This window comes from Bacteroides sp. (assembly GCF_028690125.1).
Lineage (GTDB): Bacteria > Bacteroidota > Bacteroidia > Bacteroidales > Bacteroidaceae > Bacteroides.
This window is the reverse complement of the sequence record NZ_JAQVBV010000024.1, coordinates 1-57,671: the sequence shown is the minus strand read 5'-3', so window position 1 is coordinate 57,671 and position 57,671 is coordinate 1. Positions and strand designations below refer to the sequence as shown.

The window sequence follows — 57,671 nt, the reverse complement described above, 5'->3', positions numbered from 1 at the left end:
TAAATGTCCAATCAAGTAATAAAGCCCGAAATGTTGAAACACAGGAAATAGTTTTTTCTAAATCCTCTAAGTTAGTGATAGGCAACACAGAATGCTCCGTACTACTATTGAATTTTTGAAATAGTTTGTTTTCAGAAGATTTGCTATTTAGAACATCATCGTCTGCATATAATATTATACCATTCATAGCTTAACTCTCCGTTGTGTTAAATTTGATTATGAAGTTTGCTCCTGAAAGAATCTTATCTTGTGGATTAGTTAGTACATGTATTTCAGCTCCGATTCTTAACAATAGTTCCCGAACAATATACAACCCAAGTCCTCTGCCATCAGATTTCATAGAAAAAAACTCTTGAAAAATTAATGGTGCGACATCATCTCTGATACCTTTTCCATTATCAGCAACAATAAGTGTTTGCTCTAATGGATTTAGATGAAAATGAAGTTGTTTATCTACATTATCCGAACTTTTAAGCCAAAAAACGGAATTATCTACTAAGTTTATAAGTACTTGAAGTATTAATCCTGCATTTGTTTTGATGGACAAATCGCCTAATTCATTTTCTATATTGGTCGTGATTTTATTATCAATATCACTTCTAAAATATTTAATAACTTTCTGAATGCTTTCAGTGACAGATACATCCGTTATTGATTTACGTTGTATTTTGAATAACGGTTGAATCATTTGCATATCATCATATACAATTTCAATATTTTCATCAAGTTCTATAAGTAATGAAATTAGCTCGTCATGTTCATAACTTCCTTTCTCAACTTTCTTTTTGAAGTCTTTTATATTATGCCTCATTAAAGAAAGTAAGCGTAATGAATCATGAGATGATTTCTCAACAGCCATTCCTAAGCCTGCTAAATCCTCCACCGTTTCCATTCGTCCCTCGATAACATCCAAATGCTTTTGGTATACATCTATGAACTTGTTGGCAATTGATAGTGTTTCTGTATTATCTATTTTACACAAAGAGCTTTGTAGCTGCTCAAAAGATTCTTTCAATATGTCTTTAGATTTCCCTTGTAAAGCCTTTTTTTGAATTTCTTCTTTGAGTTTATCTATTTTTATTTCAGTATTAAAAATCTCCGTTGCAGCTGTAATCAAGCTGGTAAAATCGTCATATCTTCCTCCATTATTTACAATACCTTGCCTGTTTGAAGAATCAGATAACTCAGGGTTTTTTTCTTGACTTATATAGATAAATCCTGTCAAGTCATTATAGCTAATAAATTGTCCTGCTCGATATGTTGAACGCAACTTGTCAAGATTAAGCCAGTCAATACCTTTTTCACCATATGGATAAACTCGTACACCATCCCTCAAAACAAAGACAAAATTTTCTTTTATAAACTTTTTTAAGTCCTCGTTTAATATGGTTTTATCAGGTTTTGCTAAATTAAAAGCGTAAAACGTAAAACTGAAAGAGCCACATTTAGGAGTCCTTTTATTTTCTGTAAACCATTTCGATCCAACTAATGAGTAATTATTTGCCATTAGCTCATCATTGTTCAATAGGTTAATAATACTTTTAAAAGAACGTAATGGAGCAGTAGATTTATACCTAAATTCTAAGATGCCATCTTTGGAGATGGTTCCTATCATCGTGTACTGCGCTCGCTCAATAACATCATTAAATGTCATAACCTCTTCACAAGTATAGAGCTTATCATCTTTGTATAAATCAATGGAAAAGTCACTGACAAAATCTATCCCTAAGCTTTCAGCATTCTTATCTACTGGAGGGATTAAACGCTGAATATTCTTGTATAATTCATCGAAATCTCTTTTGTTCCAAGATTCTCTCAAATTATATATTCTAATAATAGTTCCCGACTGAGATATAACCCTCTCGGGTGGACTATTAACATATAAGTTATTGGACACGTCTTCTAATAACTTATATTCTGCGGATTGATTAAATAGGTTTTGATTTTCAGGATTAAAATCGGAAAAGTTCATTTCAAGCTTTACTTCGTCTTGACCTTGAGCTTTTGAATATAGCTCAATTCTCTCACCCAATTTATGTATTGCAAAACGACCTATCCCTTTTTCCCCTTGAATAATTCTACCTTTTGGCGTTTTGGTTATTTTATTCCGTTTCTTTTCTATTTTATTAGGAGTCGCAGGTCTTAACCATACATTCTCTATAACATCTAAAGACATTCCACAACCGTCATCTTCAATCTCAATATAGGCTTGTTCTTCTACTGGCAAGTCATGGAAGCCAACATTGTTCATATTGCCGAATCTGACTTTTACGGATTCGGCATCTGCATCATAACTGTTCTTTATGATTTCAATAACGGCAACTTTTTTGTCTGTAATCAGCTGGTCACCAATAATATTCATAAGCCTTGCGTAAGGCTTAAAGGGCATGCTGTTTTGTTTTATGATTGCCATATTTATTTTTTTACAATTACTATATATTCATTAGGGTAAACTTGTTTGCAATTGTTGTTGTCAAGAGTCGTAAATTTACCCGTAACTTTATCTCTAAGGGTTGGCATTAGTTTATAAGGGATATTTCTTTTTATAATCTCTTTTTTTCTAAAACCTGCCATTTTTAGCAAATCAAAAAAAACTTCTGCTGACTTAATATGTACATCTTTGATTGTTGTATTACCAATAACGATACAAGCATAACCATCTTTTTTGAGAATGCGATACATTTCAATAGCGACTTTTTGCATATCGTTAAAGTAATTAGCTACATCACAAGCAACTCTCTTGTCTTTACCCTGTAGTTCTTCAACAATCTTAGAGCCCAACAAGGAAGATACATCGGTATCTTTATTGTCTGAATATGAAGTGCCAATAAATAATTTTCTAAATTTCGTAATGTCAGAAAAGTATTCAAACCAATATCCGGTAAGTTGATGAATATCGGCATATTCATAGGAGGTAACATATGGAGGAGAAGTTATTACTATATCCACAGAGTTAGACTCAATGCTAGTGTTACGGGCATCTTCTTCTCTAATATCACAACGAACACTCATATATCCTTTTGCTGATAATTCATTGTAAAACAATTCATTTTTTTGCTGCATTTGTTTACAATGTAATTTAAAGGAAATAAATGGGTCTGAAATATCTTTGTTAGGGTCTACTTGAGGTTTTGTACTTGACTGTAACCATCTAGAGCAATTTTTCAAAATATGAGATAAGCATACTAATAGAAAAGTTTGTACTTGCTCATCTTCGATATTTTCTAATATGTTTTGATATAAAAATGCTATTTTGGATTTTTCTGATGGTAAAAACCAATAATCAAGCCTGTCATGCTTTGCTATGTCTACAAAGTCTGCCTCCTTAAAAAGAGAAAAAGAGTTTATAAATGTCTCACATTCTCTCGATAGCAAAGTAGGCTCTATGGGCGTTATTTTAGATTTAGTTATTAATGTTGCCACAGGATTTACATCCGTTCCAGTAGAATGTATTCCATGTACTTTAGCTTCAACTAACGTTGTTCCACAACCAGCGAATAAATCTGCAATCACTCCGTTTGTGGTTGCATATTTTTCAATTAATTTTTTGACAACATTAGGCAAGAATTTAGCCGGATACCGATGATAACCATGTGTCCATTGCTCAGTTGATCGGACATTATCAAACGCCCAATCTGTACTTACTTCAATATTATCAAAATCTATATATTTCATATTTTAAATCCTAATAGCTTCACATATTCGTAAAACAGTGTTTTTAAGGGATTGTTTCATTTAATAGTTGCGTACATAATAACCTCTCTATTAGCACAATCCCGTTACTTGACTTACTTAACCAGCAAAGATAACAAAAACTTCTTGAATTATAGTTATTTGAGATGGTTTATTTGAATTTTCTGTTCCCCTGTTCATAAAATACATAAACTAACAAGAATTGCTCTTATAGGTTAAATTGAATCTTGTGGTAGGTAGAATTGTGCTGGAAATTTCACGCTGTAAGTCTTGTTGTCCAATCTCGCCCAGCATATCTGCCACTATCTTTCGCACACGAGGCGGGTAATCCTTTGTCAAAGATACTACTTTTATTAGTTCCTGCATTGAAAAATCTTTGAAATATTGATTCTTAATGCGCTCGTATATATCCTGTTGCGTGCTTCCGGGTATATGCTTAATATCCTTAATTGCATCCAGTAGTCGTAGATAGGGAATGTTCGTTTCATCTTGGTAAGCAGAGGTATAGGCTTTTACGCTTTCCACATCTAAATTCTTAAAACGAAAATGACGTACAGGCTTGGGGGTTGCTATTGTGATGGTCGTTGCTACCTGTTCTGTCAGCCCCATTTTGTTGTAAATATACGCTCCAGTAATATATCCATCCAATTTTTGGGTAATATACCGGAACTGTTCATCCTGATACACGGGCAATGCTCCCAACCCCAATGTGGACTTGCGGGGACGGAAATAAGCCCCTTTCTCAACTCGTACCAGTACCCCTTTCTTGCTTTGCTCCGAAAGAAGTACAGCCACATTTGCCAACTTGTCGTTGGGAAACGACAAATCCCGGAACGTAAATATCCGTCCGGTGTCTATCCGCTCAATCTGCTGTAATATTTCTCTTCTAAATGAAGCCATAACCTATTCTATTTCTGCAAAGATAATCTATTATGTTTTTATATGCAAATACATAACGATTATTATGCCAAAAATATTATGTGATATTTCTATGAAATAATTTTCTCGCCAGTGGCGAGAGTTTTTGAAATCCATTCCACACAGACTTCTGCGGACACGCTGGTACATCTACGGACACCCTGCCGCTAAACTTCACTATATAGCATATTTAGCTTGTAATTTTGGATGGGACTATTCCCGTAAACCACTAAAATTCCAAAAGATATGGATGCAAACAAATTGAATCCGTCTACAACGGACGGACAAAAAACGGACGTGCTGTTGGTTCTCGACAAGCAGACCAACAAGGTAAATGTTGTTAAGGGAGTGAATGAAAACGGAGAGTTACAAACAGTTCCCACAACTCAAAATCACAGCAGTGATTTTATGCGGGTGGACAAGAACAGCGACCTGTTTTCAAACTTCTTTTCCAATTTCTTTCGTAAACTCCGGGAGACGGAAGGGCTTAATTTCTTCAAAAGTGATGCAACACAGGCAGAAGCCAACGCCAAAGTAATTCAGGAGAATGCACAGAAATCGACACCGGAGGGCGGCAAGCTGTTGGATATGTTAAAAGTGGAGAAACTGGATTTTAACGAAATTCCGAAAAATCACTACCACATCGACCCGGCGAAAATCGACTGGGAGAGCCTGAACAAAATCGGTATCACCAAAGAGCAACTGGAGAAGTCCGGCAGTATGAATCCAATGCTTCGGGGTTACAAATCACCATCCACATTCAAAGTGTCGGGACAAACAAGTGATTTCTACCTGACACCCACCGATGCCAAAATCTCATTCTACAATGCACCCGATGGCTCTGTAAAGTTTCGGTTACATGGCATTCAGCAAGAACCACAGCTTCAGCGTCAGTTTCATGGTTACGAGTTTACAGATGCCGACAAAAAGAATTTGCAAGAGACGGGCAATATGGGAACGGTCGTGCAAATTACCGACCCCAAGACCAAAGAGCCGATTCCGGTTATAATCAGTCGGGACAGGCAAACAAATGAACTGGAGTATATGCGTGCCGACAAAGTAAATCTGCCGGATGAACTTTGCGGGGTAAAACTCACCGATAAACACAAAGAAGAGTTGCTGGCAGGTCGTCAGGTTCAGTTGGACGGCATGACCTCACAGAAAGGGAATGAGTTTTCTGCTATGCTTCAAATCAGTGCCGTGAAACGTGGCGTAGAGTTTCTTCCCAAAGAGTTAGGATTACTCCAGCAGCAAAACGGACAACAGACCAACCGTCAATTCCAGTGGGTAGATGAAAACGGCAATATCCGTGCGCCAAAAACCATTGGCGGTGTCCCGCTTACCGACCAGCAGAAATTGGATTTTCAGGCAGAAAAGCCCATTTATGTAAAGGGTATGACGAAAGACGGTCAGGGCAAACCCTATAATGCCTATATCAAATTTAATCGAGAACAAGGTAAGCCCGATTTCTCACGTACTAACCCCGACAAGGCACAAGTTAAAGAGAAAATTCCGGCAACTGAAAGCCGAACACAAGTAGCGGTCAATTCTGATGGTAAGACCAACGAAGCGACCAAACACGTGAAAGAGCCGCTAAAACAAGGACAACAGAAGCCTACCGCTCCGCAAAAAGAGAAGCAGCAGAAAGAGCAGAAAGCCGACAAAGCTCTGAAAGAAGATAAACCGAAGAAGTCCAAAGGGATGAAACTGTAAGGTTATGGAACTGATTTTTATTATAGCCGTTCCGATAATTGCTGTAGTTGTGCTAATCATTCTCTGCCTGACAACAGATTGGAAAGAGATAGACGAACAGAACCAGCAATATTATGTGGACGGCTACCACATTTATTACGACCGTAAAATCTTACGGCAACTTAACAACAAGAAGAAAATATGATAGCATTGATAGCAGAAAAACCGAGTGTCGCCAAAGATATTGCCCGCATTGTGGGTGCGACACAAAAATGTGATGGCTACCTCTCAGGTAACGGGTATCTCGTAACCTGGGCGTTCGGCCATCTTGTACAACTCGCCATGCCGGAAGCCTACGGCGTTGCCAACTTCCGCAGGGAGAGCCTACCGATAATCCCGGCAGCGTTCCAGTTAATCCCCCGTCAAGTAAGAACGGGGAAAGAACAGAAAGCCGACCCCGGTGTACTCAAACAACTTAAAATTATCAAAGAGGTATTCAGCCAGTGCGATAAAATCATTGTCGCCACTGATGCAGGACGATAGGGTGAATTGATATTCCGCTATATCTACCAACATACCGGATGCAGCAAACCATTTGTCCGCCTATGGATTTCATCACTCACCGACAAAGCTATCCGGGAGGGGCTGGAGAAACTACAATCCGGCAACCGGTACGATAATCTTTACCATTCGGCACAGGCACGCAGTGAAGCCGACTGGTTAATCGGAATCAATGCTACCCAAGCGTTGAGCGTAGCCGCTGGACAGGGCGTATTCTCATTGGGACGAGTGCAAACACCCACGCTGATGATGATTTGCAACCGTTATTTGGGAAATAAAAAATTCACTCCGACAACATACTGGCAACTCAAACTAACCACCCAAAGCGGTAATGTACCGTTTGCGGCGCAATCTACTGCCAAATACGAACAACAGCCCGAAGCTATCGCCGCCCTGCAACGGGCGAAAGATGCCGGGCAATGTACGGTGGAAAACATAGAGAAGAAAGAAATCATCCAAGAACCGCCGTTGCTGTATGACCTTACCACACTGCAAAAGGAAGCCAATACGAAGCTGAATTTTTCGGCGGACAAAACCCTGTCCATCGCTCAAAGCCTGTATGAAAAGAAAGTGATGTCGTACCCACGTACCGGAAGCCGCTATATATCGGAAGATATTTTTGAAGAGATGCCAATACGCATTGCCCTGTTGGTACAATACCCACGTTTTGACAGCTATGCCGGAAGCCTGAACGGGTGTAGCTTGAATCGCCGTTCGGTAAACGATGCCAAAGTAACCGACCATCACGCCTTGATTATCACCGAAAACCTGCCGGGTGAACTCCCTGCTGATGAACGAGCCATTTACGAGATGGTTGCCGGGCGTATGTTGGAAGCCTTTTCAGATAGGTGTGTGAAAGATACTACTTCGGTTGTGCTGACCGCCGGAGGTGTGGAATTTTCGGTCAAAGGTTCGGTAATGAAATCACCGGGATGGCGGGCGGTGCTGTCTGAATCCGAAAAGACAGAAGAGAACGAAAACGCATCACTTCCTGAACTCAACGAGGGCGACAACCTTACGCTTTCCGGTGTGGATCTGCTCGAAAAGCAGACCAAACCGAAACCGCTACATACAGAGAGCAGTTTGCTTGCAGCAATGGAGAACGCAGGGCGTGAGTTGGAGGATGCCGAACAGAAAGCCAGTTTGAAAGATGCAGGTATCGGTACACCAGCAACACGGGCGGCAATCATTGAAACGCTCTTCACCCGCCAATACATCGTCAGGGAGAAGAAAAACCTTGTCCCGACCGAAAAAGGGTTGGCAGTGTATGGTATTGTCCGGGATAAAAAGATAGCAGACGTTGAAATGACCGGAATGTGGGAAAATGCGTTGTCGAAGATTGAAACCGGAGAGATGAACGCCGAGACGTTCCGCAAAAGTATCGAGGTATATGCCGCACAAATAACCACCGAGTTATTGGGCGTACAGTTGTCCATCCCATCAGCAGACGAATGCCGTTGCCCCAAATGCCAATCCGGGCGGATTCTGTTTTATCCTAAAGTTGCCAAATGTTCCAATGTAGATTGTACACTGACCGTTTTTCGGAACAAGTGCGAAAAACAACTCACCGATAAGCAAATATCCGAACTACTCACCAAAGGAAAAACTTGTGTAATCAAAGGATTTAAAGGCAAGACAGGTAAAATATTTGATGCTTCGCTCTCGTTAGACGAGCAGTTTAACACCATCTTTGTGTTTCCTGAAAAGAAAAGCGGCACGAAGAAATAGCTAAAAATCCACTATATTTGCCACCGAAGTTCTGTTATCCAACGGTTTTAAGCCTTGAATAATTGGAATTTTAGTGGTTGCGCCCGAAGGGATTCGGGCGCATTTTTTATATACTCTTCAAAAATTGATAGGTTGAGCGAGTGATACCACCATCCAAAACATTGCTCTCCAGTAGTTCCCATTCCGAACCGAATGTTTCGCCGATAAATGGCACACCTTTACCCAGCATTACCGGAATAGCATACACCGTTAAGCTGTCAAGTAACCTCACCTTAATAAGTGAAGTCAGCAGTTTACCACCACCTACTACCAGCATATCGGTATCGGATTTCATTTCTCGTACCGAGTGTAGCTGATTATCTGTCAGAAATTCCACCCCGCAATCAGGTGTAACATTGGTATCACGGCTGGAGACAACAAAAGTACGTTTGCTTTTGTACGGCCATCCGCCCCAATGCTCAAAAATGTAGGTATAAGTATTTGCCCCCATCAGGAGCGTATCGGCAGATTCACAGTTCTTGCCAATCAGATTCTTTACCGATTCAGGAATCCAGTCCAGTTCATGGTCGGGTGTTGCGATAAATCCATCGAGAGATACGGCGATATACGCTTTAATTTGCTTCATATTATCAGGTATTAACAGTTTCAAAACATTACAAACTGTTCGCCAGCATCTCAAAAAAAGAAGCGTGGTACTTACGCTATTCCACTACGAGGCACTGGTATACCTATGAATAGAAACAGGCAAGCCCACGCTATACAAACGTATAGCATAGACATTGCGCTGAAAATCTCTATTCATTTGAAAATTACCAGTTTTCGTAGTGAGACGTTCTGCGAACGAATATGTTATATATAAAGACGATACCGCAGCCGAGCCGCTTAATCGCCGTTATTCTCTTATTTCACTGCAAATATAATCAAACTCCCTCAAACTCTTGCTATAAAAGACAAAATCCCGCCTTGTCTCACGACAAAACAGGATTCACAAAACACGTATTACTAATATTAAAGACCTCTTTCGGCTCGTTCCCGGATAAGTTTATGTACATCACTTTCTCGATAGTAACATCGTCCGTCCAGCATCAGGTAGGGGAGTATTCCTTTCTTGCGATACCGTTGTAGGGTTTTATCTGTTACTTTCAGGTATATCATTAAATCCTGATTGTCCAGTAACTTTTCTCCATTGAAGCAAGTTTGTTGGGTAATCATCCGGTCGATTCTTTTATCTTGCATATCGAATCTATCCATTATGCGTTCCATCCACGCTTCAAAATTTTCTCTATCTATATTCATCATTTTGCCCTCCAATTAAATTAAACCAATCATGTAATAACTTTGGTTGGACGGGTCTTTGACAATAATATCCTTTTCCCGCATGAACCGGATATAGCTTTTGGCTGTCCGTTCCTTAACATCTAAAATTTGCTGCAACTGTTCGCACAGGTCAATGTAGGTAAGGAATGTTTGTTTGCCGAATAGCTCACGAGCCACATTAACCAGCTCCTTTTCTTTGCGCTTCTCCTTTTCTTCACGGGGTTTCTCACCCTTGTAGGTGTGCATCCCAGCGGCTTTGTCCCACGCAAAGAGCATCAGCGGCACATCCAGCGGACTGCCGTCCCGCACTTTTAGGGCTTTGACAACCGACACGGCGGGTTCATCGTCCTTTTCGATGGACAAGATGGTAGCTGCCTTACGTTGCAGTTCGCTACCCAAGTGTCCACGCAACTTCAATCCATTAGGGACAAAGTGAAGTACACACAGAATGCAGGTGTTGTAGATACCCGCCAGTCGGTAAAGTTCATCAATCACCGCCACGCTCTCAACTTCATCATTGGCACTCTTCACAAGGTCGGCGATACCATCAATAACCACCAACTGGATTCCACCATACTGATAGTAGAATTTATCCATACTCTGCACAATGGCATTCAGGCGTTCTTTGCGGGACATACCTGTCAGGCAAAAGGCTTTGAACTCTTCCGGTTTGTCCGGCTGTTTGGCACGGGTGAGCAACTTTGTTGCGTTCTTGAACAGTTGTACTTCGGACTGTTCGGTGTCATAGAGCAGCACCGCTTTCTGTTTATTATTTGTGGCAACCTCAATACCGAGCGTATCAACATCCACATCAGGGGAGCAGATACAACCTGCTACTATTGCGGCAACGTAATTACTTTTACCCGTTCCCTCACCACCTGTAATACCGAACAGGTTTCCTTGCGTTCCCAGCGGAACATCCCCGGCGGAGATTATCACCTGCGCTTTTGCCGGGGGATTGTTGAAATCTATTTCGCACGATTTAAGCATAATCAATGTATCGCTATATAGGTTATCTAAAAAATCAATGAACAGTTTTTGTAAATCCGCCCGGCTGTTTCCCAGCCGGAAATAATCGGAAATATCCTTTTCCTCTTTTGTCCCGGCAAGTGGCAGCAATAACCGCTTCACTCCAAATTCAGCCAATAGCTTTTCATGCTTGGTGGCACTCTCTTTCCCTGTCTTATCGGTATCATACAGCAGAATAATATGCTTGAACCGGAACGTCAATTTGTAAACCAGTGTCGGCGGTATGGTTACCGTTTCGCTATTAAAGCAAATAGCATGGAATCCATGTGCTGCCAGTGCCATTACATCTTTTTCGCCACCCGTGATAAAAAGCGTATCACCCTTGCTGGGTAGTTGCTCCAGCCCGAAACAATAGCTATCCCCGAAGCAGCCGCCATACAAGAAACGGGTTTTTGAAAACGGACGATACAGTTTGATATACCGTTTGCTTTTGTAGCCAAACATCGGTTCAGTCGCCGAAGAGGTATAAGAAAACGGTGTTCCCTCTGCCGTTTCACTACTAAAATCCCGGAGTGATACCACCCTGTATTGCTCCAATGTTGTAGGTGTAATGCCATACTGTTGCCAGTATTCCAATTCAGCAGCGGTAAACCGTTGTTCCCTGAATTGATAAGGTTTGGTCTCTTTTTCGGGTTGTTCGGTTTTAGCTTCGACAACTATCTGTTGAGAACGGGTAGCAGGTATCGGATTCCCCGTTGCCAGTCCCAAACACAAATCCCGGTCGATGGTCTCCAGTATCTCGATAAAACCGGACGGGTTATTGCAGTCAATACCTCTCAGTATTCCCACAAAGAAAAAACAATCACCGCTATAACTGTCATTCCCAAAATCTTTCATCTTGTAGATTCCATTATGGCGGTCAAAGTAGATATTGCAGGAAGCCTTGTTATCCTCATACAGCGGATTGAAGAAATTACGTCCTGTGCGCCAGTTGCCCGGTATGTAGTGCTTGAACACCGCCAGCCCGTTATTTGTCCTGTCTAATATTTCTTCTTTCCTTAACATACAGCTTGTGGTTTGTTATCAGGTTATCTATACACTCTTTGTCTCTTTTAATCAGCCGCTCTTCGAGTATTCGTTTGATTTCTCCTATTTTGTAGAAGTAACGTCCGCCGATATTGGAATAATTGATAGTTCCGGCGGCTCGAAGCCGTTGCAGCGTGCGGTCGCTGATTTTTAAGAATGTGCATACCTCGTAACTATCCACCCAAATATCATCCTCATTGGTATTTTCCGCTTCCTGATGGTTGAAGATGTAATTGGCAATGGCGGTGATTTTCGCATCCAGTTCTTGATACGTTTTCGATTCAAATGTTATTATCTCCATATTGCTAACTAATTGTTTTGCTGCAAATTTCGAGAGTTTGAAAAAATAAAAATGTACGGTTCATACTATCATAGTAGTTATTTTTCTGACCCATATTTTCGAGATTCTGACCCCAAACGGCACAAAAAAGTGGCTTGCCATTCGACAAACCACCTCTAAAACAAAAAATACCATGTTATCACTAACATAGTATTTTTAGATATGTAACTTGCTGTTATATAGAATCGTCCTCGTCCATCTTTTTAGTCAGAGCTTCGATAAGACGTTTCAGATGTGCTGTCCGGTCTTTCTTTCGCCCTTTCATGGCTATATAGGCTGCGTAATAGTCGCCTAAATCCACATTAAACACCGCACCGAGATAGTCCATCAACTCTTTGATTTCGATATTGCCATGATTAATATCTCCAGCGGCAGCAAGAGAATAACCAATTTCAATAAGTGCAACTTTCTTTCCTGTAAAATTGATTGGGCGTTTTAGATACTTCACCCTTGATGCTTCCAAATATTTCTCCTTACCGATGTTCTGCAATCGTTTATTCAGAAATATACGCAGCATTTCATTTGCAAGGATTTTCGCTACTTTGTAATCAAATCCTGTTGAAAAGTTAGGGTCTCTATCGTATCGGGAACTGTCCGAATGAAGCCGGACATCCGCCCGTCCCCGAATGAAATAGTGTTCATCATACAGGGTGGATTTCGAGCGGTAATACTGGTAGAAATCCAAATTGCGATTGAAGAAATAGGTCAGATTATCCAATTTCTCATTCAAGTAAGCTGTTACCACATCATCACTACCATTGGGAAATTTAGATTCTATCTGATAGACTTTATCAAAAAACAACAATCGTCCCAATAGCTCCGGTTTTTGTGTCTTGAAAAATAATATCTCTTCTTCTTTGGAAGCAAATGTATAATCGGCTATCTGCACCCGTAATTCCGTGAGTATATTTTCTAACCGGGTAATCATTGCAAGAGAATTTTCGATAATATCGCAATCGTAGAAATCGAAGTTGTCAATCTCCGATTCTATTTCCTGTAATATGTTGTCGATGTATTCTCTCATAAGATTACTTTTTTACTTGCTAAATAATTTCTTAAACTTTGACTCTGTGCATATACTCATATCTGTTGTTAGGAATTTCCCATTATAGAAAGCTGAAAATATAGTGGCTGGAGTAGGTGCGGCTTGTGCCTGTTCCATTGTCTCCAACTTTATCACTTTTAGTGGAATATTATTTTCTTGTGCCAACACCCATAAAGAGCCGTTCACATAATAGTCGGTAAATGGGCAGCGATTGGTATAGTAAGCTACCAAACCCTCTTTCTGCTCGCACTCACCAGTTTTCACACTCTCCTTAAAAGAGGGATTAGGAGCATTTTTATCGAATTTCAATACCAATAATGAAAACCCATTTGGCAAGTTTTCTATGCTTTCAAATCCTTGATTTAATAACCATTTACTATCACTCATAAAGTGAAATTTCTTCGTCCCGACAACCGTAACCAATCCGTTTTTGCCTTGTGCTTTTGCATCCTCAATAGCAGATTGAAGTAACGCTTTAGCGTGTCCGTTTCCCTTATATTGCCCTGATACCCAAAAGCAATTAATCATCAAATAATTCGGTGCATCAACCGGAATCCATGCCTTTTCAGCAGGAACATACTCTATAAAAACCTTTGCTCGTGCATCTAATCGCCTGAACACATAGCCATTGTCAAACTCTTTTTTCAGCCACGCTTTTTTCATCTCATAGCCTTCCGAGCATTTTTTGTCTGAAAATGCACAGCAAATATGCTCTTTATCTATATTCTCTTTTGTGAGTGTAATGTATTTTGTCTCCATAAAAGCACTATTTAATTGGTATATAAATTTTTGTCATATCTTTTTCGCTATTCTCTTTTGAATAATTGATATACTCCTCAAAAGCCATCCCGTGCCGAGTTGTATATTCAAAATTTACACTGATATTATTATACAGCTCTTGTAACCCTGAACAACTCCCCATTAAAGTATAAACGGCATACTTGCCTTGCTTCAACTGAATCGTTCCAAACTCTCCAGTTGGAATAATCTTTTTTTGCACCGATGCACAAGCATAAAATCTACATTGTCTGTGATTGGTTACATTGGGGTCGTCGAAACTCAATCCGATAAAACGAGTTTCAGGTGTTAATGCGTGATTATCTTTGAGAAACCTCATAAGCTTATTCCATGCTGTTTCGTAAGGTTCTGCTTCACCATACTTGCCAAATATACGAATGTAGACTAATTCCAATCCTTCAAAATAGCATATTTCGGATTGAAGACGACTTCTGTTTCCACTGCTTTGCACATAGCCCTCTAATCGGGATTGTAGTTCATCTCTGTATGCTTTAGGAGATATTCCAAATTGTTTCTTAAATGCCTTTGAGAGAGATTGCGGATTATCATATCCAACCATTTCAGCCAATTTAGTCAGGCTAATATCTTCTGTTTGCATACATAACACAGCCCGTTCAATACGTTGCCTTGCCACATAAGCATATAATGATTCATTTAGGGCGGAACGCATAATACGGAGTAATTGCCTTTGAGATACGTTTATCTTATCGGCAATAACATCCAACTGCAACGGCAAATGTAGATTGGCACTGATATAATCAATGACCTGATTCACCTTTTGGTGGTATATGTTTTCAGTGCTATTTCGCATAATGCTATTATTTTCAGCAAAATTACTCGCTTTGCTATGAACTGTGATTGTCCAATCTCGCCAAGTTTACGTTCCTTTTTGCTATGCTTTTCAAAATAGATTTTATAATTATCCCATGAAACAGCCTGATAACGAAGAAATACAATCGTCCAAACCAATTGTTATATTTTACAACAGTGGTAATCCGAAGCTCCTGTTTACCATCCCGATACTTACCACACCACATTGAAACGTGAAAATTCAGATGTTTATCAGGCATTCCCCAAATTATTTCATTTGCACTTCTTTCACATACAGAATCGGAAAAACGACTTGTGGTATCTAATCCTAAAGGTTTGACAATTTTGTTTCTCAATTTCAATAGCCAATCTATCCAAATAGGAAAACGATTAAATGCCATATCAAAGAAAGCATCAGGCGTAATGTTCTCTTGTGTTACAACGTCCTTAGAGAATGAATCTAAGTAGTCAGCAGGGAGGTAATTATCAATTAAGCTACCCTTATATATTTTAGTCGTGTCCATAATATCTATATTTTAGGTTTAACACCTATGTAAATGTGAGCGATTCCATTTGACAACGATATGGCGGAACAGCTATCAAAACCGCTATTTTGCAATAGTTTAGTAAATTCATCTTCCTGATAAAATTCTACGATTGATTCAGGTAGATATGTATATGCCTTATTGTCTTTTGAGATTATTCGACCAATTACAGGTAAAATAGATTTTGAGTAGAAACGATATAGCACATTGAATACTTTATGCTTAGGTGTCGAAAATTCCATTACAAACAAACTTCCGCCCTCTCTCAAAATCCGGTAACATTCCGACAAACCTTTATCTATATTTTCAAAATTTCTTATACCGAATGAAATTGTTACTACATCAAAAGAATTACTGGCAAGCGATAGATTTTCAGCATCTTCACATAAGAACTTTATGTTGGACTTGATACCCGAATGCTCAATTTTTTGCTGTGCAACTTTCAGCATCTCTTCCGATAAGTCAATTCCAACAATCTGAGCGGTTGAAATATTTCTCGCCATACTTATGGCAACATCACCCGTTCCTGTTGCTATATCAACGATATTGACTGGCTTTATTCCGGCAACGAGTTTTACTAATCGTTTTCGCCAAAGTCTATCTATATTGAATGATAGAATGTGGCATATCTTGTCGTAGTAGGGGGCGATGTTATTAAACATCCTATGAACCTGAATCCCTTTTGATTCATTTTTGTTATATGGTTTCATTTCAACTCACTCGATTGAAGTTTTTGACAATAGAATAGATAAAGCTGCTCCAACTCTTTTTTGTCCATATCAGGGAACAATTGTTGTCCCCCGACAAAAATCGCATATTCCAAAACAGTGATATTTTTGGCTTCCTCTTCCGACAGACCTAATAACACTCTTTGTTTGGTCGAATATTCAATCCGTAAATCATCTACTTGCTGAACATACTTTTTTACGATTGGACTGGAAAATCCCCAAGCACGTATCACTTGTTCACTTTTATGCAATCTTTGAATTACGGCATTACCAATAAATTCTATTCGTTCTTTTGCAGATGGCAGTTTATCCGCTTCTTCAATTACTTGAATCGTATTTTGGTTTAACCAATATTTCATCAAAGCATCAATATAGCCATCAATATTTTTGAAATGGTGGTAAAAAGCACCTTTAGTGATTTGCAATAATCCGCATAGGTTATCTATCGTGATTCTTGCAAATCCATCTTTCGCCAAAACATCAAGACCGACTATAAACCATTGTTCTTTATCTACTTTTTTCATATTCTAAAACCATACCATATAGTACGGTATGCAAAGATAGATACTTTATCCGAATAATCAATACTATTCATAAACAATTTGGCTTTAATGTATTACCTTTGTACAAAGGTAGTTGATAGAAGTAGAACCCGAAATAGCTATATATAGCTACATTGAATATGGAAGCATTGGATATAACGAGAGAAGATATGTGGGCGAAACAAGCTCTACATGAACAGGAGATTGACTATTCTGTGTGGAATAGAGACAAAGCCATGTTGCAGCAAATGGGAAAAATGAACCATAGCTGCACTTTCGTTGTGGATGTTTGTAAGTGTCGATATACCTATGCTTCATCAAACTTTGTCGATTTACTGGGTTATGATAATCGAAAAATAGAGATGATTGAAGAGTACGATGATAACTATCTTGAATCTCGTATTCACCCCGAAGATTTATTCAACATAAAATCTCTTCAGATTAGTTTATCTCAATTCATTTATAGCCAACCGATAGAAGATAGAAATAACTATAAAAATATTTTTAGTTATCGAGTTCTAAATGCTAAAGGACAATACATCAATGTAACAAGCAAACAGCAAGTGTTAGAAACTTCCGACAGTGGTAAAGCATGGCTTATATTGGGAGTAATGGACATTGCTTCCGACCAACGACCGTTAGATGGAGTGCAATGTACGGTACTGAATCTAAAAACAGGAGAGATGTTTTCTCCACATAGCTTTGCTGAAACTAAACCGGAACTCACCAGTCGAGAGATAGAAATTCTACAACTGATAAAGCAAGGGTTGTTGAGCAAAGAAATTGCCTGTAAATTGGGGGTCAGTATTCACACGGTAAACATTCACAGGCAAAATCTTCTGAGAAAGTTAGGGGTTCAAAACTCTATCGAGGCTATTAATGCGGGACGTAAAACAGGGCTAATTGTCTGATTATATTTGTTTCTGCTTCCATTTTCCACGCACCAAATAAATCCCCGATAATATTAGTATTGCCAAAGCATAGATATGCTCCGAAGTCCATAGTAATGACACATTGGGAACAAGGTAATCCAATACTTTTATGTAAAGAACATAAATTGCAAGAGCCAACAATCCGATTTTTAATGCCATTGACGTGTTGCCCGTTCCCGATATAACACAGTAAAAAACGAATGCAGGAACAGCAAACAGAAATGACGACAACATTACATACAACGGTTCTAATGACTGTTGAATCAACACAGGGTTATCGGTATATAACCTTATGAAAAGGTCGGGATAGATAAATCCGAGCAATACCAACGGGATGCAAAAACAATAACAGACCTTTATAATTCTTCGACACAAAGCTAAAACCATACTTTGCTCACCTTCACCAATCAGATTGCTCACCAATGCACTTCCGGTCGATGCAAATGCCTGCACAAGGATAAACGGTACGGCTGATATACTTCTTACGATATTCGAAGTCGCCAGTGCTGTTTCTCCGATATGTTCTATAACTACAAAGAAGATTAACCACGAAGCAAACGACAAGAAAGATTGTAGCATTGTCCAAACGGACAGATTTAGAATCCGCTTCAAATCAAGCCATTGTTGGTTGATATTATTGACGAGTTTGAGCCAACAACCTTTTGTTGTTAGTCGATGATAAAAAACGAATAAAAGTGCAGCCGAGAACTCTGCAATACACGAACCGATACCAGCCCCCTCAATACCCAATGCAGGAAACCCGAATTTCCCAAATACCAAAGCATAATTGCATACAATATTCACCACAACCATCACCAATGAGCAAACAGAGAGTATTTTGGTTTTGGTTATCCCAATACAGTAGGCTCTGAATGCAACAATGATAAAAGCAAATAATAATCCGAAAACACGCCAGTTGAGATACAGAAGTGCAGCAGAAAAGACATCTTCCGATTTGATTATTTGATGTAATATTGGAGGGATGGCAACCTGAGCCACCAAAATAATGACGACTGCTAATAGAATCAAGAAATAAAAGCCTGTTGAAAATATGGCTATTACCTCCTCATTCTTCCTCTCTCCGTTAAGCCGGGCAATAAGCACCTGTAATCCTACTCCAAACCCCGAACCAATTACAAACAGGATAAGATAACAAACTCCGGCTATTGCCGAAGCTCCTAACTCTGTTTCACCGACATGACCGAGAAATGCAGTATCAGTAATTCCGATAATCTGTTCGACCAATAGACTTAGTAATACCGGAAACGTTATGCGGACAATACTTTTATAGGATGTGTCCATATCAGGGCATCCATTCAAGTACTCCGTCTGTTGGATTGTTTTTTATCCACTCCGTTAATTCGGCATAGGTGCGAACCCCTCCTGATAATACTGCTCGATAATAGATAACACCCATAATCTTTTCAGTGTCGGGAGTTTCGTATTTCAAGCGTAGGATTGCTTGCCGGGTTTCATCGGTTAGCACCTCCGAGATTCGCCCGGCAACTTTTTCAAAATAGCCATCATAAGTAGAGCCTTTCAGAATATGAATCATATCCAACTGCCAAAGCTCCTTGCAATCGTCCTCATACCAAGCGTGCCACTCGATACACTTTTCGTCTGTATCTAATAGGTTCCCGTATTCAATACGCTTTATGCGTGGGTTTTGTGCCAGCTTCATCATTGCCGAAAAGCTGTCGGTAACACTCAATTTTTCAGTATAAATATGAAAATCAATATCCCGATGCTTGACAAGCAAACCCGTTTTTAGCGAACCGACAAGATTAATAGTCGCTCCTGCATCTTGCCAAATACCTATCACATTGGTGTCTTTGATAATCTCCCACGCCTTTTGCTGGTTCTTTGCTGCAATTTTCTCTATTTGTTTCATCTTCAATTATTTTTAGCGTGCAAAATTAAGAAGTATACACCAAGTCTGAAATAGCTATTTATAGCTATACGTTCTAATTAAATACTCGATAAGAATTTCACAAAAGGTACTATATCTCCTGCAACACTTGCTTTTTCGAGAGCTACCATATATTCATCCCGTCTTTCTACCGGAATAATCACCCAGTCATACCCGCCTGATGCCAACATTGTATTCATCAGAAATCTGCCTACACGACCGTTACCATCCATATATGGGTGAATATAAGTAAAGACAAAGTGTCCTAATACTGCTCTTACGCTTGCTTCCGGTTCTTCTTTCAGTAGTTCAAACAACGTTGTCATTGCATCACGGAGCGCATCAGAATTTAGTGGTGTGTGCATTGAGTTCCGGATATATACCTGATGGGAGCGATAACCTACTATATCCGACGGCTTGATGATACCAGCCGCAACGCATGGCATGAACATCTCGCTGTGCCATACGGATAAATCACGTTCGGCAATATTGGCACTATTACCGCCACCGAGAATATCCGAAACACTCTTTTTTACGGCTTGGAATGCTTGCCAGTAACCACGTGCTGCAAGTGCGTTTTTTGAATCGGCATCGTCTCCGTCCGGTTTCCATGCTCCACTCCGAACCTTGTTTATCAATTCGTCTGTTACCCGATACCCCTCAATAGACAGAGAGTGATAAGCATCTAATTTGTATTGAGCTTCCATTCGTTCCAAAAACTCATTGGAAGAAAAGCTACTTTTTGAGCGGGTAAAATTGGCAATTACATCTTCTCTCATATTTTTCCACATCAAACGCAGACGTGTGGCATAAGGAGATGGCGACAAACCGACTTTAACAACCTCTGTAAATGGGTCTTCTTCTTGAAATACATATCCAATACGTTTCATTGTTCCCGCAATTTCATCGGCTATATCAGCTCTTCCGATATTGCGGAATGCCCCAATTACTCTTCCTGCCCGAACAGTCTGCCCCGTATCTACCAGTATTTTCAGAATCTCAGAACCATCACGAACCATTGCAAGGGCAGTTCGCATGGTTAGCGCATCATTTCTGTACATGGTAGGTGTTGCCACAATAATAGCTTCGTGGATCGTGTAGAGATTAAGTTTATATGGGTTATTGGTGTCAATCTTTGAGGGAAGTTCCGCCCCTAAATTGAAAATAGAAGTCGGAGGTATTAACTCCACTACATAGTTATTGCCTTTGGGGGTTCTTATAAGAACCTGATTGGGAACAATTGTAGAGCCTGTATATATTGCCAGCGATTGTTCGGCAGACAGACACCAGTCATTCCCGTAGCGTTCCTTTGCATATCGGGCAATAAAACTCCAAAACGAAGCATACCATGCCGTACTATCTCCCGGCATCGCTCTTGGGTCGGTAATCACATACCACCCCTTTATGATTTGTCTGAGAAAGTTATTATTTACAAGCCTTTTTATATGCGTTGGCGATATGTCGCCGCTTTTGACTATTGTAAAATCGCCATTCTGCTGCACTTGTTTAAGCACATTCAAAGAGGAAGCTAATAATTCTGCTATTGTTGCCATAACCTTATATGTTTAGGTGTAACACTATTATTTCGTGAATAGAAAACAATACTATTAACGATTTATGTTACACGATTATTATACAAATGTAATGCTAATATTTCTATTGTGCAAGCCATTTGTAGTTATTGATATTTGATGATTGTGTGCAAGGTGCAAATCTATATATAGATATAGTTTGCACCTTGCACCAATGCTTATACATTATGAATCAAAGATTTGGTAGGTTCAAAAACTTGTTGTATCTTTGAACCTGAGTTTTAGGCAGACATCAGTCCGACAACGGACGACAAAACGCTATGGTTAGGCTTAACCTAAGTTGTACCCCCTAAGACATGAGAAAAGATATAAAGCACAGAAAGTGTGAGACATACGAGAGCAGGTTCATAATCCTCCCTCTCCGCTGAAACCCTAAGACAAATAGGGTCAAAAATAGGACAAGTCCTACAATATCAACGTATTGTAGGACTTTTTTTTGTTGTTTCCTGTCGGGGGTAAAAGACACAAAATAGACCCTTTCGGACAGAGTTCAGTAACCAAATCATAACCTATTCCCTATCAGATAAAAAGGGTAACGATTTTTTTCGAAATAACTACAGAAAGTTCAAATTTATCTTTTGTGCAAAAACCTTATATTTAAGGTGTTATGATTGGTTTTGAAACTTAGATGTAAAATAGGGGTGTCTTTTTATTATTTAAGATGAAGTGATAATAATGAAAAGAATCCTTTATTTATTGTGGCTTTTTGATATATTCCTTAAGTTTTTTCTTGTTTTAGTTAATTGATATTGTGTAAATTGTTCCAGCCAAAAAATTACCAGAAGTAGGTTTTATCAAATACTTTCGTGGGGCAAGTAATCCTAATATGGATGCTTCCAATATATAGCTAGATACATCTGCAGGTACCATTAATGGATTAGTAGCTGTTAAACTTGCTTTGGTAAATGAAATGTCAGTAACACTATTACCATAGGTAATGGCCCCTGTTTCCAAATTCATTGAACCTGTATTTTTCACATTTGTTATTTTGACACTGGTAAGTAGTGAACCAAGGATAGAAGTGTTTAGTTGGATTTGCGTTAATTTATGATTGAAAGTTAGCGATACAGCAGCTCCTGGAGTAGTACTTCCACTAGGAGTACTGACGGCATACATAATGTCTTCCTGTCCGGTAAGGGTGAAATTAAAGGTAGGAGCGTTTCCACTACTTGGTGGGGTGACATAATTTGCTCCACTTGTAGCTGTAGTACGGGGATAGTAACCGTAAAAGATAATTTTTTGTCCTCCCATTGGATAATATAACCTTGGTGAGAAAGATAATTGATTTCCGCTTATACTGCTTGGGGGCGTATTGTTAAGAAGGGGAGAAACAGACCAAGGGAATGTTCCGGGAGTTTTTCCTTCCGCTACTTCGTAAATCCCAAGAGAACTTACACTGATATCACCTATATTATTGACAACAGCACGTGTATGGGGATTTACTTCGGCAACTGTGAGCTGTACAGGAACAGGGAGCTCCACATTGACGAGGAGCTCCTCTTCCGTATAGTTACTGCAACTTGTTAGTAGTAATATTGTACCTGCCAAATGTTTGACGAATAAATTCATTATCAAAATACATACTGTAGGCTAGAATTATTGTATAGTAGCTGAACCAGTACCTCCTGTAACCCATGCTGTAACAATAGCAGTAGCTGTGATCTCTTTAGGAGTGAAGGTAAGCGTGATGTTGTGTGCGTTTCCTTTTACAGTCGTTAAGGGAACTGTGACATTAGTATAAGTTACTCCATCAGCAACAATGTCTAAAACTACACTTGTGGTTCCGCTTTTTACCATTGGATAGATAGTAGCTGTTGTACCAGGATCGGCACTGATGGCAAATGAACCTGTAATGTTCAATTCGCTGACTGGATTGTAAGTAACAGTGCCGTCGTTAAGGTTGAGTGAAGCAGGAGTCTGCTGATTTTTTATAATTATACTCGTTACTGTTTTTCCAGTTGTTGGAAATCCTGAACCAGCTTTGAAAGTGAATTGTAACTGTGTAAGTAAATGGGTAAAAGTGAATGCTAAAGCTCCACTAGTTGATTTACTGCCACTGGCTTCTGCTGTAATCATGACATCATTTGAACCATCAGTTTCTGTGAAGCTAGCTGTATTTCCAGATAGAGTTCCGACCGGATAATATCCTTTAATATAAACTGTACTACCGTTGGTTGGATAATATTGTGGTGGTAAGAAAGAGAATGCTGCCGAAGCAGATGGATCAGAGGCGGTAAAACTTCCTGTTGCATTCCATAAATTTGTACTGTAATCGCTGGTTGTTCCGGTAGCTACAAATTTCGCCGTAATAGATTCTCCGGTATTGACGGGAGCCCTTGTTTTAATATCAAATACACCAGCACTTAATTTGATTTCTACAAGAGGATCATTGGTAGAAGAACCACATTCATTTTCGTCATCGGAAAGACACCCTGATATGAGGGCGGCTAAAATTGCTAAATACATAAACTTTTTCATATATCAAGGTTTTAAGTAGATTTTTCTTAAATTATCAACGGGTTCTAGAGACTCATTTTCCGTTTGCCGATATAACAATAATTGTTACCAAATGTTTGTGACATATACTGTGTGATGCATAAAAAGCTTTGTTGATAGATGACGATCTGACTAAAATAGATATTTTATTAGGAAAAAATACTAAATATTTGGTTATTCCAGCTAATTGTTTTATTGCTGTATCCCGAAAAAAGAAAAAGGACTCTCAAATTATTGAAAAGTTCTGCTAGCAAATATGGTATACACAGAGAGAATATGCTTTGAAAGGGTAGTACGGATTCAAATTTATCTTTTTCTTCTAAAACGATTGGCAAAATAAATATGTTAAAAGTAAAACCTTATATTCTTATAATATTATTTAGGCACTGATTTTACTAAATTTCATGGTTGTTAGATTGACTAAATCCGTGTTTCCGGCGAAATCTGTGCCTCAATAAAATTGTTGAAGGAATCTTACAACACCTTAGTCCTATGGATTTTATCAAAAGTAATATAAATAAAGCAAACTTTCGAAAACCTGTTTTTAAAGTAGGCTATATAATCTGTTTCTCAGAATAGACTTCTTAGCTCATATTCTGAATGTGTTTTGGAATGTTTTCTTTATTTTAGCAAATAAAATACCTCTCTATTTTATTTGCTAAAAACTTTCAGATTAGTAATATTACTTTTAAAATTACCTGCTTGTTCCAATGGAAATACTAACGTACGAACATAACTCATAGAATCTTTTCCTCCATTAAAAAATCTTTTCTGTATATTCATTTCTTCCACTAACTTTCCTCCAATGTATAATCGTGTACTTCGATTGTCACCATCAATACCAACAGTGGTATGTTCTCCCGGTAAAATGCGATAATTAAAAGTGTTTAAATAACCGTCACGTGCAAATCCTAACATACCCTTTATTGGATCAGAAAGATAGAATACTGCATTTGGTGAACGGAATAGTTCCGTACCTTTTGTTTCATCGGCTCCGGTAATATCAAAAGTTACCAGATAATTGTAACCTATTTCTCGATGTGGGGTCCGGCTGTTTGGCATAACCGAAGCTTGTTCATAAGCTATTCCTGTTTGTCGGATGATACGCCCCAATTGGTTTGTTCCCGGTGCTTCACTTATCAGATTGCGTTGTTTATCAAACTCCTCATAAGATAATGTTGGGTTTTTGCCGGTCCACATTTTTACAGCGAGGGTTTGTAGTGCCGGATAAACACGATGATGAATATCTTTAGTTGAAATACCATTTCCAACATGGTCATTCCATAAAGCAAACATTCCTCCTAATATAGCTGGGTCTTTTTCCTTGAATTCAGTCTTTCCTATATGGGCAGGAGTCCAGTTCTGATATAAAGATTGAGTGTTCAGATAATCATGATAGTAACCGGCGGCCGGGACCATATAAACCAGACCATCCGGAATGCTGATTAGTTTATATCCCTGCTTAATCATTTCCACAGGGTCAGCATAACCATTGTACCAGGCACTCATGATTACATTTTCAGATTTCACCGGAGTATCTCCTTTGGCGTGTGTCAATGCCCCCCATACACAGGCTTGTTTTCCGTAACCTTCCACAAAGCGGATATAGCGATCTGTAAATTCACGGAATTTTTCTACTACGTCTTTGTTTTTATTCGAATATTCATCTGTACCTATATGTACACGTTTGCCTCGAAATACCGGTTTATTACCTTCCAAGTACTCTTTGAACAATCCGTCCATAAATTCGTATGTTTCAGGTTTGAATAAATCCAGATGGTCCATGCCATATTCTTCACTTCCTATCTCCGGTTTATAGTGAGTAAAAGCCAACGTATGCGCCGGGGCATCTATTTCGGGAATGATTTCTATGAAACAATTTTCTGCTTGTTTTTGTAAATCAATAAATTCACGTTTGGTATAAAATCCATCGCGTGCAGTCAATCCTGGATAGGTATCCGATTCAAGGCGGAATGCGGCATATGTTTTGTTCCAGTCATTTTCGAAGTATTGCTTAAAGCCATTATCATTGAGATGTATTTGTAATGTATTCATTTTATAGTAAGCCATTATCTTGACATAATCTTGAAGGAGAGTAAGAGGAATGAACTTACGTCCACAATCAATCATGAAACCACGGATAGCATAATCCGGAAGATCACGCATTTCACCTTTTGGAAAGCTTTGATCATCAGTTTGCTCGGCAATCTGCAATAGTGTACGTGTTCCCCAGTAAACACCAGTGCTTTCGGGAGCTGATAGTTGTATCCGATCAGTAACTTTAATGGCATATCCTTCTTTGCCCAGTTTCTTATCAGACTGGATAGAGAGAATAAAATCTCCCGCTGTTCCTTTTCCTTGTATTACTTCCGGTTTGATATTAAACATTATTTTATAATCCTCTGCAAACATCTTTGCTATTCGTAGTAATTCAGGATTTTTGTCTACACATACAATTTTACTTTTTTCGGTGGGAATAAAGTTACCGACATCTCCTTTCCATTCTTTAACTTCGGGGATAACAAAAGGTTTGGGATTTATAGTAGCCTTAATTCCTGAGCTAATGCATAGAACAGTGATGAGGATAAAAAGAGCTCGAGTGGTAGTTTTCATATTTCAGATTTAAAAGTGAGTAATTGAGTTATAAAGCTATTGATTTACAAAAGTAAACTAAAATAAGTTTTATTGCAATTTCCCTTAATAATATTGTTCTTTTTCCTTGATTTTGTAGCTCTTATATGAAATTCTGATATTAAGTATAAAGTGTGTGAGATTATTCATGTAAAATAATTCGCATTAAATATTTGTTAATTTCAGAAACTTCTTTTACTTTTGCGCCCCGAAACAAGGAGAGATGCTCGAGTGGTTGAAGAGGCACGCCTGGAAAGCGTGTATACGCCAAAAGTGTATCGGGGGTTCGAATCCCCCTCTCTCCGCTGATTTATGAAGTTTTGAGATGTAATCTGTGCCTAAATATTTCATTATGTTAGCCTGCTTTTACTTTGACACCTCCTCTTTGGGATTCCATTTATAAGAAAATTCTGTTACATGAACGTTACATTAATATTACGTCCATTTCTACTTGATAATGAATAAAATGAATCTTTAGAATTCATTCTGCTTGCCACATTTCCACTCTACTTTTGCCTTCGAAATCAAAAACAAAAAGTATGAAAACGATTACCGAGGCAAAATCAGAACTAAGTTCAAATAGAAAAATCTCAGATTTACTTTTTATCTTATGGGCAGGAGGAGCCGCACTTCTTTCTTATTCTCTCGTCTATGCACTTCGCAAACCTTTCACGGCTGCTGCCTTTGATGGTATTGAAGCGTTCGGTTTCGATTATAAAGTCTTGGCTACGATTATCCAGATCTTAGGTTATCTAATAGCTAAATTTGTAGGAATTAAGCTGATTTCCGAATTAAAACAGGAAAACCGTTTGAAATTCATATTAGTCTCTATTATTATTGCAGAGTTGTCATTGGTGGCTTTCGGATTACTTCCTACTCCTTATAATATGTTTGCTATGTTTTTCAATGGATTGTCATTGGGATGTATGTGGGGAGTTATATTCAGTTTCATTGAGGGACGCCGTATGACGGATATATTAGCTAGTCTGTTAGGTATTAGTATAGTGATCAGTTCGGGAACAGCCAAGTCAGTGGGATTATTCTTCATGAACACATTACACGTTAGCGAATTCTGGATGCCGGCACTGATCGGAGCTTTGGCACTTCCTTTATTAGCATTGTTAGGATACAGTCTGACGCGTCTGCCACAACCTACTGCACAAGATATTGCTCAAAAAAGCAATCGTGTTACTTTGAACGGCAAACAACGGAAAGAACTATTTATTAATTTCATGCCATTTCTAATATTATTATTTGTTGCAAATCTCATGTTAGTAGTACTTAGAGACATCAAAGAAGACTTTCTTGTGAAGATGATAGATATGAGTAATCATTCTTCATGGATGTTTGCGCAGGTTGATACCGTAGTGACGTTGATTATTCTTGCCTTATTTGGTGCAATGGTATTTGTAAAGAGTAATATGAAAGTGCTGGTCATATTACTTGGGATGGTGGTAGCCGGAACAGCAACAATGAGTTTTGTCTCTTTCAATTATGACTTTTTGCAATTGGATTCTATTACTTGGCTGTTTGTTCAAAGCTTGAGTTTATATATTGCTTATCTTTGTTTTCAAAGTATCTTTTTCGATCGTTTTATAGCCTGTTTTAAAATTAAAGGTAATGTCGGTTTCTTTATTGTGACAATTGATTTTATCGGTTATACAGGCACGGTACTTGTGTTGATGTTTAAAGAGTTTGCTCATGCGGACATTAATTGGTTGGAGTTTTACAATCTTTTATCCGGTTATGTGGGACTTATATCCAGTGTTGCTTTCACTTGTGCTATGGTTTATCTGATACAGCGTAACAGGAGAGAAAAGCTAATACAAAAAGGAGCAGTTACCGAAACAGTGATAAGCGCAGAGAGAAATGGTATGGAACAAACTTTAGTACAAATCTAATATGGTACTTCTAACGAGAACCTACCTAAAATCCTTTTTTATCATATTTCAGATATTGATTTTAGTGACATTTACAGCAAATGCGCAGAATAATGCAGACCCACTTCAATATAAAATCACGGGACGTCTGTTGATGGACGGTGGTATTTATATGAAGAACTCCAATCATTTTGGAAATGGTCTGGAATTTAATGATCTTCGTATTGGAGTAAAAGCAACATATCAGAACTGGAAAATGAAATTGGAGATGGGATATGCAGGAAACAAAGCAGCAATTAAAGATGCTTTTGCCTCTTATTCGTATAAGAATCACTCTATTCAGATAGGACAATTCTATGAACCTTTCAGTTTGGATATGCTATGCAGTACTTTCGACCTCCGTTTCAATCAATCTCCAGGAGCAGTACTGGCTTTGACAAATAGTCGGCGTATGGGAGTGGCTTACTCTTATAATACTCATCGTTATTATTTTTGTGGTGGGTTATTCACAGATAATGATTTGAGTAATTTAAAGAATGTCTCTCAAGGATATGCGATTGATGCCCGTTTGGTCTATCGTCCGGTTTATGCAAAAGAGAAACTTGTTCACATCGGTTTGGCTGCTATTCACCGTACACCGGATGGTGTACTGCCCGAAGATCAGAATGTAAATACCTTTACTTATAAATCTCCTGGAATTAGTACGATTGATAATCGGATTCTCCTTTTGGCGGATGTTGGAAATGCAGAATCACAGTTTAAGGTCGGGACAGAATTGCTCATCTATTATCATAAATTTTTCTTGCAAAGTGAGTATATCCGGACTCATGTAAAACGTGCAAACGGTTTTAATAATTATATGGCACAAGGAGCCTATGTGCAATGTTCATGGTTATTATTAGGACAGAACTATCTTTATGATGAAGAAGTTGCGTGTCCTGGTCGCCCTGAAGGCAAAAGTTTGGAGCTATGTGCCCGTTTCAATTATCTGACGTTGAACGACCGTTCAGCTGGTATTGATGGAGGAATGGAAAAAGATTTTTCTATCGGACTCAATTATTATATAAGCAAGCATATTGCCATTAAACTGAATTATAATTATTTCATGCCTGGTAAACATATTAAAGAAATAGTTCCTACTGATTTTAGCATTATTCAGGGACGGTTTCAATTTATTTTTTAAATTGGTAGAACTTTCAAGAATAGTTTGCTCTCGGTAATTTACAGTGATTCTTCAATGAGCCTTACTTTCTTATCAACTATTCAGAAGAGCAAAAGATGACTTTTATAACAGGTTACATAAATAAAATTAAAATGATATTAAATAAAAGACCTATTTGTCATTATTTCACGTAGATAATTATAACTTGCAAAGCCTTTATTATTGTAATTATTATGCAATGCATTCTTTATTCTATATGTTTTTGCCTATTTGGGGCTGAACATTTGTCGAACTAGAAGTAAGAAATCATTTTATTCTGTTTTAACTGATCTGAAAGATTTCGTCATAGCATTGTAATTACGAAGTTTAAATCTAATATTATGTTCATTATCCGGCATTATTTTAAGTATTTGCCAAAGGAATAAGTTTGAAGACTAGCAGAATATTGGAAGGTAGAAGATGTGGTTTTAAAGTAGATTATCATATCTGAAGAAGTTGCTATTTTATATGTACCTTATAATATATCTTATATGAAATACTTAAATGTTAGCAGGTTGCTTGTTTTTAGCTTATTTACTGTATATTCTTATCTGCTTTGTGCAGCGGAATCTTCTTTCTATTTAAAGAAATTGCAAGTAGAATATGCAGAAACTCCGTTGGGCATCGACGTGGAAAAACCTCGTTTTAGCTGGCAAATGGCAGTCTCTTCGGATCGGAGAGGATGTATGCAGGCTGCATATCAGATTACTGTAACAGATGAGCATGGAACTGAAGTGTGGAATTCCGGGAAAGTAGTTAGCGACCTGTCATTGAATATTGAATATGAAGGACAATCTTTACAACCAGTTACGCATTACTTGTGGACACTCCGTGTCTGGGATACTAAAGGCAAAAGCGTATCAGCTTCTTCGTGGTTTGAAACCGGATTAATGTGCCGGAATGATACAGATGAGATATGGGGAGGTGCCAAATGGATTGGAGGTGGCGATGATGACCAAGCATTACATTCGCAGTATCTTCCGGTGTATCGTCTCGACTTTGCTTTACAGCTTGACAAACAATCACATTCTACTAAGGCAGGGTTTATATATGGAGCAAATGATCATCGTTTGATGAATAAATTTAAAAACCTGTATCATTTACAAAATGCCAAAGATGAATCTTATGTAATGATAGAACTGGATATTGCTCCGCTCATTTCAGGCAAAGAGGCACAAGTCAATGTTTATCGTGTTGGTTATCATCCTGCCGACCGGAAAGAGGTTCCGTTGAAAAGCCTGACTGTTCCTGCTTCGTTGATCAATGAAAATAATAAATATGAAAAGCATATCTTGTCATTAACTTCCATATATGGTATCACTCATCTATTTATTGATAATGACCAAAATAAAATTGGAGAGGTCAATCTTAATCCCATAGGTCGTGGCGGTGATTTCATTACTTTCCCTGTACTTGGTGATGTTGGTTATTCGCTTTCGGAAGGGCAGTCTGCAAATTTTTCAGAGATCAGGATCCGGCATTATCAGCAGCCTTCCAACATCATTCGTAAGATTGAATTTGCAACAAGTCCCGGTTCATTTCGGACATTGGACCCAAGTAGGAATTCAATGCCTATGCTCCGTACGCAATTTGTTTCGGAGAAACCGGAGATAAAGAAAGCGCGACTTTATACCACTTCACGAGGTATCTATGAAGTCTACATGAATGGAAATAGGATAGGGAATGATTATTTTAATCCGGGGCTGACACAATATAACAAGATGCATATCTATCAGACTTTTGATGTGACCGATTACATTTTGGAAGGAGAAAATGTAATCGGTGCTCTGTTAGGAGAAGGTTGGTGGAGTGGAGGATGTACCTATTCGGGAGAACTTTGGAATTATTTTGGTGATCGTCAGTCATTGCTGGCTAAACTTGTCGTCACGTATGCTGACGGAACGGAAAAAGTGGTGGTGACTGATCCATCTTGTTGGCAATATTTCAATGAAGGTCCCATACGTTATGGCAGTTTCTTCCAAGGTGAGATATATGATGCCCGAAATGAAAAACAGATAGAGGGATGGAGCACTCCCGATTATAAAGCAACGTTATGGAAACCGGTCCGGGAAATTATGCTTGATGGAACTGTAAGTACTGCCGGTAGTCATGGTTGGGCAACAGCTAACGATTATTCGGACTTTTGTATGACCGGACAATTCGGACAAACAATAAAAGCTATAAAAGAGCTTACCGCTATTTCTGTGAATGAAGTCCGTCCGGGTGTTTTTGTATATGATATGGGACAGAATATGGCAGGAGTTCCTAAGATTAGTTTATCCGGAATTCAACCGGGAACAAAAGTATATCTGCGTTTTGCGGAAGTGACTTATCCTGATTTGCCGGAGTATAAGGGAAATATTGGTATGATCATGCTTGAAAATATCCGTGGAGCCATGGCACAGGATATTTACATCACGAAAGGCGGAGATGAAACTATTTCTCCGCGGTTCACCTATCATGGTTATCGTTATCTGGAGATTACAGGCATCGAAAAGCCGCTTCCGTTAGAATCTGTCAAAGGAGTGGTTTTAAGTTCTATTGATGGTCTCACAGCCAACTATGAAACCTCAAATGCAGAGGTGAACCGACTATGGCAGAATATATTGTGGTCTACTTATGCTAATTTTATGTCAGTTCCTACGGACTGCCCTCAACGTAACGAACGGCTTGGATGGGGCGGTGATATCTCGGTTTTTTCACGTACGGCTACTTATATGGCCTCTCTGCCTCAATTTTTACGCCGTCATATGTTTGCCATGCGTCAAACTCAGCGGGCAGACGGACGTTTCGCGGACATAGCTCCTCTTGGAGGAGGTTTTGGCGGTCTGCTTTGGGGAAGTGCGGGTATTACAGTGGCGTGGGAGTCATACCAACAATATAATGATCGTGTGCTTTTATCCGAGCATTATGATGCCATGAAGCACTACATACAATATGTCCTCGAAAAATGTTTTGACCCTTCTACCGGAGTACTGATTCAAGAACGTGCCGGATGGAATTTAGGTGACTGGTTGGGATTAGAAGACGGAAAGAATGATAAAACGTTGTTATGGGAGTCTTATTTCATTCGTGATCTTGACTTAATGCAGAAAATAGCCATGGCTTTGAATAAGAATGAAGATGCGGAATGGTACAAAAAAATAGCTACCGAACGACGAGATTTTTTTGCTCGTACCTATATTCATCCTGCTACCGGAAAAACTATAGCTTCCGGAGCCGATGGACCGAAGAAAGGTGATTTTGTGGATATCCAGACATCTTATGTACTTCCCTTAGCATTCAATCTGGTGGACTCTGCAATGAAAGATAAATTGGCAGAACACCTTGTGCAGACGGTGACCAGAAATAATAAAACCGATCAGGGACGAGAATGCCCTCCTTATTCTTTGATGACAGGTTTCATAGGTACAGCCTGGATTAATCAGGCTTTGTCTGAAAACGGGCATCAGGATATTGCTTATAAATTGTTGCAGCAAACTACTTATCCATCCTGGCTTTATCCTGTTGAACAGGGAGCTACAACCATTTGGGAACGACTCAATTCATATACTCATCTTGATGGTTTCGGTGGTAATAATAGCATGAATTCTTTTAATCATTATTCTTTTGGTGCCGTTGGTGCATGGATGTGCAATTATTCGTTAGGTATTCAGCGTGATGAAAACTATCCCGGATTTAAACATTTCATCTTGAAACCGGAAGTAGATACAACGGGAAAAATGACCTATGCAAATGGTTATTTTGATTCAATGTATGGACGCATTAAAAGTAGTTGGAGGCACGAAAAGGATGTATTGGTTTATCAATGCACCGTTCCTGCCAATACAACTGCCCGCGTCTATCTTCCTGCCGCTTCGTTGAAAGAGATTTCGGAGGGGAATCAGTCTTTGAAGAAAAGCAAAGGCGTGAAATATATAGGTGCGGAAGATGGGAAAGTAGTATTAGATCTTTCTTCGGGTGACTATTCTTTTAAGATAGGGAGGTAGGGTTCAGGTAACATCTGTTTATAAAAAATGAAAAACGAATAATGAAAAGACTAAAACTACTAACGTTGGCACTGATGACATTGTCACTAAATGCTCAGGAAAATCTGAAATTGTGGTATGAACATCCTGCGCAGGAATGGGTAGAAGCATTGCCTCTCGGAAATGGGCAAATCGGAGCAATGGTATTCGGTGGTATCGAGAATGAGGTGATACAGTTGAATGAGGTGACTTTGTGGTCTGGCGGACCACAAAAAAAGAATGTAAATCCTGACGCATTTAAATATCTGAAACCTATACGTGAAGCATTGGCTAAGGATGATTATCAGAAAGCTACTGAGCTTTGCAAGAAAATGCAGGGGTATTTTACAGAAAGCTTTCTTCCTTTGGGCGACATTCGCATCAAACAAAGTTTTGATGGTAAAGTGCATTCATCGGGCTACGTAAGAAAATAGGGTTTGAATGAAGCTATTGCTACTACCGAATTTGTTGTCGGAGGAGTGAAATATACCCGTGAAATATTTACTTCAGCTCCGGACAGCGTTATGGTAATAAGTTTCACTGTTAATAAATCCGGGAAACTTACGTTGGATATTGCTTTGAACAGTCTTCTTAAAAATACGGTCACTGCTAAAGATAATACTATACTTTATATGAATGGGCAAGCCCCTGTCCATGTAGATCCTGTCTATCATAACAGACCGGGTAAACCGGCAATTGAGCAATTAGATGCTGACGGACTTGGAGGTATGCGTGTTCAGGCTATTTTAAAGGCTTTACCAGTCGGAGGAACTGTTCAGGCAGATGAAAATGGTATCCATGTGAAGAATGCCGACGGATTAACCTTATTATTGTCAGTAGCAACTAGTTTCAACGGTTTTGATAGACATCCGGATAAAGAAGGTAAAGACGAGAAAATCATTTCGCAGCGAAGGATGGATAGTGCAATGGCTATTAATTACGACGAATTGAAAAGAAAACACATTTCAGATTTTGGTAGTTTCTTTAATCGTGTAGCGTTACATTTGACTGACACACTGAATAACAAAGTGAATGAAAAGCTCCCTTCGGATTTTCGTCTGAAGCTTTATTCTTATGGAAATTATGATCCGGGATTAGAGGAACTCTTCTTTCAATATGGAAGATATCTGTTGATTTCTGCCTCTCGTCCGGGTGGCTCGGCTGCTAATCTGCAAGGTTTGTGGAATAAAGAATTTCGTCCACCCTGGAGTTCAAATTATACCATCAATATAAATACTGAGATGAATTATTGGCCGGCTGAAACAGGCAATTTGTCGGAAATGCATATGCCGCTGATCGATTTTATTAAGAATCTATCAAAAACGGGAAAAGCAACTGCACAAGAATACTATCGTGCACGGGGATGGGTGGCTCACCATAATTCAGATATCTGGGGATTGAGCAATGCCGTTGGAAATTGTGGGCAAGGCGAACCGGTTTGGGCGAATTGGTATATGGGAGGCAATTGGCTCTGTCAGCATTTATGGGAACATTATTGCTTTAGCGGTGATAAGGATTTTCTGAAAAATGAGGCTTATCCGGTAATGAAAGAAGCTGCATTGTTCTGTTTCGACTGGTTAGTGCAAAAAGATGAGTATTTGATAACCTCTCCGTCTACTTCACCGGAAAATTGGTTTTGGGTAAATGACAAATATTATGCAGTATCAGAAGCAACAACGATGGATATGGCCATTATTCGCGATCTCTTTACGAATCTGATTGAAGCTTCGGAAGTCTTAGGCATCGACAAGAAGTTTCGCAAGCAGTTGATAGAGAAAAAGGAAAAACTATTCCCTTATCAGATAGGTTCGCAAGGGCAATTGTTGGAGTGGAGTAAAGAATATAAAGAGACGGATACTCGGCATCGACATCTTTCTCACTTATTCGGTTTGCATCCCGGACGTCAGATTTCTCCATTGACAACTCCTGAACTGGCAAAAGCTGCCAATAAAACCTTTCAAATTCGCGGAGATGAAGGTACAGGATGGAGTAAGGGCTGGAAAATTAACTTTGCCGCCCGACTATTAGATGGTGATCATGCCTATAAAATGATACGTGAAATTATGCATTACTGTGATCCTTCTGCAAGTGGAGTAGGAGGAACTTATCCGAATTTCTTCGACGCTCATCCACCTTTCCAGATTGATGGTAACTTTGGAGCAACAGCGGGATTTATAGAAATGCTTCTTCAAAGTCATTTGAAAGAACTTCATTTGTTACCGGCTTTACCAAACGCCTGGCCTTCTGGAAGTGTATCAGGTTTAAAAGCCAGAGGAAACTTTGAAGTGGAAATTGTTTGGGAAAAACTAGGGTTGAAAGAGGCTAAAATCAAGTCGAATATGGGAAATAAGTGTGTTTTAAGAACTCAAGTCCCGATTCGGATAGAAGGAGTTATATCCAATCAGGTAAAAGAAGGCAATTATTATATAAATAAATTTGATACAAAAAAGGGAGGTATATATATAGTAACTGCTACTGATAATTGAAAAAAACGGAAATAGTCAGATTATAAAATGTGAGAAAACGTACATACATAACGAGCTGGATGTTATTATCCAATAAAATATCTCTCATCTAAATTCGACAAATGGAGACAGGTGGAAAGTTGCTCCAAAGTCGGGCTATTCTATTTCTTTCTTTATAAAACTAAAATGCTCTGCAAGATTAAATCTTGGCAGAGCATTTTTTAAATGGTTAAGGTTCGGTTTATTGTTTAACTTTAATAATATCATAATTCAAATCGCTGACAGCTTCTTGCAGGCTATCATTTACCAAACGCAAGGTAGTGTCATTGATAATAACAAAATACATAGGAGCATCACCAGTTTCCGGAGTCAATTTAACAGCAGTCTTAGGCTTTTTGTTCACTATTTTATTAACGGTTTGTTGTTTACCTTTAGAAGTGAAGGTCTTATTTTTGCCTTGCCCTTCTGCGTCAAGGTAAGTCATATCCAGCGTATAAATAGTATCTACACCGTCGGTAGCAGCATTCAGGGTCAGTACATAGTCAATACCCGGACCGTCAGCAGCCGGAAGTGTACCTTCAAAAACTTCCGTCATTTCTGTGATCGGAGACATTGCAAGTGCAAGACTGTCTGCTTCTGCCTCTGCGGCTTTGTTTGCTTTTGACTGGCAAGATGCCAAAGCAGCTACAACGGCTGCTAACATAATTAATTTTTTCATCTTTAAGTGCTTTAAGTTAATATAAATATAGTGAGCTATTGCTCTGTTTAATTTTTATTCTTCATTGTCCCGTCTGATGACCAGCAGTTTATCTACTCGTCCACGGTCCATATCAATTACTTCGAATTGCAGGTTCTTGTAGGTAAAAATATCTCCGGCTTTCGGAATACGTCCTATCAAAAACATTGTCAGTCCGCCAAGGGTAGTAAAGTCTTCATCTTCCAGGTCCTCGTAGGATAAGATTCCCATTTCATCCATGAAGTCTTTGATGTTCATAGAGGCTTCCACCAGCATCGAACCGTCCTGTCTTTTCACAATATCTTCTTCTTCGGTATCATCTTCTTCAAGAATATCTCCAAAGATACTTTCGGTCAGGTCGTGCAAGGTGATAATCCCTTCTGTACTACCATACTCGTTTACAACAACTCCCAACTTATTTTTGTTCTTCTTGAACAGCTCTAAAATTTTATTTGCATATAAACTTTCTGGAATAAACAATGGAGGACGGGCTATTTCGCGCAAATTGAATATCTTTTTATTGCCTACCATCAGAATAATATCTTTTACGGATACAACACCGATGATTTCATCTTTACGTTCATCCACTAGCAGATATTTGCTGTAATGTTCTTCTTCGATGGTCTTCATTACTTTTTCTTGTGTATCGTTGGGATGAAGAAATATTAAATCCCTGCGGTGGGTCATCAATTCATTCGCACGTTTATCCGAGAAACGAAATACATCACGCAGCATTTCGGTCTCTTCTTTGTCAATCACTCCCTGTTCCGAACTTTGGTGAAGAATCATTTTAATTTCTTCCTGTGTCATTGGCCGGTCTTCGTTCTTAACACCGATGACCTTGCTAAGCAAGCGCGTCGATATGCTAAGTAACCAGACGAAAGGATAAGATACTTTTGTCAGCAGAATCATGACCGGACTGAATAATGTTGCATAGCGTTCCGGATTACTCAGAGCAATGGATTTAGGAACAAGTTCTCCAATGATGAGCGACAGATAAGTAATGATAGCTACTGTAGTTACCATCGCCAGGTTGCGAGCATATAGCTCCGCTCCGGGAATCATTGAAAAGAGAGGGACAAGATCGTCTGCAATGGCTACACCACCATAAGCACCGGATATAATACCGATAAGAGTAATACCAATCTGAATGGTAGATAAAAACTTTTCGGGTTCTTCCAATTGTTTGAGTACACCACGAGCAGATTTGTTTCCCCTACTTGCAAGGGTTTCGAGACGAGCTTTACTAGAAGATACTAAGGCTATTTCGTACATGGCAAAGATACCATTGAGTACAAGTAAAAGAATAATGATTAAAAATTCCATAAATGGAGTTAAATGGTTTATGCGTCGAATTTACATCAAATCATGACAGCATACAAATATGTACCATTATATTAATGAATTTTTAATAAACGGCTGTTGAACCTTTTGACAAATACAGCTTGATATGATGGGAATACTTTATTTATGAAGTAATGTATCTTAATTAACAGATCATATGCAAAAGTCTCTGTCATCCGGAACGTAAGTGAAAGATCTTCACTGTCTTGATAGTAAGGCGAAGAAGAAAAGCTTCGCTACGCTCTGCATGACAGATACCCTATTGATAACTATTTTTTAGGGTAGGTGTCAGCTTTTGCCTTTGCTCGTTCTATACGTTTCATGGTGTCCGGATGAGAAGAAAACATCTTTTGCAGATAGGAAACTTTAGGAGCACCGGCAGACAGTTCCTCCAATTTGATCAATGCCTTGGACATGGCATAAGGATCAATGTTATTCTTTACGCAAAATTCAACGCTATAGTCGTCAGCCGCATTTTCTTGCTTCTGAGAAAACTGAGCACTGGATAAATTATCAGCTATTGTCCCTAGCTGAGATTCGGTTAGTTTGGCTAGCTTTTCACTAATGATACCTGCTGCATTTTTTACGGCAGAACGAATATAAGCATTCTTCATGGCATCTTTGGAATCCGTGTGAATTACGTGACCGATTTCGTGACCTACTACTGCCATTAGTTCTTCATCTGTCATGGCATCCATGAGTCCGGCACAAATGCGAACACTACCGTCTCCGCAAGCAAAGGCATTTACATCTGCTACTTCGTATACTCCAAAGTTCACTTGTAACCCGTCTACCTCCTTGATATTTCCGGTAAGTCTCTCCAATCGTTGTCCATATTCACTATCTGGTTTTGTCAGTTTGTTTATAGAATCCATCCAAACCATATATTCTTTGCTTATTTTGACAATATCCGCATCTGATAAAGTTACAGCTTGTACAGCATCTTTTCCTGCTTGGATTGCTTTACCGATCTTACCGAATTGGGCGGTAGCTTCAAAACAATTCATGATTAAAAGTAACAAGGTCAGTAGTGCAATTTGTTTTTTCATTTTAGTGATTATTTAATTCATAAATATATATGTCGGATTAATATTCAAAAGTGATTCCCAGAGTAGGTAATATAGTACCACTTTCTTGTTTGATAGCTTTCATAACGTAACGTTGATCACCTATAGGAACTTCAGGATTCTTGATTTCTCCTGTGCTCATTAATACGTCAGCCTGTTTCAGTTTACTGGCTGTGATATTTTGCAGATCGATATAGAAGCCTAACATACAACGTTTCAGATAAAATGTTTTATCGATACGAATGTCTACTTGACTGAAGGCCGGTAATCGCTCCATGTTGTATTGAGTGTAGTCATAATAGGGTTTACCTTGAGCATCCCAGGCAGTTACTAACGAAGATTTATCAGCATCATATGGGGTGTATGGAGCTCCACCGATGCAGCTTAGTTTCATGCCGACGCTCCACTGGTGAGGCAAATAATAAGTACCTCGTAGATTGAAAATAAATCGGTTGTCCCATGCAGAAGCAATGTATTCACTTTCTTTATTGTTGCGGTATTCGCTTTTAAAGAGGGTGAATGAAGAAGCTAAGTTTAATTTTTGCGCTATCAGCCATTTTAGTAATAACTCTGCTCCGTAAGAACGTCCTTGTGCAGTAGAAGTGAGAAGCTCATTGCCGATTACTCCATAATCATTTCCTTTGCAGGTCAATGGAATATTGTCTACTACCGAAAGAGGTATTTTGTCGTAATCTTTATAGAATCCTTCGAGAGATACTTCAAAAGAGTCTCCTTTACGCCAACTAATTCCCAGACTTTCTTGGCTGACCTTCATATATTGGAGTGTATACTTATTGGCAAATTGTCCGTTGTTGTTCTTAAAACCGAGGGCTGTGTAAGGAGGGAGCTGATAATAGAGTCCGGCATTTCCGCTTACAGTCCAATGATCGGTCAATTGGTAGGAGAGGGATAAACGGGGTGATAGCTGATCGGAGAGATCCTTCATTGCTGAAGAATAGTTGTTAGCGTCCCCTCTTAGTCCTAAAGAAGCAGTTAAACGGTCATTCGTTGAAGTGTAATTGAAAGTTCCGAAAAAGCCCCAACGCATGATTCCCAGATAAGTATGATAGTCGAACATTCCTGCACGGTCGGTATATACCCGTTGAAATGTTGTGTTGGTATATTGGCTGTAATCCAGATTGACGCCAACATTAATTTTCCAGTTACGGAAAGAGGAGCTATTTTCTAGACGTAGCTTACTCTCTTGTTCCGTAGAACGCAGTCGGAGCATTAGATTATCCAGATTGCTTTCATCATTTTGAAAATATTTGGTGTTACGATTGTTCATATAACTATGGCTAGCTACAACCGATTGTATATGTGCACCTGCATAGTGACGGTAAACAGTTCCTAAAGTGAAAGTGCTTTGCTCTATTTTGGGAAGGTAACTAAGAATATATTCATTATCTTCACTATCGGCTTTAGTATTTAATTTCATCTTGTCGATACCTCCCAATCCTAAAACAATTAGTTCGTTTTGAGCATTAAAGCGGGTTTTTATTTTGAATTGTGCATCTGTAAAAGTCGGTAAGAAAGGAAGTCCTAGCATATCAAACAGAAATTGCAGATAGGATTGACGGACCGATACCAAGTATGAAGTCTTTTTACCAAAATGTCCGTTCGAGGCTAAAGATACTTCAGAAGCTCCGAGGGTAGCTTTCACAGAATTACGTTCCATATCTCCATCGCGTAACTTGAAATCGAGTACAGAACTGAGTGCATTTCCTTTGTCCGCGGGAAAAGCCCCGGTATAGAAATTTACTTCACGGATCAGGTCTGCATTCAAGATTCCTACCGGACCACCGGATGCTCCTTGCGTACTGAAGTGATTGATATTTGGAATTTCTACTCCATCAAGATAAAAACGGTTTTCAGAAGGCGACCCACCTCGTACAATCAAGTCATTGCGATAGCCAATTGGTGAGAAAGAGACTCCCGGATAGGATTGAACGATTCGGGAAATATCTCGATTAGCTCCCGGACTCTTTTCTATTTCCTGCAAACCAATAATGCGTAGGCTGACAGGGCTTTCTACACTACGTCGGAAAGGAGAGACGGTAACGGTTACTCCTTCAAGTTCTGTCAGGTTCTCTTCCATCTCTATGGAGACATTGAGATTTTTAGTTGATAAGATGTATTCGGGAGTTGTTACACTTTTGTATCCAATGGCTGTGGCTTGCAGACGATAAATACCGGGTGGCACTTTGTCAATGGTAAAATGCCCTTCTGCATCAGTAACAGTACCTTGATTCAAGCCAATTATCATCACATTGATGAATTCCAATGGCTCACGGCTGTTTTTATCAATCACTGTTCCTTTCACCTGATGAACAGGTTGTGCTGAAAGTAGGGTGATTGTTGTACAAAAAAATAATAAGAGTCCTGAGAATCTTTTCATAATGCTATTATGGTTTAGTAAATGCAAAGTTAGTTGAATTTTGTTTTATCATCTCATTTTTATGTCTTATTTTTGTGCAGATGATAAAAACTTGTTTGCTATGAGAACAGTAAAATTAATTACTTGCAACGATGCAATGACAGCTCATATTCTTCAGGGTGCATTAGAGAATGAGGGCATAGAATCAGTTTTGCACAATGAGAACTTCTCTTTCCTGTATAGATGTTTTGTGAATAACATAGCAGGAGTAGATATATTTGTTATGGAAGATGAGTATGAAAGGGCAGTTCAGATATTAAAAGAGAACCAAAGTTGGCCTGAGGATTTGAAATATTGTCCTTATTGTGGTTCGGAAGATATAAAGTTTGTATTGAGGAAAAGTAAGCGAGGACAGGCAATTGGTACAGCAATAATTTGTGCGTGTGCGTTTGTACCTCCCGGAAACAGTTATTGGGAATACATATGCAAGCAGTGTCACCGTGCGTTTGAAATACCCGCCTCTAAAATCTTGTCTACAGAGGAGGAGAAAGAAGAATAATCTATAATTATATACATGAAAATGAAAAGATTTTTATTAATTACCTTATTATTAGCTTTGGTAGCTCCCTCTTTTGCTGCCAAAGTAGATACGTTATTAGTTAAAAGCCCTTCCATGAATAAGGAGGTTCAAGTGGTAGTGGTAATACCGGATGCGGCAATGGGAAAGAAAGCAGTAGCTTGTCCGGCTATATACTTGCTTCATGGTTATGGAGGAAACGCTAAGACATGGGTTGGATTTAAACCAAATCTTCCTCAGATTGCAGACGAGAAGGGTATTATATTTGTCTGTCCAGATGGAAAGAATAGTTGGTATTGGGATAGTCCGAAGAATCCGGCGTTTCGTTACGAAACTTTTGTTTCATCGGAATTGGTGAAATACATTGATGAAAACTATAAAACGGTTGCCGACCGCAAGGGGCGTGCAATCACAGGACTAAGTATGGGTGGACACGGTGGTATGTGGACCGGCATTCGTCATAAAGATACGTTTGGTGCTTGTGGAAGTACCAGTGGCGGAGTCGATATTCGTCCGTTCCCAAAGAATTGGGATATGCCGGTTCAGCTGGGTGATTACGAGTCTAATAAGGAAGTGTGGGATGCGCATACCGTGATCAATCAACTTGATGGGTTGCAGAATGGTGAATTGGCTATTATTTTTGATTGTGGCGAAGCTGATTTTTTCTTGAATGTAAATAAGGACTTGCACAACCGTTTGGTGGAACATAAGATAGATCATGACTTTATTACACGTCCTGGAGGACATACAAGTGAGTATTGGAATAATTCTATTGATTATCAGATTCTTTTCTTTGATAAGTTCTTTAAAAAATAATTTTATTTAAACTGGATTCGTAGTTATATGGAGATGGTAAGGACAGTACATATGTCCTTACCATTTTATTTGGTCAATGAAATATCATTTTAATGTTGCATTAGAATATCCTTTTTGAAAGGCATGAGCAAATATCTTAATTACTAATGTAAAACTAAAATTATTGGGTGCTATAGTTTATTGAAACTATACGGCGATTAGGATAGTAATTTTCTGAATTACCATTCGGGTAAGTAGTCTGACTGTGTATTTGACTTAACTCTCCTTTCTGGTTAAATTGGTAGTTATAAGTCGTATACTCGCTATCGTTTCCTTCAGGTTTAATAGATGCTGTAAGATGTCGCGGAGCTTTACCTAATAATCCCGCATAAAGAGCTTCTGTGTGTAATGAAAGCGGATAAGTATCGAGTACATCTAAGCATGGTAAATTATATTGGGAGCTTTCCTCTCCGGGTTCATATAGTATTTTATTACTGATTCCATTGAGGCTAGAAGTAATGGATTGTAAGTCTCCATTGTTATAAGTAAGAGTTAATGTGGAATAAACCTCATTATTTATATTTTCAATAACTTCTGTCAGATACCCATCAGTTGAATAAGAAAATCTATATTCACGTTTCAGGTCGGATTCATCATATGTACATTGACTGGCATATCCTTCGGCATTCAGTATATAAGTGGATGTAGTCATCTCAGTAGCAGCAATTACTTTATTTTCAGAATAAGTAAGATTAACTTCATGATTAATTTCACTTTCCAATACTGTCTGCCGGACAGTATGTTTTAGCAATTGGTCCTGATCAAATAGAAACTTCTCTGTTTTACTAACAGGATAAGAATCATTAGTCATGGTTTCATTTAAAGTAATAGTCCATTGGTGGTTAGTGCTACTGTCTTTTTCTTCATCAGAACAACCGGATATTCCCCATATGAGACACAATAAAATGATAACTTTTTTCATTGTTGTTTACTTTAATTGTAATCCTCTCATAAACAGTCTGCTGGCAGGGCTACTTACGCTTTTTTCTATTTTAATGCTTTTGCCGGAAGTCGTTCCTTCTTCCGGATTCTCCGGTTCTACCGGTGGATAAGTGCCTTCTAAAACGCCGATAGCTATGCTTAATAAGGTTTCTTTTGGATCACCAAAGGGTAAGAAAGTAGAATAATCTGTTGAAGAACTGACAGAATAATTCGGTTCAAACTTTCCGTAGGTTACATGGTCCGAATTATAAACGGTACATACAACAGGATTGATAGCCCATAAAAACTCTTCATTGATAAATTTCTCCGTAGCTACATTCTGTCCTTTTGTAGAAGCACCAATAGCAATTACTTTTTGTATTTTGCCATTCAAATTGTTCATCAGCATTTCCGGTGCACCTGCTGTTTCTCCACTGATTAAGACAATTAGAGTATTCAGATCAAGATTTTTTCCACTCTTGAGAAGTTGCTGATCGAAAGTTAAAGTTGCATCCTTATCAATATTCTTATCGTTATACTCTAGAAATGTCATATTCTGGTCCAGATAATAAGACGGAACAAACATCGTACTTAATAGTTGTACACAATCTAAGGTTCCTCCCGCATTGTAGCGAAGGTCAAGAATAACTTTATTTATATTCTGTTGAGCAAGTTCGGCTGACCATTTACGTAGTTCATTGTTGTATTTTTCCGAATCATCCTTAGTTCCCGCTGTGAAACTGTTATACATCAGATAACCTACTTTTCCCGTACTTAAATCAAGTATCTCAGATTTATGAAAAGGATTATCTTCTACTATTTGGGCAGCTCCCATTTTTAGAGTAATATCATTAGGTACTACCTTATATATGGGGTCCGGTTGTTCCTCCCCTTCTTCTACTTCAGGAATAACCTCTTTCCACACTCCCATGACCAAGTCTCTTGCACGCGTACCCTGTAATAATTGAACTTCGTATTTCTTACTAATATAAGAAGTATCTACTTTCATAATCCAGTTACCACGTTGCAATCCGGCTTTTTCTGCAGGTGAGCCGGGAATCACATAAGTGATTAGTGCATTGTAAGCAGTATCAATATCCTGACTACGAACAAGTGAATAATCAAATCCATAAGTTGGTAGCGGAGTTTCCATGATGGAATCTACGAATGAGTAACTGTCGTAATTTGTTTTTACTTTGGACAGGAATGATGCTGGGTCTAAAAACAGATTTACGTTATTATAGGAAGGCATACTCTGATACCACAGATAGTTCTGTTGCATGATGTTGTACATCCAGGAATCAAGTGCAGTTTGATGTGCATATTCCGGCCAGCGGTCTACACCACAAGAGACAAAACCACTGATAAAAGTGATAATCAGGGCAGGTATGAGGAATATCTTTCTTAAATTCGTCATCATAAAAAGCTTTTCAGTGCGCAAATGTAGGAAATACTTTGCTTATCTACCACATTTATGGTATAAAAATGCCTTCAATATGTGATAGGCTGTTAGCGAATCATCCTTTATCTTTGCAACATCAAAGTTTACAATAGGTATTAACTCTAAATATTTAAACAGATGGAACCCAAGAAATTGCATTTTGAAACACTACAACTTCATGTAGGACAAGAAAATCCCGATCCCGCAACCGATGCGCGTGCCGTCCCCATTTATCAGACAACTTCGTATGTATTTCATGATTCGGCACACGCTGCTGCACGTTTCGGCTTGCAGGACCCGGGGAACATTTATGGACGTCTGACTAATTCGACTCAGGATGTATTTGAAAAGCGTGTGGCGGCTCTTGAAGGTGGAGTGGCAGCATTGGCTGTAGCTTCCGGCGCGGCGGCCATTACTTATGCTTTTGAAAACATTACCCGTGCCGGAGATCATATTGTTGCCGCTAAGACGATATATGGTGGTACATACAATTTGTTGGCACACACATTGCCTACTTACGGAGTGACGACTACATTTGTCGATCCTACGGATCTGCAAAACTTTGAACAGGCAATTCAGGAGAATACCAAAGCCGTTTTTATTGAAACATTTGGTAATCCAAACTGTAACTTGATTGACATCAAAGCTGTGGCTGATATAGCTCATCGTCATAAAATCCCTTTGATTATTGATAATACATTCGGTACTCCTTTTTTGATTCGCCCTATTGAGTATGGTGCTGACATTGTGGTTCATTCTGCAACTAAGTTTATCGGTGGTCATGGAACTTCATTGGGAGGTGTAATTGTTGATTCCGGAAACTTTGATTGGATAGCTTCAGGTAAATTCCCACAATTAACCGAACCCGATCCGAGTTATCACGGAGTGCGTTTTGTGGATGCGGCAGGTCCGGCGGCTTATGCTATCCGTATTCGTGCCGTTCTCCTTCGTGATACAGGTGCAGCTATCAGCCCTTTCAATGCTTTTATCCTTTTGCAGGGGTTGGAGACTTTGTCTTTGCGCGTGGAACGTCATGTATTCAATGCTCTCAAAGTAGTAAACTTTTTGAAGAATCATCCGAAAGTGGCAGTTGTTAATCACCCGTCATTAGCGGAACATCCTGATCATACTTTGTATCAGAAATATTTTCCTAACGGTGGCGGTTCTATTTTTACTTTCGAAATAAAGGGAGGAAAAGAAGAAGCCCATAAAGTGATTGATAGTCTTGAAATATTCTCTTTGCTGGCAAATGTGGCTGATGTGAAATCATTGGTAATTCATCCGGCAACGACTACTCATTCTCAGTTGAACGAGGCGGAACTTGCAGAACAAGGAATCAAGCAAAGTACGATTCGCCTGTCCATTGGTACGGAGCATATAGATGATATTATCGCAGATTTAGATCAAGCTTTAGCGAAAATTTAATCCTATGATGCAATGAATAGAATTATATCCAAGAAGTTCTTAATCAAAATCCTGTTGATGAATGTTATAACACCAAGATTAAAAAGGGAACCGGAATGGAACATAATAAAAGTATAGCTGCATTATTTTCAGGAGGTGTAGACAGCTCTGTTGTCGTACACCTTCTTTGCGAACAAGGATTTAAACCTCAACTTTTCTATATCAAGATTGGTATGGACGGGGCGGAGTATATGGATTGCTCGGCAGAGGAAGATATTGAATTGGCAACTGCAACTGCCCGTAAATATGGTCTGTCTTTAGAAGTCGTTGATTTGCACCGTGAATATTGGGAGAATGTTGCAGCTTATGCAATTGATAAGATTCGGAAGGGATTGACGCCTAATCCCGATGTTATGTGTAACAAGCTTATAAAATTCGGATGCTTTGAACAGCGGGTAGGGAAAGATTTTGACTTTACGGCTACCGGACATTATGCCACAACAGTGTTGCGCGATGGAAAAACCTGGCTTGGAACGGCCAAAGATCTTGTAAAAGATCAAACTGATTTTCTGGCACAAATAGATTATTTGCAGGTCTCCAAACTCATGTTTCCTATTGGTGGACTGATGAAGCAAGAGGTACGTGACATTGCTCAAAAAGCAGGACTGCCCAGTGCTAAAAGAAAAGATAGTCAGGGTATTTGCTTTCTGGGAAAGATTGATTATAATGATTTTGTCCGTCGTTTCCTGGGAGAAAAGGAGGGAGCGATTATTGAGCTGGAAACCGGCAAGAAGCTAGGCACGCATCACGGCTATTGGTTTCATACCATCGGGCAGCGCAAAGGTCTGGGACTTAGTGGTGGTCCCTGGTTTGTGATAAAGAAAGATATTCAGGAAAATGTGATTTACGTTTCCCGTGGATATGGAGTTGAAACGCAATACGGAAATGAATTCCGAATGAATGACTTTCATTTTATTACTGAAAATCCCTGGACTTCGGAGGCACAGGAAATTGATATTACTTTTAAGATTCGGCATACTCCTGAGTTTACTCAGGGAAAACTGACGCAAGAGGATAATGGGGGCTTCCATGTTTTGTCTGCTGAAAAGATACAAGGTATCGCTCCGGGGCAATTCGGAGTTATTTATGATGCAAAGTCGAAGATTTGTATTGGTAGTGGAGAAATAAAGTATTAATAGATAAATTCCATTACATTAATACAAAACTTTCTTTCTATTAACAGTAAACTTTCTGTCTGTTTGATATAAACTATAAACGCAAGTTGCAATTGTATAAATGCAACTTGCGTTTATACAATCAAAACTTGCGTTTATAGATTTGTTTTAAGGAAAAACAAGTTTTCTATTAAAGCAGAACAAGTTTATTAAAGGAGTTGAATAAGTTTTCTATTAATAGATTGGAAGAGAACTAATACTTGTTCTCTGATTTGGTTGTAGTAGTTACTGATAAATAACGTGAATTATATTTCTGATGTTGAAAGTATGGCTCATATCTTGCTAGAATCAATTTGTTTCCCTGGAGAGTGTGAAACGCGATAGTATTACCTCAATAAGATACATTATAATTCAATTTATAAATAACATAGTATTTATATAAATACAAGAGGCTTACTGATACTATATGTAAGTTGGAATAATAGTGTTAATATTCCGTATTCAGTTGAAAATGTTTTATCGGGTTGGTAGTCTATTAAGATGGAACTAGGCGGGTGGGTGTTTGGTCTGGTTGTTTTGTTTATTTTGTTTATTTTGACAATAATAGTGCGAATGGTATATAATGCGAATGGTATATAAGTGGAGAAGTCGGTAAAATAAAAGCCCCGCAGTTTATGTCAAATGCGGGGCTATGTGTCTAATAAGAATTTTAACTGAGTCTAAGAGATGTTTGATAAATCATTTCTCTTATTTCCTTCAATGCGTTTCAAAACTTCTTTTCATTATTACTTCCACAAGAATAAAAAGATTCAATGAGAATTCTTCTTTTTTTATTTTTATCTACTTCGGATATGCATAAAATAAAATACCGTTGTATTTACACCCGGAATAGTTAGGTATCTCTTTTTCATCTGTTATAAGGATACAGTTTAGAGTTTGTTCGTGAAAAAAGCCATGAACAGGTATTGTACCAGCAGGTGGAGTTTGATAAGGACTATATACATATCCCTCAATTCCTTCATATTGTGTCCATGGTAAGTATTGATTAAGTTCAGCTTCTCCACCTTTAACTATATATATATGGTCGTGTCCATTAACATCATAAACTCTATAGATTGGAATAGTATTTGGTTCTTGATTTTTATGTACATAAAACCAAACGCCGTGTTTTAATACATTGTTAGTCGAATAATTAAGATATTCTTTCAAGCTTGTTGTGTAAAGGCAATCATGGACATTTATATCAAATAATGCATACATCGGAACAAGATTCATTGTTTGAAGTTTTTTACCTTCTAAATAATTTTCAACTGCTTTTTTTATTTGTTGTTTTTTAGTAGCATCTGATATAAACTCGTATATAGGAAATGTTTTATTCCAATTAATATCCACTAATGCTGCATTTTTATCATTTACTGATTCTTCCCATTGAGTCTTGTTAAATTGTATACTTGTTAGTCCTTCATTTGAATTTAACGAATAATTAAGTCCACTATTAGTTCCTCCATGATAACTAATTTGAATATCCCAGTTCGAATTTCTCTTATTTAGATTTTTGATTTCTGTTGTTTCATGTGAACTACTTCCGTTAGCACCAAAGACTCCTATACTAGTTTTTGCCCCTGCTTCTACTATTTTTTTCTTTTCAGTGTTGTCGTCAGTTTCTGTTATTACAGATCTATAATTAAACTGTAAACGACCACCAATAGATATGTCGAGTAATACGTGTGTTCCATATTCTTCGACAAACTGTTTAGGTGTCATTGTATTTAAATTATTAATAAATGCAGGTGACAAATAAGGCTTTAGATCATTAGGGTCCACAATATCTAAATAAAGTCTCTTTATCCTTTTTATGATATCCACACGAGCAAATGAGTATTTGTTTGAATATGAATATCGCTCATTTTTTTCTTTTGTTACTTTAGCACTGCCAGATAATGATAGTGGTCCTATTTTAAAACTACTAGATCCTTCCGTTATTCTTTTATCTTTTATTTCTTGTAGAAATTCTTCGATGTTTGCACCTGCGTAGAATTCTTCATTTGCAATTATTGTTGCTGGGTTGTAAAAACGATCTTTATTATTTATGTCTTCAATAAAAGATTTGACATCTACAACCATTTTTTTTGCATTATCTACATGTAAATAATCGCCAGTGATATCATAACTAAAACCAAGTAAGTCATACTTACCATCTGCTGCTTGCCTGATGGTGGTTCTATTTGTACCAACATCAGGCGGTATAACCTCGTCTATATCTGAAGTACATGCCTGAAAAATAGCAATAACAATTAATAGGAAATAAATTTTCTTCATAATAATAGTTTTAAAGTTTAACAATATTGCAAATATAAATATTTTTTTTTATTAAAAAAAGAATGTACATAAATATATTAATATTTATATTTTTTCTATTATAAAATTAACTAGATTATTTCTTAAATGATTCCACATATTTTTCAAATTCTCAAATTGTTAAATGAAGATCTAAAGGATTTCAAAGATATAGGACCAAGAATGCGTGTAATATTCATTTTGCAGTATTTGGTATATTCAGAAGAAAGAGATGAAAATGAATCAGAACTGACTTTTAATCATATTTTAGTAAATTATACTTTCTCTATGTCTGCTTCTATAAACTTGAAATTTACAGGCAAAGAGTAAGAAATATTAGATAAAGATAACTGGATAAAAATGCATAATACTTCTATCAAGGTTTTTCAAAATGGATTTATTGAACGATACAAAATAGTGGAGCACTGTGAAGATAGATTCTAAATGTAGAAGAACGTAGTTGTGATATTCTCCTACTCTTATTACCTTAGTCGTTTTGCCATATCCGTTTTTCTATGGTTCAAAAAATAGATATGTGTACAGTGGAGAGCAAACGATCAATATAGTTTTTTATTAAATGAAAATAAAAACATTGTATTATGATAACATCACATCAAATAAAAGCAGCCCAATTGCTGTCTTTTCCTTTATTCTTTTATCATCATTCCTGGAAATGTGGATGATTAAATCAAGAACCTTTAGCATCCTGTAATTGATTAAAAGAAGTAATGGGGAATGTTTGGGTCCATAAAGGATACATCTCTGAGATTTTGTTCAATAAACTTTTTTTAATGAGATACATTTGGTTACGGTAATTGAAAAATATAAAAGAATGATATGTAACTCATAATAAAAGAATTATATTCAGAAAAAGTGCGATTATCAAAATGAACAATTATGACTGAAAAATATATGTTAGTTTGAGTAGTCACGTTATAGACTATTTGTAAGCTTTGTTTTAAACTTAGTCGGAGGCCTTACGGCATACACTTTCTTAACCCAAAATGTTCCCATTAGTGTTGAGTTTGAACCAAAGATATAGTTTTTATTCCATTTTAAAGTTGTCTAGAACCCAAGTTAAATACATTATAAATACTTGTGCATCATTACATTCTATTATTTTTCAAAGGGATTATCAGTCTGTGTCATCCAAGAGCATGGAAAAGAAGCTGCTCCTTCAGTACTAAATATAATACTCTGCTAAGTCTACGATGCCTGCCCGCATTGCATATTTGGTAGCTTCGTGTACATTATTCACGCCTAACTTCCGAAAGATGTTTTTTCGATGACTATTGATTGTATGGAAACTAAGATTCTTTTCTGCTGCAATTTCTTTAGTCGTTTTCCCCAGTGCTATTTCTTTCAGAATATTCTTTTCTGTTTGCGTCAGCAGATGATCTTCCACAGAGTTTGTAGCAGGGAAGCTATTGCCCGACAGCAGCAGGTTGCTGACATGATTGCAGATATACCGCTGTTTACGCGTAGCACACTGGATGGCGGTCATGATCTCTTCTTTAGAGTTATCCTTCATTATGACTCCGAAAGCCATGCTGCTGAATAGCACTTGGCGCAGAAAGTTTATGCTTAACTCATCCGAAAATAGAATCCAGTCAGTTTCTTTGAAGCGTTCCTGTAAAACAATTAATTCATCTGCTCCGGCAAAATCGAATAGAGTATAGTCCAGAATAACCACTGCTTGCGGATGCAACCGTAATTGCTGAATCAGCTCAACTTTATTGTCAGCTTCTAAAAGGGTGAATACATCCTTTTGTTTGCTTAACAGGAACATCATTCCCGCCTTACTGATATCTTGGTTGTCTGCAATGATAAATTCTCTCATAGGAATCAAGTAAATTAAAAACTCCGCTACAAATGTACGCATTTTGCGTGATTTGCAGCGGAGTTATTTTAAGATTCTTATACTCGGATTACCAAGAGCGTCCTTTGAAGATATTGGATTGGTTCAAAGGAATAATGTTTCCGTTCAATGTCAGATTATTACTATTGAAGTTAGGGCTGATTGTAACGGAAGCATTGTTGCTGCCACTACTCATGTTAATGAATACTTGAGCTGAGATGCCGATGCCTTGAACATTGAATGAACAGAATACATTTCCTTTACTATCAACATTCATCTTCATATCTGCTGCGTTACCGTCTACTGTTACACCACCAATACCGTTAGGGCCAGGATAAGAAGTGTTGAAAGCTGTTTGTACAGTAGCTTTCGTACCATTCATCAACACAAAGTTGGTGTTTGGAGTAACAAAAGCAGTCATACCATTTCTGAAAACAACCTGATTGGCTTCCATAACGAATTGTTTGTTTTTTAAAGCCTGTATAGCCTCTTGATAAGAAGCCATATCCTGTACTTGTTCTTCAGCGCGGAGTTTTGCTCTTTCAGCGTCTCTTTGAGCTTTTCTTTCTGCGCGGCGTGCGGCTGCGTCACTTTGTGCATACATCATTGTGCTTGCACTAACTAATACTAATGCTAATAATGCAATAAACTTTTTCATAACTTTTTTTTGTTTAGGTTTAATACGTTGTCCGTTTATTGCAAAACAAAGTGTATGTCAGATTGTTCACGAACGTCGTGCAATTTTATATCCGATTGCAGCGATAGCAATACTCATTAACGGGCTGATAATGTTGAAAAAACAATATGGAAGATACACGATTGTAGGGACACTCAAAATAGTGGCTTGCGTCATCCCACAACTGTTCCAGGGAATCAATACGGATGTCACAGTTACTGAATCTTCGGTAGTCCGACTTAACAAACAGCTTTCGTATCCTTTTTTATAATATATATTGCGGAATAAGTTTCCTGTGAGAATAATACTGATGTATTGGTCGGCAGTTGCCATATTCAGGAAAAGACCGGAGCAAACAGTTGCACCTACTACGCCGACGGTTTTTTTCATGAACCGGACGAAAAGCGAAGTGATGCTCCCTAACATTCCACTGGCTGTCATTGCTCCACCAAAACACATGGCACACAAAATCAACCAAACGGTATTCATCATTCCGGACATACCGCGTGTAGCAATTAAATCAGACAAGATGACATTGTCTGTTTGCAAACTTGTTTTTCCGTAGATGGTCATCATCAATCCTTTGAATAAGGATTCAAAATTGGATGCGGTAGTTCCTGCAATCTCTTGCAATAAATCGGGTTGGAGAATCAGAGCAAAAATACCTGCTAGTAAGGTTGATAAGAACAAAGTGATGATGGAAGGAACCTTACGGGCAATTAAAATCCCCGTTACCACCGGAACAATGAGCAACCAAGGAGTAATCAGAAACTTTTCTTTCAGTGCGGCTGCTACTTCTGCGACGTGTTGGGAGTTGCCTGCATCGTGAGAGAAACCTGCTACCGTGAATATAATTAAAGTGATGGTGATGGAAGGAACCGTTGTGATCATCATATACCGGATATGACGGAAAAGGGGTGTGTCGGTGACGGATGCGGCTAATATGGTGGTCTCTGATAAAGGAGAAACTTTATCACCAAAATAAGCACCGGAGATAATTGCTCCGGCTATCCATCCCTCTTCAAACCCTTGGGCTTTTCCAATCCCCATTAATGCAATACCGATAGTGGCAATCGTAGTCCACGAACTTCCGGTCATAACTGATATAAGAATACAGATGACACAGGTAGAAGCCAGAAAGAAGCTGGGATGTATGATTTGCATACCGTAATAGATTAATGTAGGCACCACTCCGCTGATCATCCAGATTCCGCTCAAAGCTCCAATAATTAGTAGAATAATGATAGCTGTTCCAACTCCGGCAATGTTGTTTGTAATGGCTAGTTCATAATCTTTCCAGGGAATTTTGTAAATAGACATACCAATGAGTACACAAACAGCTGTAGTGGTTAGCAGCGATATTTGACTTCCACCATTTAAGGCATCACTGCCGAATGTGTGGATGGTGGCAAACAACAATATTACCAGAACGATGATTGGTAACAATGAAACAAGCGGGGAAGGAATTTTATTCATTCTAATTTTATATCGTCTTATATTTGAAATAGTCTTTAAATTATAGAATGCAAGTAAGGTAAATTGTAGGTTAAGCTTCTATGCCGGTAAAAGTCTTTAAAGCATAGCCAATCAGGAAACTGACACCCGCAACACTAAAACTTAGCACTGCCATTTCGGTGAAACGCTTTCGGAAGCTTTCACCACGTGCCACTGAATAATAGTAATTAAACAATGCAATGATGATAAGTGCCATTGTGAGCATCACCCCTAATGCCAAAATAACATTGCTGATAAGTATAAAAGGTGCAACTAAAGCTGCTACAGTTATCAAATAAGCAATGCCCGTATATACTGCTGCTTTTACCGGTCGTTTTTTTATATCTCCTTCGGATTTAGTGGAAAGATATTCGGATGACGCCATGGATAAAGCAGCGGCAATGCCTGTGATGCTACCCGTCAGTGCAATTAATCTGTGATCACTTAATGCTAATGTGAATCCGGCTAACGCACCCGTAAATTCAACCAATGCGTCATTCAGACCTAATACGACAGAACCCATATATTCGAGCCGTTCTTCATTAATTAGTTCGATTAATCTCTGCTCGTGTACTTCTTCGTCACGGGCAAGACGTTGCAAGTCCGGGAAGTTTGTGTATTTTTCGTAATTATGATGAGCATTCTGTTCGCTCGATTCCATTAACTTAATGGTGAATGTAATGCCAAATATATGTGCCAGAAAATAAAATCGGGCAATGCGCTTACGGTCGGGAGTAATATCTTGTCCTGTATATTTCTTTAGGATTGCATAATGTGATTTTTCTTCAGTTGCTATTTGGTGCAGTACTTTGCGATTATTTTCATCTTTTTCGATGGAAGCCAGTCGTTCATATACAATGCTTTCTGTGATTTCATTTCGTTGAAAACGGATAAACTTTTCAATGTCTTGTTTGGATACATTCATTTCCATTATTATTTAGTTTTGTAATATTTTACGTTTTAGCCACCAATAGCGTATGAAGAGTATTCCTGTCAAGATCAATGCTATGGATAATCCGGTATAAAAGACAGATATGAAACTATCAGGCAATAAATGAAAACTACGGATGGTAATCCCTAATGAAATCATGAATACCATAATTATCCAGCTTTTTACATCGAAAAAAGAAAAAGGACAGTTTTTGTCTTCTTTCTTTCCTTCTATCCGACGGGTATGTTTATAATAGAGTCTTTTAAAGATTAATACGAAGAATAATAAGAAAACAATTGTTGCTTCACCTATTTTGAACATCCAATCCTGCGAACTGTGTGTCCAGGTGAAAATGCCTATTCGCAAAATATTAGCACCGGCTATCACCCAAACGATGCCTGCTGTGATAAGTAAGAACTGTCTATTTACTCCGTATTTCATAGCTTACTTTTATTTTTTTATTAAACGGTTTTATCGTCTGTTTTGTTGCGTCACTTTTTTGATAAAATCGTAATTAGTAGTGAGGTACAAGTAAGGCAAGCTCCGACACCAATAACACCGTGCCAGCCATAGAACTGCCAAAATGTTCCTGCTAAAAATGTTCCCGTTGCACCTCCGATAAAGTACGTAGTCATAAAAATTGTATTTATACGATTGGAAGCGCGAGGGTTAAGCTCGAAAATACTTGTTTGGTTACTGAGCTGGATGCATTGCATACCTATATCAATAACAATAATTCCTGTTATAATGCCTATATAACTGTTTTCTCCGACAAAGAATAATAACCAGGAAAATAGGATCAGTCCACAACCTATAAGATTGAATCGGCGTACACCTACTCGTTTGACATATTTTCCGACGAAAGAGGCTGTTAAGGCACCTGCAATTCCACAAAGACCTAATAACCCGATAACATCACTATTGGCAAAAAAAGGTGCTCTTCCCATTTTGAAGGCCAGGCAGGACCACATAGCGAGAAAAGAACCGAAGTTAAGCGCGGCACGTATAGAATAAATACGTAGTTGGGGGAATTCTTTGAGTAAGGAGAGCAGAGATTTCATCAGATCGCTATACTTTCCTTTGAAATTAGGCTGAATGTCCGGAAGAATTTTTAATACAATGATTGCACATACAAGCATCATGCCGGCGGCTATGTGATACATTTCCCGCCAACCAAACAGTTCACCTATAAATCCACTGATAACACGCGAGGCAAGAATCCCGGTTAAAAGTCCTGAAACAACTATTCCTACGTTTCTGCCTTTATTCTCCGGTTTGGAAAATTGGGAAGCAATCGGTATGAATATCTGGGGTATCACTGAACAGATGCCTGTAAAGAAGGAAGCTATGAGGATCAGGTGAATATTGTTTCCTAAGGCAATGGATAATAGTGATAGAATAAGAATTGCAAAATTAGTAAGAATAATCTTCTTGCGTTGGTATAAATCAGCGAGAGGAATGATAAATAAAAGTCCCACTGCATAACCTATTTGTGTTACCATTGCAATCAGGTTAGTCTGAAATTCCGATACGCCTAATTCCTGACGTATCATATTTAGTAAAGGTTGGTTATAATAGAGATTGGCTACTGATATGCCTGCAACAATGGCAAGTGTCCACAAGATAGATGCCGGCAATCCTCCGTTTTCTTTTAATAACTGTTTCATCTTGCAAAGATAGTAAATCTATTAGTCACTCAATGAAGAAAGCTGTGGAAACTGTATTCCCCTCACTATCTACCGCGGTTAGTGTGTGTTTGCCCGGAGTCGGTTGGATTGAAATCTTGTGAAAGTCTTGTGTTTGAGTCAGATAGGCATTGTCGAGATGCCAGAAGATAGTTTCATTGGAACTGCTATGTGCTAATTCTACAGTCATAAATCCTTTGCTACCGTCTAATTGCTTAGGAAGTTTGATTCGTGCATTCATAGAAGGATAAATAAACTGCATCGTTTGGAAAGCATCTTCTCCACAACCGGCTTTGAAGGGAGGTAATGGCTTATATTCCGGATGGTGTTGTTTGTAATACCACTCCCAAACAGGAGGAAGGGTAAACCATGATTTCTGAAAAGTAAGTTCCGTATTAGTACAGTTTTCATATACACGATGACTTTCGTCTGCCGACAGAGTAATTTGGCGGTGATACGGACAAGCTTCCGTCCGTAGTCCGGCGGGGAGAATCAAGAGAGTATCTGTTTCATCACAGAACCTTCCTTTCAGATGACCGGATTGCTTGCATACCTCTGCTTCAACAAAGATTCCGGTAGGGCGTTCGAACCACGGCGAAGAGGGGAGGAAGTTGAATATATCAAATAAGACGGGACCCGCAGTTTGTGCACCTACCAGTCCGGGCTTGCCTTCTCCGGTTGCATTGCCAACCCATACGCCGACTGCATAACGGGGAGTAACACCTACTGCCCACGCATCCCTGAATCCGTAGCTGGTTCCGGTTTTCCAGGCAATGGTCTGCATAGAAAGGATTGATTTCCAATCAATTTCTTCCGGACGATTTACTTCTGTTAATGCGGATAGGGTTTGCCAGACAGCACCGGCCGATTCTTCTTGTTCTTCTTTCCCGGAGGTGGAAAGATTCTCT

At 38.5% G+C, this 57,671-nt stretch carries 44 protein-coding genes, 1 tRNA gene and 3 pseudogenes (1 of these 48 running past the window's edge); 14 read left to right on the top strand and 34 right to left on the bottom strand.

What is annotated here, in order from left to right; all coding sequences use genetic code 11:
* The 4 genes from PHO71_RS15555 to PHO71_RS15540 form a co-directional block, all read right to left on the bottom strand.
* On the bottom strand, positions 1-187 hold the start of the coding sequence (locus tag PHO71_RS15555; protein WP_300205056.1) for a hypothetical protein. The gene continues 1,007 nt to the left of window position 1, outside the view; only the first 187 of its 1,194 coding nucleotides appear in the window; it begins with the start codon at positions 185-187; its stop codon lies off the left edge, out of view.
* Between the two features lie 3 nt (positions 188-190).
* Positions 191-2,413 (bottom strand): ATP-binding protein, encoded by a 2,223-nt coding sequence (locus PHO71_RS15550; RefSeq protein ID WP_300205054.1) that lies wholly within the window; start codon positions 2,411-2,413, stop codon positions 191-193.
* A gap of 2 nt (positions 2,414-2,415) precedes the next feature.
* Positions 2,416-3,675, bottom strand: coding sequence for a DNA methyltransferase (locus PHO71_RS15545; RefSeq protein WP_300205053.1), 1,260 nt, complete (start codon positions 3,673-3,675; stop codon positions 2,416-2,418).
* Positions 3,676-3,885: 210 nt separating this feature from the next.
* Positions 3,886-4,593, bottom strand: a complete 708-nt coding sequence (locus PHO71_RS15540; protein ID WP_300205051.1) for a DUF6088 family protein — start codon at positions 4,591-4,593, stop codon at positions 3,886-3,888.
* Positions 4,594-4,857: 264 nt separating this feature from the next.
* Here PHO71_RS15540 and PHO71_RS15535 point away from each other — a divergent pair, with 264 nt between their 5' ends.
* The 3 genes and pseudogenes from PHO71_RS15535 to topB all read left to right on the top strand — a co-directional run bounded on the left by PHO71_RS15535 (position 4,858) and on the right by topB (position 8,592).
* On the top strand, positions 4,858-6,324 hold the full coding sequence (locus PHO71_RS15535) for a DUF3945 domain-containing protein (protein ID WP_300205049.1): 1,467 nt from the start codon (positions 4,858-4,860) through the stop codon (positions 6,322-6,324).
* Positions 6,325-6,328: 4 nt separating this feature from the next.
* Positions 6,329-6,508, top strand: a complete 180-nt coding sequence (locus PHO71_RS15530; protein WP_300205047.1) for a hypothetical protein — start codon at positions 6,329-6,331, stop codon at positions 6,506-6,508.
* Positions 6,505-8,592: pseudogene (gene topB, locus PHO71_RS15525) on the top strand (DNA topoisomerase III). The gene PHO71_RS15530 and the pseudogene topB overlap by 4 nt, the downstream one beginning before the upstream one ends.
* A 106-nt stretch (positions 8,593-8,698) precedes the next feature.
* Here the strand turns inward: topB and PHO71_RS15520 are convergent.
* The 10 genes from PHO71_RS15520 to PHO71_RS15475 form a co-directional block, all read right to left on the bottom strand.
* The gene (locus PHO71_RS15520) at positions 8,699-9,217 is read right to left on the bottom strand and encodes a dihydrofolate reductase family protein (protein WP_300205045.1); all 519 of its coding nucleotides are present in this window, start codon (positions 9,215-9,217) and stop codon (positions 8,699-8,701) included.
* 383 nt (positions 9,218-9,600) lie between these two features.
* Positions 9,601-9,888, bottom strand: a complete 288-nt coding sequence (locus tag PHO71_RS15515; protein WP_300205108.1) for a helix-turn-helix domain-containing protein — start codon at positions 9,886-9,888, stop codon at positions 9,601-9,603.
* Positions 9,889-9,903: 15 nt separating this feature from the next.
* Entirely contained in the window at positions 9,904-11,943 is a 2,040-nt protein-coding gene (locus PHO71_RS15510; RefSeq protein WP_300205043.1) for an AAA family ATPase, read from the bottom strand.
* Positions 11,906-12,265 (bottom strand): helix-turn-helix domain-containing protein, encoded by a 360-nt coding sequence (locus tag PHO71_RS15505; RefSeq protein ID WP_300205041.1) that lies wholly within the window; start codon positions 12,263-12,265, stop codon positions 11,906-11,908. The genes PHO71_RS15510 and PHO71_RS15505 overlap by 38 nt, the downstream gene beginning before the upstream one ends.
* A gap of 214 nt (positions 12,266-12,479) precedes the next feature.
* Positions 12,480-13,328, bottom strand: coding sequence for an RteC domain-containing protein (locus tag PHO71_RS15500; protein WP_300205039.1), 849 nt, complete (start codon positions 13,326-13,328; stop codon positions 12,480-12,482).
* Positions 13,329-13,340: 12 nt separating this feature from the next.
* The gene (locus PHO71_RS15495; protein ID WP_300205037.1) at positions 13,341-14,108 is read right to left on the bottom strand and encodes an N-acetyltransferase; all 768 of its coding nucleotides are present in this window, start codon (positions 14,106-14,108) and stop codon (positions 13,341-13,343) included.
* A gap of 7 nt (positions 14,109-14,115) precedes the next feature.
* Positions 14,116-14,958, bottom strand: coding sequence for a GyrI-like domain-containing protein (locus tag PHO71_RS15490; protein ID WP_300205035.1), 843 nt, complete (start codon positions 14,956-14,958; stop codon positions 14,116-14,118).
* A gap of 34 nt (positions 14,959-14,992) precedes the next feature.
* The gene (locus PHO71_RS15485) at positions 14,993-15,481 is read right to left on the bottom strand and encodes a DUF2867 domain-containing protein (RefSeq protein ID WP_300205034.1); all 489 of its coding nucleotides are present in this window, start codon (positions 15,479-15,481) and stop codon (positions 14,993-14,995) included.
* A gap of 5 nt (positions 15,482-15,486) precedes the next feature.
* Positions 15,487-16,212: a bifunctional demethylmenaquinone methyltransferase/2-methoxy-6-polyprenyl-1,4-benzoquinol methylase UbiE gene (gene ubiE / locus PHO71_RS15480; RefSeq protein WP_300205032.1), complete on the bottom strand. Its 726-nt coding sequence runs from the start codon at positions 16,210-16,212 to the stop codon at positions 15,487-15,489.
* Positions 16,209-16,754: a TetR/AcrR family transcriptional regulator gene (locus tag PHO71_RS15475; RefSeq protein ID WP_300205030.1), complete on the bottom strand. Its 546-nt coding sequence runs from the start codon at positions 16,752-16,754 to the stop codon at positions 16,209-16,211. Before PHO71_RS15475 ends, ubiE begins: the two co-directional genes overlap by 4 nt.
* Positions 16,755-16,912: 158 nt before the next feature.
* Between PHO71_RS15475 and PHO71_RS15470 the strand changes: the two genes are divergently transcribed.
* On the top strand, positions 16,913-17,683 hold the full coding sequence (locus PHO71_RS15470; RefSeq protein ID WP_300205029.1) for a LuxR C-terminal-related transcriptional regulator: 771 nt from the start codon (positions 16,913-16,915) through the stop codon (positions 17,681-17,683).
* Here PHO71_RS15470 and PHO71_RS15465 read toward each other — a convergent pair whose 3' ends face one another.
* From PHO71_RS15465 to PHO71_RS15440, 6 genes are all read right to left on the bottom strand, one after another.
* Complete coding sequence (locus PHO71_RS15465) at positions 17,684-19,006, bottom strand: MATE family efflux transporter (protein WP_300205027.1); 1,323 nt, start codon at positions 19,004-19,006, stop codon at positions 17,684-17,686.
* Position 19,007: 1 nt separating this feature from the next.
* Positions 19,008-19,595: a phosphoglycerate mutase family protein gene (locus tag PHO71_RS15460; RefSeq protein ID WP_300205025.1), complete on the bottom strand. Its 588-nt coding sequence runs from the start codon at positions 19,593-19,595 to the stop codon at positions 19,008-19,010.
* Positions 19,596-19,672: 77 nt separating this feature from the next.
* Positions 19,673-21,166, bottom strand: a complete 1,494-nt coding sequence (locus PHO71_RS15455) for a Fic family protein (protein WP_300205023.1) — start codon at positions 21,164-21,166, stop codon at positions 19,673-19,675.
* Between the two features lie 774 nt (positions 21,167-21,940).
* Positions 21,941-22,774, bottom strand: a complete 834-nt coding sequence (locus PHO71_RS15450) for a fimbrillin family protein (RefSeq protein ID WP_300205021.1) — start codon at positions 22,772-22,774, stop codon at positions 21,941-21,943.
* 27 nt (positions 22,775-22,801) lie between these two features.
* Positions 22,802-23,683 (bottom strand): fimbrillin family protein, encoded by an 882-nt coding sequence (locus PHO71_RS15445; RefSeq protein WP_300205020.1) that lies wholly within the window; start codon positions 23,681-23,683, stop codon positions 22,802-22,804.
* A 669-nt stretch (positions 23,684-24,352) separates the two neighbouring features.
* Positions 24,353-26,314, bottom strand: coding sequence for a family 20 glycosylhydrolase (locus tag PHO71_RS15440; protein WP_300205018.1), 1,962 nt, complete (start codon positions 26,312-26,314; stop codon positions 24,353-24,355).
* A 235-nt stretch (positions 26,315-26,549) separates the two neighbouring features.
* Here PHO71_RS15440 and PHO71_RS15435 point away from each other — a divergent pair.
* From PHO71_RS15435 to PHO71_RS26235, 6 genes and pseudogenes are all read left to right on the top strand, one after another.
* Positions 26,550-26,637 (top strand) — tRNA-Ser (locus PHO71_RS15435).
* Positions 26,638-26,871: 234 nt separating this feature from the next.
* On the top strand, positions 26,872-28,233 hold the full coding sequence (locus PHO71_RS15430; protein WP_300205016.1) for a DUF5690 family protein: 1,362 nt from the start codon (positions 26,872-26,874) through the stop codon (positions 28,231-28,233).
* A 1-nt stretch (position 28,234) separates the two neighbouring features.
* Positions 28,235-29,395, top strand: coding sequence for a porin (locus PHO71_RS15425; protein ID WP_300205014.1), 1,161 nt, complete (start codon positions 28,235-28,237; stop codon positions 29,393-29,395).
* Positions 29,396-29,904: 509 nt separating this feature from the next.
* Positions 29,905-33,402 carry an alpha-L-rhamnosidase gene (locus tag PHO71_RS15420; protein WP_300205012.1) on the top strand — a complete coding sequence of 1,166 codons (3,498 nt, stop codon included), beginning with the start codon at positions 29,905-29,907 and terminating at the stop codon, positions 33,400-33,402.
* A gap of 41 nt (positions 33,403-33,443) precedes the next feature.
* A pseudogene (locus tag PHO71_RS26240) lies at positions 33,444-34,265 on the top strand (glycoside hydrolase N-terminal domain-containing protein); the annotation flags it as partial.
* Positions 34,266-34,334: 69 nt separating this feature from the next.
* On the top strand, positions 34,335-35,906 hold the full coding sequence (locus PHO71_RS26235) for a glycoside hydrolase family 95-like protein (RefSeq protein ID WP_367279906.1): 1,572 nt from the start codon (positions 34,335-34,337) through the stop codon (positions 35,904-35,906).
* 220 nt (positions 35,907-36,126) lie between these two features.
* Here PHO71_RS26235 and PHO71_RS15410 read toward each other — a convergent pair whose 3' ends face one another.
* From PHO71_RS15410 to PHO71_RS15395, 4 genes are all read right to left on the bottom strand, one after another.
* On the bottom strand, positions 36,127-36,603 hold the full coding sequence (locus tag PHO71_RS15410) for a copper resistance protein NlpE N-terminal domain-containing protein (protein ID WP_300205010.1): 477 nt from the start codon (positions 36,601-36,603) through the stop codon (positions 36,127-36,129).
* A 54-nt stretch (positions 36,604-36,657) separates the two neighbouring features.
* A complete protein-coding gene (locus PHO71_RS15405) occupies positions 36,658-37,947 on the bottom strand; it encodes a hemolysin family protein (RefSeq protein WP_300205009.1) in 1,290 nt (429 codons plus the stop codon).
* A gap of 287 nt (positions 37,948-38,234) precedes the next feature.
* Positions 38,235-39,014 carry a M48 family metallopeptidase gene (locus PHO71_RS15400; protein ID WP_300205007.1) on the bottom strand — a complete coding sequence of 260 codons (780 nt, stop codon included), beginning with the start codon at positions 39,012-39,014 and terminating at the stop codon, positions 38,235-38,237.
* A gap of 37 nt (positions 39,015-39,051) precedes the next feature.
* Positions 39,052-41,430: a TonB-dependent receptor gene (locus tag PHO71_RS15395; protein WP_300205006.1), complete on the bottom strand. Its 2,379-nt coding sequence runs from the start codon at positions 41,428-41,430 to the stop codon at positions 39,052-39,054.
* 100 nt (positions 41,431-41,530) lie between these two features.
* On the opposite strand from PHO71_RS15395, the gene PHO71_RS15390 reads away from it, so the two are divergent.
* Positions 41,531-41,968, top strand: coding sequence for a DUF2007 domain-containing protein (locus PHO71_RS15390; RefSeq protein ID WP_300205005.1), 438 nt, complete (start codon positions 41,531-41,533; stop codon positions 41,966-41,968).
* A gap of 15 nt (positions 41,969-41,983) precedes the next feature.
* Complete coding sequence (locus PHO71_RS15385; RefSeq protein ID WP_300205003.1) at positions 41,984-42,802, top strand: alpha/beta hydrolase family protein; 819 nt, start codon at positions 41,984-41,986, stop codon at positions 42,800-42,802.
* A 160-nt stretch (positions 42,803-42,962) separates the two neighbouring features.
* On the opposite strand, the gene PHO71_RS15380 is transcribed toward PHO71_RS15385, so the two are convergent.
* The gene (locus PHO71_RS15380) at positions 42,963-43,763 is read right to left on the bottom strand and encodes a DUF4595 domain-containing protein (protein ID WP_300205002.1); all 801 of its coding nucleotides are present in this window, start codon (positions 43,761-43,763) and stop codon (positions 42,963-42,965) included.
* A gap of 6 nt (positions 43,764-43,769) precedes the next feature.
* Positions 43,770-45,182, bottom strand: a complete 1,413-nt coding sequence (locus PHO71_RS15375; protein WP_300205000.1) for a S41 family peptidase — start codon at positions 45,180-45,182, stop codon at positions 43,770-43,772.
* Positions 45,183-45,341: 159 nt separating this feature from the next.
* Between PHO71_RS15375 and PHO71_RS15370 the strand changes: the two genes are divergently transcribed.
* Positions 45,342-46,628 (top strand): O-acetylhomoserine aminocarboxypropyltransferase/cysteine synthase family protein, encoded by a 1,287-nt coding sequence (locus tag PHO71_RS15370; protein WP_300204999.1) that lies wholly within the window; start codon positions 45,342-45,344, stop codon positions 46,626-46,628.
* Between the two features lie 95 nt (positions 46,629-46,723).
* Positions 46,724-47,803, top strand: coding sequence for a tRNA 2-thiouridine(34) synthase MnmA (gene mnmA / locus PHO71_RS15365; RefSeq protein WP_300204997.1), 1,080 nt, complete (start codon positions 46,724-46,726; stop codon positions 47,801-47,803).
* An 819-nt stretch (positions 47,804-48,622) separates the two neighbouring features.
* On the opposite strand, the gene PHO71_RS15360 is transcribed toward mnmA, so the two are convergent.
* The 8 genes and pseudogenes from PHO71_RS15360 to PHO71_RS15325 form a co-directional block, all read right to left on the bottom strand.
* On the bottom strand, positions 48,623-50,101 hold the full coding sequence (locus PHO71_RS15360; RefSeq protein WP_300204995.1) for an MAC/perforin domain-containing protein: 1,479 nt from the start codon (positions 50,099-50,101) through the stop codon (positions 48,623-48,625).
* A 1,201-nt stretch (positions 50,102-51,302) separates the two neighbouring features.
* The gene (locus PHO71_RS15355) at positions 51,303-51,959 is read right to left on the bottom strand and encodes a response regulator transcription factor (RefSeq protein WP_300205106.1); all 657 of its coding nucleotides are present in this window, start codon (positions 51,957-51,959) and stop codon (positions 51,303-51,305) included.
* An 88-nt stretch (positions 51,960-52,047) separates the two neighbouring features.
* Entirely contained in the window at positions 52,048-52,635 is a 588-nt protein-coding gene (locus PHO71_RS15350) for a DUF4251 domain-containing protein (protein ID WP_300204993.1), read from the bottom strand.
* Positions 52,636-52,701: 66 nt separating this feature from the next.
* The gene (locus PHO71_RS15345) at positions 52,702-54,129 is read right to left on the bottom strand and encodes a Na+/H+ antiporter NhaC family protein (protein WP_300204991.1); all 1,428 of its coding nucleotides are present in this window, start codon (positions 54,127-54,129) and stop codon (positions 52,702-52,704) included.
* Positions 54,130-54,199: 70 nt separating this feature from the next.
* Positions 54,200-55,072, bottom strand: coding sequence for a VIT1/CCC1 transporter family protein (locus PHO71_RS15340; RefSeq protein ID WP_300205104.1), 873 nt, complete (start codon positions 55,070-55,072; stop codon positions 54,200-54,202).
* A gap of 12 nt (positions 55,073-55,084) precedes the next feature.
* Positions 55,085-55,519, bottom strand: a complete 435-nt coding sequence (locus PHO71_RS15335; protein ID WP_300204989.1) for a hypothetical protein — start codon at positions 55,517-55,519, stop codon at positions 55,085-55,087.
* 50 nt (positions 55,520-55,569) lie between these two features.
* On the bottom strand, positions 55,570-56,745 hold the full coding sequence (locus PHO71_RS15330; protein ID WP_300204987.1) for an MFS transporter: 1,176 nt from the start codon (positions 56,743-56,745) through the stop codon (positions 55,570-55,572).
* Between the two features lie 25 nt (positions 56,746-56,770).
* Positions 56,771-57,671 (bottom strand): annotated as a pseudogene (locus tag PHO71_RS15325) (penicillin-binding protein 1C); the annotation flags it as partial.

Coding starts and splice junctions, on each gene's coding strand:
- PHO71_RS15540 (WP_300205051.1), bottom strand. CDS start 4,593: ATGGCTTCATTTAGAAGAGAAATATTACAGCAGATTGAGCGGATAGAC.
- PHO71_RS15355 (WP_300205106.1), bottom strand. CDS start 51,959: ATGAGAGAATTTATCATTGCAGACAACCAAGATATCAGTAAGGCGGGA.
- PHO71_RS15515 (WP_300205108.1), bottom strand. CDS start 9,888: ATGAATATAGATAGAGAAAATTTTGAAGCGTGGATGGAACGCATAATG.
- PHO71_RS15410 (WP_300205010.1), bottom strand. CDS start 36,603: ATGAAAAAATTAATTATGTTAGCAGCCGTTGTAGCTGCTTTGGCATCT.
- PHO71_RS15425 (WP_300205014.1), top strand. CDS start 28,235: ATGGTACTTCTAACGAGAACCTACCTAAAATCCTTTTTTATCATATTT.
- ubiE (WP_300205032.1), bottom strand. CDS start 16,212: ATGAAACCATATAACAAAAATGAATCAAAAGGGATTCAGGTTCATAGG.
- PHO71_RS15475 (WP_300205030.1), bottom strand. CDS start 16,754: ATGAAAAAAGTAGATAAAGAACAATGGTTTATAGTCGGTCTTGATGTT.
- PHO71_RS15405 (WP_300205009.1), bottom strand. CDS start 37,947: ATGGAATTTTTAATCATTATTCTTTTACTTGTACTCAATGGTATCTTT.
- PHO71_RS15450 (WP_300205021.1), bottom strand. CDS start 22,774: ATGAATTTATTCGTCAAACATTTGGCAGGTACAATATTACTACTAACA.
- PHO71_RS15390 (WP_300205005.1), top strand. CDS start 41,531: ATGAGAACAGTAAAATTAATTACTTGCAACGATGCAATGACAGCTCAT.
- mnmA (WP_300204997.1), top strand. CDS start 46,724: ATGGAACATAATAAAAGTATAGCTGCATTATTTTCAGGAGGTGTAGAC.
- PHO71_RS15350 (WP_300204993.1), bottom strand. CDS start 52,635: ATGAAAAAGTTTATTGCATTATTAGCATTAGTATTAGTTAGTGCAAGC.
- PHO71_RS15520 (WP_300205045.1), bottom strand. CDS start 9,217: ATGAAGCAAATTAAAGCGTATATCGCCGTATCTCTCGATGGATTTATC.
- PHO71_RS15385 (WP_300205003.1), top strand. CDS start 41,984: ATGAAAATGAAAAGATTTTTATTAATTACCTTATTATTAGCTTTGGTA.
- PHO71_RS15510 (WP_300205043.1), bottom strand. CDS start 11,943: ATGTTAAGGAAAGAAGAAATATTAGACAGGACAAATAACGGGCTGGCG.
- PHO71_RS15400 (WP_300205007.1), bottom strand. CDS start 39,014: ATGAAAAAACAAATTGCACTACTGACCTTGTTACTTTTAATCATGAAT.
- PHO71_RS15485 (WP_300205034.1), bottom strand. CDS start 15,481: ATGGACACGACTAAAATATATAAGGGTAGCTTAATTGATAATTACCTC.
- PHO71_RS15545 (WP_300205053.1), bottom strand. CDS start 3,675: ATGAAATATATAGATTTTGATAATATTGAAGTAAGTACAGATTGGGCG.
- PHO71_RS15465 (WP_300205027.1), bottom strand. CDS start 19,006: ATGGACACATCCTATAAAAGTATTGTCCGCATAACGTTTCCGGTATTA.
- PHO71_RS15490 (WP_300205035.1), bottom strand. CDS start 14,958: ATGCGAAATAGCACTGAAAACATATACCACCAAAAGGTGAATCAGGTC.
- PHO71_RS15340 (WP_300205104.1), bottom strand. CDS start 55,072: ATGAATGTATCCAAACAAGACATTGAAAAGTTTATCCGTTTTCAACGA.
- PHO71_RS15455 (WP_300205023.1), bottom strand. CDS start 21,166: ATGGCAACAATAGCAGAATTATTAGCTTCCTCTTTGAATGTGCTTAAA.
- PHO71_RS15505 (WP_300205041.1), bottom strand. CDS start 12,265: ATGGAGATAATAACATTTGAATCGAAAACGTATCAAGAACTGGATGCG.
- PHO71_RS15440 (WP_300205018.1), bottom strand. CDS start 26,314: ATGAAAACTACCACTCGAGCTCTTTTTATCCTCATCACTGTTCTATGC.
- PHO71_RS15345 (WP_300204991.1), bottom strand. CDS start 54,129: ATGAATAAAATTCCTTCCCCGCTTGTTTCATTGTTACCAATCATCGTT.
- PHO71_RS15420 (WP_300205012.1), top strand. CDS start 29,905: ATGAAATACTTAAATGTTAGCAGGTTGCTTGTTTTTAGCTTATTTACT.
- PHO71_RS15370 (WP_300204999.1), top strand. CDS start 45,342: ATGGAACCCAAGAAATTGCATTTTGAAACACTACAACTTCATGTAGGA.
- PHO71_RS15360 (WP_300204995.1), bottom strand. CDS start 50,101: ATGAAGAAAATTTATTTCCTATTAATTGTTATTGCTATTTTTCAGGCA.
- PHO71_RS15430 (WP_300205016.1), top strand. CDS start 26,872: ATGAAAACGATTACCGAGGCAAAATCAGAACTAAGTTCAAATAGAAAA.
- PHO71_RS15460 (WP_300205025.1), bottom strand. CDS start 19,595: ATGAAACAAATAGAGAAAATTGCAGCAAAGAACCAGCAAAAGGCGTGG.
- PHO71_RS15495 (WP_300205037.1), bottom strand. CDS start 14,108: ATGGAGACAAAATACATTACACTCACAAAAGAGAATATAGATAAAGAG.
- PHO71_RS15395 (WP_300205006.1), bottom strand. CDS start 41,430: ATGAAAAGATTCTCAGGACTCTTATTATTTTTTTGTACAACAATCACC.
- PHO71_RS15445 (WP_300205020.1), bottom strand. CDS start 23,683: ATGAAAAAGTTTATGTATTTAGCAATTTTAGCCGCCCTCATATCAGGG.
- PHO71_RS15470 (WP_300205029.1), top strand. CDS start 16,913: ATGGAAGCATTGGATATAACGAGAGAAGATATGTGGGCGAAACAAGCT.
- PHO71_RS26235 (WP_367279906.1), top strand. CDS start 34,335: ATGGATAGTGCAATGGCTATTAATTACGACGAATTGAAAAGAAAACAC.
- PHO71_RS15535 (WP_300205049.1), top strand. CDS start 4,858: ATGGATGCAAACAAATTGAATCCGTCTACAACGGACGGACAAAAAACG.
- PHO71_RS15375 (WP_300205000.1), bottom strand. CDS start 45,182: ATGATGACGAATTTAAGAAAGATATTCCTCATACCTGCCCTGATTATC.
- PHO71_RS15335 (WP_300204989.1), bottom strand. CDS start 55,519: ATGAAATACGGAGTAAATAGACAGTTCTTACTTATCACAGCAGGCATC.
- PHO71_RS15530 (WP_300205047.1), top strand. CDS start 6,329: ATGGAACTGATTTTTATTATAGCCGTTCCGATAATTGCTGTAGTTGTG.
- PHO71_RS15380 (WP_300205002.1), bottom strand. CDS start 43,763: ATGAAAAAAGTTATCATTTTATTGTGTCTCATATGGGGAATATCCGGT.
- PHO71_RS15500 (WP_300205039.1), bottom strand. CDS start 13,328: ATGAGAGAATACATCGACAACATATTACAGGAAATAGAATCGGAGATT.
- PHO71_RS15550 (WP_300205054.1), bottom strand. CDS start 2,413: ATGGCAATCATAAAACAAAACAGCATGCCCTTTAAGCCTTACGCAAGG.
- PHO71_RS15330 (WP_300204987.1), bottom strand. CDS start 56,745: ATGAAACAGTTATTAAAAGAAAACGGAGGATTGCCGGCATCTATCTTG.